Origin of the sequence: Rhodoferax antarcticus ANT.BR (assembly GCF_001938565.1) — a bacterium.
Lineage (GTDB): Bacteria > Pseudomonadota > Gammaproteobacteria > Burkholderiales > Burkholderiaceae_C > Rhodoferax > Rhodoferax antarcticus.
Window position 1 is genome coordinate 225,984 of record NZ_MSYM01000001.1, and the last position, 48,892, is coordinate 274,875.

Annotated in this window: 37 protein-coding genes, 1 pseudogene and 1 riboswitch (1 of these 39 running past the window's edge); of the genes and pseudogenes, 17 read left to right on the top strand and 21 right to left on the bottom strand. The window is 59.8% G+C overall.

Annotated elements, in window-relative coordinates:
* The 8 genes from BLL52_RS01170 to BLL52_RS01210 all read right to left on the bottom strand — a co-directional run.
* On the bottom strand, positions 1-2,480 hold the 5' portion of the coding sequence (locus tag BLL52_RS01170; RefSeq protein ID WP_075584897.1) for a bifunctional diguanylate cyclase/phosphodiesterase. The gene continues 652 nt to the left of window position 1, outside the view; the window shows 2,480 of its 3,132 coding nt (coding positions 1-2,480); its start codon is at positions 2,478-2,480; the stop codon falls past the left edge of the window.
* A 148-nt stretch (positions 2,481-2,628) separates the two neighbouring features.
* On the bottom strand, positions 2,629-5,991 hold the full coding sequence (locus tag BLL52_RS01175; protein ID WP_075584898.1) for a type I restriction endonuclease subunit R: 3,363 nt from the start codon (positions 5,989-5,991) through the stop codon (positions 2,629-2,631).
* 74 nt (positions 5,992-6,065) lie between these two features.
* The gene (locus BLL52_RS01180; protein ID WP_083633713.1) at positions 6,066-6,605 is read right to left on the bottom strand and encodes a DUF3800 domain-containing protein; all 540 of its coding nucleotides are present in this window, start codon (positions 6,603-6,605) and stop codon (positions 6,066-6,068) included.
* Positions 6,581-7,270 carry a nucleotidyltransferase domain-containing protein gene (locus tag BLL52_RS20910; RefSeq protein ID WP_241838938.1) on the bottom strand — a complete coding sequence of 230 codons (690 nt, stop codon included), beginning with the start codon at positions 7,268-7,270 and terminating at the stop codon, positions 6,581-6,583. The genes BLL52_RS01180 and BLL52_RS20910 overlap by 25 nt, the downstream gene beginning before the upstream one ends.
* Entirely contained in the window at positions 7,260-7,598 is a 339-nt protein-coding gene (locus BLL52_RS01195) for an HI0074 family nucleotidyltransferase substrate-binding subunit (RefSeq protein ID WP_075584899.1), read from the bottom strand. Before BLL52_RS01195 ends, BLL52_RS20910 begins: the two co-directional genes overlap by 11 nt.
* Positions 7,595-7,933, bottom strand: coding sequence for a type II toxin-antitoxin system PemK/MazF family toxin (locus BLL52_RS01200; RefSeq protein ID WP_075584900.1), 339 nt, complete (start codon positions 7,931-7,933; stop codon positions 7,595-7,597). The genes BLL52_RS01195 and BLL52_RS01200 overlap by 4 nt, the downstream gene beginning before the upstream one ends.
* Positions 7,906-8,136 (bottom strand): hypothetical protein, encoded by a 231-nt coding sequence (locus BLL52_RS01205; protein WP_075584901.1) that lies wholly within the window; start codon positions 8,134-8,136, stop codon positions 7,906-7,908. Before BLL52_RS01205 ends, BLL52_RS01200 begins: the two co-directional genes overlap by 28 nt.
* Before the next feature lie 16 nt (positions 8,137-8,152).
* Positions 8,153-9,757, bottom strand: a complete 1,605-nt coding sequence (locus tag BLL52_RS01210) for a type I restriction-modification system subunit M (protein ID WP_075584902.1) — start codon at positions 9,755-9,757, stop codon at positions 8,153-8,155.
* Between the two features lie 310 nt (positions 9,758-10,067).
* On the opposite strand from BLL52_RS01210, the gene BLL52_RS01215 reads away from it, so the two are divergent.
* Together BLL52_RS01215 and groL are read left to right on the top strand one after the other, a co-directional pair.
* A complete protein-coding gene (locus BLL52_RS01215; protein WP_075584903.1) occupies positions 10,068-10,361 on the top strand; it encodes a co-chaperone GroES in 294 nt (97 codons plus the stop codon).
* 79 nt (positions 10,362-10,440) lie between these two features.
* Positions 10,441-12,099, top strand: coding sequence for a chaperonin GroEL (gene groL, locus BLL52_RS01220; protein WP_075584904.1), 1,659 nt, complete (start codon positions 10,441-10,443; stop codon positions 12,097-12,099).
* A 128-nt stretch (positions 12,100-12,227) separates the two neighbouring features.
* Here groL and BLL52_RS01225 read toward each other — a convergent pair whose 3' ends face one another.
* The gene (locus BLL52_RS01225) at positions 12,228-12,764 is read right to left on the bottom strand and encodes a hypothetical protein (RefSeq protein ID WP_158025664.1); all 537 of its coding nucleotides are present in this window, start codon (positions 12,762-12,764) and stop codon (positions 12,228-12,230) included.
* 46 nt (positions 12,765-12,810) lie between these two features.
* Between BLL52_RS01225 and BLL52_RS21170 the strand changes: the two are divergent.
* Positions 12,811-13,542, top strand: a pseudogene (locus BLL52_RS21170) (alpha/beta hydrolase); the annotation flags it as partial.
* Between the two features lie 55 nt (positions 13,543-13,597).
* On the opposite strand, the gene BLL52_RS01235 reads toward BLL52_RS21170, so the two are convergent.
* From BLL52_RS01235 to tal, 4 genes are read right to left on the bottom strand one after another with little or no spacing between them, the layout of a single operon-like run.
* A complete protein-coding gene (locus BLL52_RS01235; RefSeq protein WP_075584906.1) occupies positions 13,598-14,260 on the bottom strand; it encodes an HAD family hydrolase in 663 nt (220 codons plus the stop codon).
* A gap of 30 nt (positions 14,261-14,290) precedes the next feature.
* Complete coding sequence (locus BLL52_RS01240) at positions 14,291-15,100, bottom strand: hypothetical protein (protein WP_075584907.1); 810 nt, start codon at positions 15,098-15,100, stop codon at positions 14,291-14,293.
* Positions 15,097-16,665 (bottom strand): glucose-6-phosphate isomerase, encoded by a 1,569-nt coding sequence (gene pgi, locus BLL52_RS01245; RefSeq protein WP_075584908.1) that lies wholly within the window; start codon positions 16,663-16,665, stop codon positions 15,097-15,099. The genes BLL52_RS01240 and pgi overlap by 4 nt, the downstream gene beginning before the upstream one ends.
* A gap of 1 nt (position 16,666) precedes the next feature.
* A complete protein-coding gene (tal, locus tag BLL52_RS01250) occupies positions 16,667-17,614 on the bottom strand; it encodes a transaldolase (RefSeq protein WP_075584909.1) in 948 nt (315 codons plus the stop codon).
* 249 nt (positions 17,615-17,863) lie between these two features.
* Here tal and zwf point away from each other — a divergent pair, with 249 nt between their 5' ends.
* The 6 genes from zwf (at position 17,864) to BLL52_RS01280 (ending at position 25,468) form a co-directional block, all read left to right on the top strand.
* Positions 17,864-19,318, top strand: coding sequence for a glucose-6-phosphate dehydrogenase (zwf, locus tag BLL52_RS01255; protein ID WP_075584910.1), 1,455 nt, complete (start codon positions 17,864-17,866; stop codon positions 19,316-19,318).
* 15 nt (positions 19,319-19,333) lie between these two features.
* Positions 19,334-20,182 carry a MurR/RpiR family transcriptional regulator gene (locus BLL52_RS01260; RefSeq protein WP_075584911.1) on the top strand — a complete coding sequence of 283 codons (849 nt, stop codon included), beginning with the start codon at positions 19,334-19,336 and terminating at the stop codon, positions 20,180-20,182.
* Positions 20,183-20,946: 764 nt separating this feature from the next.
* Positions 20,947-21,168: a hypothetical protein gene (locus BLL52_RS01265; RefSeq protein ID WP_139313252.1), complete on the top strand. Its 222-nt coding sequence runs from the start codon at positions 20,947-20,949 to the stop codon at positions 21,166-21,168.
* A 541-nt stretch (positions 21,169-21,709) separates the two neighbouring features.
* Positions 21,710-22,729: a UDP-glucose 4-epimerase GalE gene (gene galE, locus BLL52_RS01270; protein ID WP_075584913.1), complete on the top strand. Its 1,020-nt coding sequence runs from the start codon at positions 21,710-21,712 to the stop codon at positions 22,727-22,729.
* 63 nt (positions 22,730-22,792) lie between these two features.
* A complete protein-coding gene (locus tag BLL52_RS01275; protein WP_198930579.1) occupies positions 22,793-23,884 on the top strand; it encodes a nucleotidyltransferase family protein in 1,092 nt (363 codons plus the stop codon).
* 84 nt (positions 23,885-23,968) lie between these two features.
* Positions 23,969-25,468 (top strand): mannose-1-phosphate guanylyltransferase/mannose-6-phosphate isomerase, encoded by a 1,500-nt coding sequence (locus tag BLL52_RS01280; RefSeq protein ID WP_173861788.1) that lies wholly within the window; start codon positions 23,969-23,971, stop codon positions 25,466-25,468.
* Positions 25,469-25,531: 63 nt separating this feature from the next.
* On the opposite strand, the gene metF is transcribed toward BLL52_RS01280, so the two are convergent.
* The 3 genes from metF to ahcY all read right to left on the bottom strand — a co-directional run bounded on the left by metF (position 25,532) and on the right by ahcY (position 28,896).
* Positions 25,532-26,377, bottom strand: a complete 846-nt coding sequence (metF, locus tag BLL52_RS01285; protein WP_075584915.1) for a methylenetetrahydrofolate reductase [NAD(P)H] — start codon at positions 26,375-26,377, stop codon at positions 25,532-25,534.
* A gap of 8 nt (positions 26,378-26,385) precedes the next feature.
* Complete coding sequence (locus tag BLL52_RS01290; RefSeq protein WP_075584916.1) at positions 26,386-27,324, bottom strand: TlyA family RNA methyltransferase; 939 nt, start codon at positions 27,322-27,324, stop codon at positions 26,386-26,388.
* 120 nt (positions 27,325-27,444) lie between these two features.
* Positions 27,445-28,896, bottom strand: coding sequence for an adenosylhomocysteinase (gene ahcY, locus BLL52_RS01295; RefSeq protein WP_075584917.1), 1,452 nt, complete (start codon positions 28,894-28,896; stop codon positions 27,445-27,447).
* Between the two features lie 78 nt (positions 28,897-28,974).
* A riboswitch (S-adenosyl-L-homocysteine riboswitch) is annotated at positions 28,975-29,088 on the bottom strand.
* Positions 29,089-29,279: 191 nt separating this feature from the next.
* Here ahcY and BLL52_RS01300 point away from each other — a divergent pair.
* From BLL52_RS01300 to glgX, 3 genes are read left to right on the top strand one after another with little or no spacing between them, the layout of a single operon-like run.
* Positions 29,280-31,712, top strand: a complete 2,433-nt coding sequence (locus BLL52_RS01300; RefSeq protein WP_075584918.1) for a glycogen/starch/alpha-glucan phosphorylase — start codon at positions 29,280-29,282, stop codon at positions 31,710-31,712.
* Between the two features lie 54 nt (positions 31,713-31,766).
* Complete coding sequence (gene glgB, locus BLL52_RS01305; protein ID WP_075584919.1) at positions 31,767-33,947, top strand: 1,4-alpha-glucan branching protein GlgB; 2,181 nt, start codon at positions 31,767-31,769, stop codon at positions 33,945-33,947.
* Entirely contained in the window at positions 33,935-36,046 is a 2,112-nt protein-coding gene (gene glgX / locus BLL52_RS01310) for a glycogen debranching protein GlgX (protein WP_075584920.1), read from the top strand. The genes glgB and glgX overlap by 13 nt, the downstream gene beginning before the upstream one ends.
* A gap of 41 nt (positions 36,047-36,087) precedes the next feature.
* On the opposite strand, the gene malQ is transcribed toward glgX, so the two are convergent.
* The 4 genes from malQ to BLL52_RS01330 form a co-directional block, all read right to left on the bottom strand.
* Positions 36,088-37,611 (bottom strand): 4-alpha-glucanotransferase, encoded by a 1,524-nt coding sequence (malQ, locus tag BLL52_RS01315; RefSeq protein ID WP_241838939.1) that lies wholly within the window; start codon positions 37,609-37,611, stop codon positions 36,088-36,090.
* A 66-nt stretch (positions 37,612-37,677) separates the two neighbouring features.
* Entirely contained in the window at positions 37,678-39,126 is a 1,449-nt protein-coding gene (gene glgA, locus BLL52_RS01320; protein ID WP_075584922.1) for a glycogen synthase GlgA, read from the bottom strand.
* A 15-nt stretch (positions 39,127-39,141) separates the two neighbouring features.
* Positions 39,142-40,413, bottom strand: coding sequence for a glucose-1-phosphate adenylyltransferase (gene glgC / locus BLL52_RS01325; protein ID WP_075584923.1), 1,272 nt, complete (start codon positions 40,411-40,413; stop codon positions 39,142-39,144).
* Between the two features lie 47 nt (positions 40,414-40,460).
* Complete coding sequence (locus BLL52_RS01330) at positions 40,461-42,122, bottom strand: alpha-D-glucose phosphate-specific phosphoglucomutase (RefSeq protein WP_075584957.1); 1,662 nt, start codon at positions 42,120-42,122, stop codon at positions 40,461-40,463.
* 253 nt (positions 42,123-42,375) lie between these two features.
* Here BLL52_RS01330 and BLL52_RS01335 point away from each other — a divergent pair, with 253 nt between their 5' ends.
* From BLL52_RS01335 to BLL52_RS01355, 5 genes are read left to right on the top strand one after another with little or no spacing between them, the layout of a single operon-like run.
* Entirely contained in the window at positions 42,376-44,007 is a 1,632-nt protein-coding gene (locus BLL52_RS01335; protein WP_075584958.1) for a peptide chain release factor 3, read from the top strand.
* A gap of 13 nt (positions 44,008-44,020) precedes the next feature.
* Positions 44,021-44,875 carry an HAD-IIB family hydrolase gene (locus BLL52_RS01340; protein ID WP_075584959.1) on the top strand — a complete coding sequence of 285 codons (855 nt, stop codon included), beginning with the start codon at positions 44,021-44,023 and terminating at the stop codon, positions 44,873-44,875.
* A complete protein-coding gene (locus tag BLL52_RS01345) occupies positions 44,875-46,032 on the top strand; it encodes an MFS transporter (protein WP_075584924.1) in 1,158 nt (385 codons plus the stop codon). Before BLL52_RS01340 ends, BLL52_RS01345 begins: the two co-directional genes overlap by 1 nt.
* A gap of 16 nt (positions 46,033-46,048) precedes the next feature.
* Positions 46,049-46,510 (top strand): DUF2721 domain-containing protein, encoded by a 462-nt coding sequence (locus BLL52_RS01350; protein ID WP_075584925.1) that lies wholly within the window; start codon positions 46,049-46,051, stop codon positions 46,508-46,510.
* A 38-nt stretch (positions 46,511-46,548) separates the two neighbouring features.
* Positions 46,549-48,432, top strand: a complete 1,884-nt coding sequence (locus tag BLL52_RS01355; protein ID WP_075584926.1) for a putative nucleotidyltransferase substrate binding domain-containing protein — start codon at positions 46,549-46,551, stop codon at positions 48,430-48,432.
* Positions 48,433-48,526: 94 nt separating this feature from the next.
* Here the strand turns inward: BLL52_RS01355 and BLL52_RS01360 are convergent.
* On the bottom strand, positions 48,527-48,892 hold a 366-nt coding region (locus BLL52_RS01360; protein ID WP_274534878.1), incomplete at its 5' end, for a group II intron maturase-specific domain-containing protein.

Here is a 48,892-nt window from a genome sequence, read left to right on the forward strand (position 1 = left end):
GGCACCAAGCCGCGCTCGGGGTGTTGCCAGCGGATCAGCGCCTCGGCCCCGATAACCTCACCGGTGCGCATGTTGACCTTGGGCTGGTAATACAGCACGAATTCGCCCTGCGCCAGCGCATCGCTGATGCGTTGCACTGCATCGTGACGGGTTTGAACGGCAGCATCACGGGCAATATCAAAGAGGTGGTAGCGGTTTTTGCCGCCCTGCTTGGCCAGGTACATGGCCTGATCGGCATGGCGCAACATCACCTCCGCGTCCACATTGTCCTGCGGGTAAAAAGTGACGCCAATGCTGGCGGTGACTTGGATGGACTGACCAGACTGAGCAGACTTATCCCCCTCGACGACCGTGCTGGCAGGCAGTTCGACCACCGTGGACGCCGCTGCCAGCAGCCGCTCGATGACCGGGATGCAGTCTAGGTTGGTGTCTAGGTCAACCAGCACCGCCACAAACTCGTCGCCTCCCAAGCGGGCCAGGGTGTCGCCTTCGCGCAGGGCGTTTTGCATGGCTTCAGACAAGGCCATCAGCACTGCATCCCCGGCCTCGTGGCCGTGGGTGTCGTTGACCGCCTTGATGTTGTCCAGATCCAGGTAAACCACGGCGAGCGCCTTGTCACGCCGCTGGCCTTGGGCGATGGCCTGGCGCAAGCGGTCGCTCAACAGTAGCCGGTTGGGCAGACCCGTCAAGGTGTCGTAATGGGCCATGTGCTCCAACTGCTTTTGGTGTGCCTTGATGGCGGTGATGTCGGAGAACAGCGCAACATAGTGCAGCGTGTTGCCCTGGTCATCACGCACTGCGCTGATGGTGAGAATTTCTGCGTACACCTCACCGCTCTTGCGCCGGTTCCAAATCTCTGCGCTCCAGTGCCCCTGGGTGGTCAGGTCATGCCACATGGCGACATAAAACGCTTTGTCCTGCCGACCCGACTGCAAGAAGCGCGGGTTCTGGCCCAGCGCCTCTTTACGGCTGTAACCCGTGATCTGGGTGAACATGTCGTTGACGTCGATGATGGTCCCACTCGGGTCAGTGATGGTGATGCCTTCACGGGCATGGGTGAAGACGCTGGCGGCGAGCTGCTGGCGGACTTCGGCTTTTTTTCGCTCGGTAATGTCTTGAACCGTCCCGATCATTTTGACGGGCTGGTCGAGCTCGTTGAAGCTCAGTTCGCCAAGACCCCAAACCCAACGCGTATCACCGTCAATGGGGCGCACGACGCGGTATTCCCGATCAAAGGGCTTTCGCATTTCAACGACATCATGCAAGAGATAGTGAAGCATCCCGGCCCGATCTTCCGGGTGCACTAGGGCGCTCCAACTTGCCTTTGATCTTTGGTCCTGCAGCTCCAGGCCAAAAATCTGATCCAGCACTTCGGACGATATCCACTGGTTGGTGGCAAGGTCCAGCGCATACGATCCGATACGTCCCACCCGCTGAGATTCTCTCAGCAGGAATTCCCGCTCCACCAGTTTTTGCTCGGCCAACTTGCGTGTGTCAAGCATCTGGTTGAACTCTCGCGCCACCTCTGCGACCTCGGCAGGACCGGCCACAGGCGCGCGCGCACCCTCCTGACCGATCGCAATCTTTCTTGCAGTTTCAGCCAGGTCACGTACCGGGCGTGCAATGGCGTTCGCCATCATCCAGGCAAGCGCCACCAGCATCAGCAGCATCGTCATGCCAACCGTCACGATGTAGCGGAACGTCTTTTGCGCTGGGGCAAGCACATCGACCTCGGTCATACCGGCAAACACTCGCCAGCCAGCGCTCGGAATGCTGGCAACGGCATAGAGGCGCGTCACGCCCTGTAGGTCACTGCTGGTGGCAAATCCTTTGACCTTCCAGCGTAAAGCGTCGGCGATATTTTGCGGCAATGTTTTGCCGATCATGTCCAGGGCATCGGCGGATCGAAGCAGGTATTGGTCGGTTCGATCCAGTACCGGAACAACAACGTTGGAGGGAATGGAGGCGAGCAGGCGTTCGTTGAGAGACAGCAAGTCGAGCGACAAGTTGACAAAGCCGGTGCGCGTGCCTTGCGCGTCCCGCACAGGGTAGGTCAGCATCACCGCCCAGCGACCGCTTAGCGGCTCTTGGACCGCTCCGCTCACGGCAAAGGTTTCGCTTTGCACACCTTGCTGCACCCACGAAAACTTCAACGCTTCTTCGGCAGGCAGCGCATCGGTCAAACTGGCGTCGATGAGGTTGGCCTGAAGATCACGTACGCCAAGTCTGATGACCAGGGGATCGGTGTGCAAGAGCTGGCCGGGGTTGAAGTTTTTGGCTACGACAGGTGGGTTGCCTTGGTACTCTGAAGCAACTGCTTTGAGCAGTCTTTCGTAATCCCGCAGCATGAGGCCCAGATTTTTGGACACGTCGCCGACGATGATCTCGACCTTCTTGTAGGCCTCTTGGCGTGCTATATCCCTGGCGTTGATGGCGTACCAAGCAATGCCGCCCCCAGCTGGCAGCGCAAAGATAAGCACGAGCAGAAATAGCCAAACTCGAATGGGAAGATCTTTGAAGAACCTTTTCGGTCGATCCAACATGGCAACAAGGCCTCGAGTTTTTTTACCAACTAGCAATAATTCGTTATTTTAAGGTGTGCCGCACCTCGTCATCGCTCAGACGACCTCACCCCGCCCAGTTCTCCCCCAACGCCTGCGCCTGCTGCAACACCAGCTCCACCGCTGCGTCCTGCAAATCAGGAGGGTATTTGTATTTGTATTTGCGCAGGATGCGCTTGACCATCAGCCGCAGCTTGGCGCGCACGCTGGTCCGTTCTGACCAGTCCACGCTCAGGTTTTGGCGCAGGTTCTCAGTCAGCTCATGGGCAATTTTTTTCAGGGTGTCGTCGGTCAGTTCGCGCACCGCTGATTCGTTGGCGGCCAGGGCATCGTAGAAACGCACTTCGTCTTCGCTCAAACCCAATGTTTCACCACGTGAGGCCGCTTCGCGGAACTTTTTGGCCATCTCGATCAGCTCTTCCATGACCTGCGCGGTTTCGATGCTGCGGTTTTGGTATCGCGCAATCACACTGGCCAGCATCTCGGAGAACTTGCGGTTTTGCACCACGTTGCTGGCAAAGCGGCTTTTGATTTCGCCCTCCAGCAGGCGCTCCAGCAGCTCCACCGCCAGGTTCTTCTCGGGCAGGTCACGCACCTGGGCCAGAAACTCGTCGTCCAGCAAACCGATGTTGGGTTTATCCAGCCCCACGGCATCAAAAATATCGACCACGCTGTCGGACACCACCGCCTGGCTGATGATCTGCCGAATGGCCAGCTCGCGCTGCTCGTCGGTGCGGCGGGTGGCGGTGGCTTCTTTCTTGGTCAGGATGACTTTCACACCTTGCAGAAACGCGACTTCTTCGCGCACCACCTTGGCCTCGTCCAGCGTGCAGCACAAGGTAAATGCCTTGCTCATGGCCAGCGCCACATCACAGAAGCGCTTTTTGCCGTCCCAACCATTGGCAGATTTCAGACCCAGCACATGATTGGCGGCACCGGCTAATGTTTTGTGGCCGCCAGTCAGAAAGCCCGAGTAGTCAAAGCGGCACAACATGGCGCGCAGAATGTCCAGCTTCTCCTGCATCAAACTGAAAGCCTCAAAGGCATCCACCGTCGGGCGGCCTCGGCCCTTGCTGTTGGTGTACTCCTTCATGGCCGCTTTCAACTCACTGCCAATGCCGATGTAGTCCACCACCAGGCCGCCCTGCTTGTCCTTGAACACGCGGTTGACGCGGGCAATGGCCTGCATCAGGTTGTGGCCCTTCATGGGCTTGTCCACGTACAGGGTGTGCACGCAGGGCGCATCGAAGCCGGTGAGCCACATGTCGCGCACGATGACCAGGCGCAGCGGGTCGGCAGGGTCTTTGAAGCGCTTTTCCAGCCGTTTCTTGGTCTGGGCGCTGTAGATGTGCGGGCGCAACAGCGCCTTGTCGCTGGCACTGCCAGTCATGACGATCTTGATGGCACCCTGCTCGGGGTCGGCGTCATGCCAGTTGGGGCGCAGTTTGATGATCTCGGTGTACAGATGCACGCAAATGTCACGGCTCATGGCCACGACCATGGCTTTGCCGGTCTGGGCTTTGTTGCGTTCCTCAAAGTGGGCTACCAGGTCGGCCGCCACGCTGGCCACGCGGGGCTCGGCACCTACCACTTTCTCCAGTGCGGCCCAGCGGCTTTTGAGCTTGGCTTGAAAGCTGTCTTCTTCGTCCTCACTCAGCTCATCGACCTCGTCGTCGAGCAGCGGCAGGTCGGCGTCTTTCAGGCGCAGTTTGGCCAGACGACTCTCATAATAGATCGCCACCGTGGCACCGTCTTCCTGCGCCTGCTGCATGTCGTACACGTGGATGTAGTCACCAAAAACGGCGCGGGTGTCGCGGTCGGTGCTGCTGACTGGTGTGCCGGTGAAGGCGACAAAGGTGGCGTGCGGTAGGGCATCGCGCAGGTGTTGGGCATAACCCACTTGATAGCTTTCGACCGGGTAACTTTCCACAACCCCGTCCACGGCATAGGTCGGCGGCACGAACTCCACCTGATGTGCTGGGGTGGCACCTGCGCCGGTTGCTATGGTAGTTGTAGCTGCTTGCGCAATGGATACGAGGGCTACGGGCGTAATTAACGTAAAACCGAAGGCGTTGACGTTGGCGACCGATGGGGCTGGATTGCCGCGTCGCTGCGCTCCTCGCAATGACGAGTCTGGTGCGCTTGCGGTGTTGCCGCTCTTACGGGTTTTTAGCTTGGCCTCAAAGCCATATTGCGTGCGGTGCGCCTCATCAGCCATCACCACGATGTTGTGGCGGCTTGAGAGCACCGGGAACATGTCTTCGTCCTCACCAGGCATGAACTTCTGAATGGTGGCAAACACTATGCCGCCCGAAGGCCGGTTCGCCAGCAGCGTGCGCAGCTCTGTGCGGGTGCGGGCCTGCACCGGCTGCTCGCGCAACAGGTCTTGCGCCAGGCTGAACACGCCAAACAGCTGGCCGTCCAGGTCGTTACGGTCGGTGATCACGACAATGGTTGGGTTTTCCATCAGCGGCTCCTGCATCACGCGAGCCGCAAAGCAGGTCATGGTGATGCTTTTGCCGCTGCCCTGGGTGTGCCAGACCACGCCGCCTTTGCCCCGAATGCCGGGCAGGCTGCCGGGACGTGATGCGTCGATGACGCGCCCAATGGCCAGGCGCACCGCATGAAACTGGTGGTAGCCGGCAATCTTTTTGACAATACCGCCATCGTCCTCAAACAGCACAAAGTAGCGCAGGTAGTCCAGCAGATAGGCTGGGGCCAGCACACCGCGCACCAGCGTTTGCAACTCGTTGAATTCGCCCAATGGGTCCAGCGTAACGCCGTCAATCGTGCGCCAGGCCATGAAGCGCTCGGGGTTGGCGCTCAGGCTGCCCAGCAGGGCCTCGGTGCCGTCAGAGATCACCAGCAGCTCGTTGGTCTGGAACACGTCAGGAATCTGCTCTTTGTAGGTCTGAATCTGGTCGTAGGCCTTCCACACATCGGCCTTCTCATCAGCCGGGTTCTTCAGCTCGATCAGCACCAGCGGCAGGCCGTTAACGAACAGGATGATGTCCGGGCGGCGGGTGTGGTGCGGGCCACGGATTGAAAACTGGTTAACCGCCAGCCACTCGTTGCGCTCCGGTGTGGCCCAGTCGATCAGCCGCACAAAGTCACCGCGTGTCTCGCCGTCTTTTTGGTACTGCACCGGCACGCCGGTGACCAGCAGGCGGTGAAAGTGCTGGTTGGCGCTCATGAGGGCCGGCATGCCCAAATCCATCACCTGCTTGAACGCATCTTCACGGGCAGCGGTGGGAATGGTGGGGTTCAGGCGGTTGATGGCCTCGCGCAAACGCTGCAGCAACAGCACCTGGCGGTAGCTGGTTCGCTCAGGGTGGGGGCCGTCGTGGGCGATGTCAGGGCCATAAGCGTGGGTGTAGCCCACATCGGCCAGCCAGGCCAGGGCTTCTTGTTCGAGCTGGTCTTCGGTCATGAAACTCCCTTAATTTTTCTAGATTCCTTTGTCGTCGGCTGGCAGACAGTGGCTCAGTGCGCTAAACTGAACGCCTAAGTGGATTGGGGGTTCCTGGTCGGCGTCACAGCCTCGGTGGGTTCATCGGGGCTTTTCGCTTTCTGAGGCGGGTAAATTATCAAACCCACGTTCTCGTAGCCGCTGCCGACCTGCTTGCGCCCGCCGTCGCAGTAAAACTTCCGCTTCAACAAGTCAAACGCCTGATTTGCCTGTGCCGGACGAATGTAGTTAAGCCCCACAGGCCGGGCGACCAAGTCAGCCAATTGCAAGCCCGTCAAATTGGTTTTCTTGTCGGCAAACACGATGTCGAACGGCAGCTGCCGATTGCTTGGGTTGTTACCGTCACAAATGCGCCGGAATTCCAGCTCCAGCTCACGGTCCTCTTTCTTGCCTCTGCACTCCACCACCACATGGGTTTGCAAATGGTCTTGCTTCTTCTCGGCCAGAAAGCTGCGCAAGGATTCCAGGCAAATGCTCAGAGCAATGTGATACGGGTTGGATGTTGCGCCTTCACTGCGGCTCAATCGGGTCTTGTCCACCATGCAGGCAATCAGAATGAAATTGCTGGCATCCATGATGGACGACAAGCGGCGCCAAGTTGGGCAACTTCGCCCAGTGGCGCTTCAACCGTCAATACGACGTCACCCTCCTGTGGCAACCCTCGACGCATCCAAGAGTCGTAGTCGTCCTTTGCAATGAACTCGGTGGGCGTTTCAATTCGCCCGCCTTTTATGATCTTGGCTGTAATCAATGGGATACCAAAGTCAGTCTTGACAGGCGTTTTCCCTCGGTAATCAATCAACGCGTCGAGGCAGTCTTCGAGCGGCAGTACCGGCCACTCGTAGGTCGGGTTAGCGCAGCGTAACCCGACATCTTCGCCACCCAACGCCGACGCCCCATGCAACACCTGTCGGGTGACTTCCTTTGGGCTAACCCGACGTCCGGGTTGCACCGCCACCTTATCCCTCGCGATGACCGCCTGAAACGCTTTGCTCACACTGCTCCAATCCACCACGTCCACTTTGTAGGGCAGGTCAGAGTCAGAAAATGCTTCTTGCAAATGGCCCATGACCTTAAAGCTCAAGGGCTGGGATGTCACGATGCACAAATCCAAGTCGGAGTTGTCTTTGGCCGTCCACTTGGCACGCGAACCAAAGACCCAGACCTCCAAACCGGGCACCCAGCGCTGAAGAATGGACTTCACCAACTCCAGATGGTCTGGGCGAATATCAAGCAGCATGAGGCTTCAGGCGCGCCAGCAAATCATGGGCATCGGGCACAAACGAGGGTACGTGTGCAAATACTGGCATGGCAATTTCAGAGTCATAAGTGTGCGACGTTCGGTTGCGCGCGTTGACATGACCGATCCAGGCTTCAGCGTCTGCCACCAACCCCAGCTTGGCCGCTTCGCGAAACGTGTCTTTACGCGCTGGTGCCTCATCCCTACCAAACACTTCTTTCAACACACGAACCGTGAGTTGCCGTGCCACGTCCATGGCAATTTCAAAGCATTGAATCACCCCATCACGCACCGGCAATTCGCTTTCGCGCAGGAGATCAGACGTCACACCCCGGCCTCAACCAAATCCACCACAAAACGAACCACTTGCGCATGTCGTGTTGCGCCAAGCTGCCCGACGGTGCGCTGAAACAGGCTTTCGTTGGCGGTGAACAGTTTATTGGCGCGTACATAGCTCACGCGCTGCAGGCCGCCTTGGGCAAAGTCCTGCTCGCTAAGCTCAATGGCACCTGTATCGGCGTAGGGGTTGCTGGTGATCTGGCACAGCACCCAATCCCCCTTGCCGGCAGAGGCCAGCAGCAGCGCCGGACGCAGCTTATTGGCGGACAAGTCGGAAAAAGGAAAGGGCAGCAGGATTACTTGACGGCTTGCAAATGTGACCATGCGGCATCCTCCTCGTCTCGCAGCCAGTCTTGCGCCAAGGCCGACTCACTTAAGGACGCACCGCATAGCGCGGTGTCCATGGGGAGCGGTTCATTGGTGAAGGTCACTAGTACGCGACAGGGTTTGCGCGTGGTGGTGGCGGGCAAGTCCAAAAACTGGAGACTGCCGTTGGGCTGTAAAACAGCTTCATAGGTGCGCAGCATGGTTTTCCTTCATGTTTCAAAACTCATATCCTAATCCGCCCAGCTTCTGCCGAATCAGCGCATCCAGTTCCGCCCCCTTGGCCATTTGCTCACCGAGTTTTTCGGTGAGCTGCTGCATCTTGGTGGCGAAGTCGGCATCGTTGTCTTCAACCTCTTGCGCACCCACGTAGCGGCCGGGGGTGAGTACATGGCCGTGTTGGGCGATCTCGGCAAGCGGGACTGAACGGCAAAACCCCGGAATGTCCACGTAGCCATTGCGTGAGCAGCTACCATTTTCAGAGTCTCCATCATCAGGCTCGCCGCGCCACGCCGCCACGGTGGCGGCAATGCGTTCAATCACCGCGTCGGTGAACTCGCTCTGCACCCGGCTGATCATGGTCGCCAGCTGGCGGGCATCGATGAACAGCACCTCGCCTTTGCGGTGGGTTTTTTGCTTGACCAGAAACCACAGGCAGGCTGGAATCTGGGTGTTGAAGAACAACTGACCAGGCAGCGCCACCATGACCTCGACCACGTCAGCCTCGACCATGGCAGCGCGTATCTCCCCCTCGCTGTTCTGACTTGAACTCATGCTGCCATTGGCCAACACAATGCCCGCGCGTCCGGTGGGTTTAAGGTGGTGCAGCATGTGCTGCAGCCAGGCGTAGTTGGCGTTGCCGGGTGGCGGGTCGCCATGCACCCAGCGCGCATCGCCCGTCAGGCTGCCGTGCCACCAGTCGCTGATGTTGAAGGGCGGGTTGGCCAGGATGAAGTCGGCCCGCAGGTCCGGGTGCTGGTTTTTGGTGAAGGTGTCGCCCGGTTCACGGCCCAGATTGAAGTCAATGCCGCGAATGGCCAGGTTCATGGCCGCCAGCCGCCAGGTGGTGGGGTTGGCTTCCTGGCCAAATATGGCCACATCCCCCGTCTTTCCTCCGTGAGCTGCTATGAAGTTTTCAGATTGCACAAACATGCCGCCCGAGCCGCAGCAGGGGTCGTAGACCTTGCCGGTGTGGGGGCTGAGGATGGCCACCAGGGTTTTGACGATGCTCGCTGGCGTGTAAAACTGCCCACCGCGCTTGCCCTCGGCACTGGCGAACATGCCCAAAAAGTATTCGTACACCTGGCCCAAAATGTCGCGGGCGGTGCTGGGGTTGTCGCCAAAGCCGATGGTGGAGACCAGGTCAACCAGCTCACCCAGCTTGCCATCGGGCAATTGGGCGCGGGCGTAGCGCTTGTCCAGAATGCCTTTGAGCTTGGGATTCTCCAGCTCGATGAGGGTCAGGGCATCGTCGATGCGTTTGCCAATGTCGCTTTGTTTGGCAGCAGCGCGCAAGGCCTCCCAGCGGGCCGGCTCGGGCACCCAGAAGGCGTTGACCTCTGTGTAGTAGTCGCGGTCTTCCAGCTCGGCTTCAATGTCGCCGGGTTGGGCATCGTGAAAGAAGTACTCGTCGGCCGGGTGGGTCAGGCGCGTGGTGAGCTCGGCGCGGCGGGCGGCGAAGGTGTCGCTGATGTATTTGACAAAGATGAGGCCGAGCACCAAGTGCTTGTATTCGGCGGCGTCCATGTTGGCCCGCAGCTTATCAGCGGTGGCCCAGAGGGTTTTCTTGATGCCGTCGATGTGCGCGAAAGTCTGCTCAGCCATTGGTTTTTATCTTATCCCTGTGATGATTCCGAATTGCCCAACCACCTGCTGCTGTGGCCTTGTACGACGGGCAGCGTTCAAGTGGAAAGCGTAACGCATGTATCCGATTGCACTCAAAAAACATACGGCTTTGTGCCGCCGGGCTCTTGAAAGCCTGACAAACGCCCTTATCATTAGCACTCGATAGTGATGAGTGCTAACAAAGTTAGTTAAAACGTTAGTTAGCGCATTGCTTCAAAACAACGACTGCCAACTCACTTTGAGTTGTCGTTCTGGTTTTAAACCCCTGTTTCAACACTTAGGAGAACCTATGAAACTTCGTCCCCTGCACGACCGCGTGATTGTCAAGCGCGTAGAAAACGAAACCCGCACCGCTTCCGGCATCGTTATTCCAGACAGCGCTGCTGAAAAGCCCGATCAAGGCGAAGTGCTGGCTGTCGGCCCTGGCAAGAAGAACGACAAGGGCGAACTTGGGAGCATGAGCGTCAAGGTGGGCGACCGCGTGTTGTTCGGCAAGTACAGCGGCCAGACCGTCAAGGTTGATGGCGACGAACTCCTCGTGATGAAAGAGGACGATTTGTTCGCTGTGGTCGACAAGTCATAAATCGCTCTTAAATCAATAGCTAGCTGCGCATATTTCATGCGGGCTAGCGGCATATTTCACCTATATTCGGAGTCATAACATGGCAGCAAAAGACGTAATTTTCGGCGGCGAAGCCCGCGCACGCATGGTTGAAGGCGTGAACATTTTGGCCAACGCGGTCAAAGTCACCCTGGGCCCCAAAGGCCGTAACGTGGTTCTGGAGCGCTCTTTCGGCGCCCCCACCGTGACCAAGGACGGCGTGTCCGTGGCCAAGGAAATCGAACTCAAAGACAAGCTGCAAAACATGGGTGCGCAGATGGTCAAGGAAGTCGCTTCCAAGACATCTGACGTTGCTGGCGACGGCACCACCACCGCCACCGTGCTGGCTCAGAGCATCATCCGCGAAGGCATGAAGTATGTCGCCGCTGGTATGAACCCAATGGACCTGAAGCGCGGTATTGACAAAGCTGTGACCGCCCTGGTTGCCGAGTTGAAGAAGGCCTCCAAGGCCACCACCACCTCTAAAGAAATCGCGCAAGTTGGCTCGATCTCTGCCAACTCGGATGAGACCATTGGCAAGATCATTGCGGACGCGATGGACAAGGTTGGCAAAGAAGGCGTGATCACCGTGGAAGACGGCAAGTCGCTCGAATCCGAACTCGAAGTGGTTGAAGGCATGCAGTTTGACCGCGGCTACCTGTCGCCCTACTTCATCAACAACCCAGAAAAGCAAGCCGCTTTGCTGGACAACCCGTTTGTGCTGCTGTTTGACAAGAAGATCAGCAACATCCGTGACCTGCTGCCCACGCTGGAACAAGTCGCCAAGAGCGGCCGTCCGCTGTTGATCATTGCTGAAGATGTCGAAGGCGAAGCCCTGGCAACTCTGGTGGTCAACACCATCCGTGGCATCCTGAAGGTGGTGGCTGTCAAGGCCCCAGGCTTTGGTGACCGTCGCAAGGCCATGCTGGAAGACATCGCCATCCTGACCGGTGGTAAGGTCATTGCTGAAGAAGTTGGTTTGACGCTGGAAAAGGTCACTTTGGCTGACCTGGGTTCTGCCAAGCGCATTGAAGTGGGCAAAGAAAACACCATCATCATCGACGGCGCTGGCCCCGCTGCTGACATTGAAGCCCGCGTGAAACAAGTGCGCGTGCAAATCGAAGAAGCCACCAGCGACTACGACCGTGAAAAGCTGCAGGAGCGCGTGGCCAAGCTGGCTGGCGGCGTGGCGTTGATCAAGGTCGGCGCTGCCACCGAAGTCGAGATGAAAGAAAAGAAAGCCCGCGTTGAAGACGCTCTGCACGCGACCCGCGCTGCTGTGGAAGAAGGCATTGTGGCTGGCGGCGGCGTGGCTCTGCTGCGCGCCAAGCAAGCTGCTGGCACCATCACGGGTGACAACCCTGACCAGGACCACGGTATTGCCCTGGTGCTCAAGGCCATCGAAGCGCCTCTGCGCGAGATTGTTTACAACGCCGGTGGCGAAGCCTCTGTGGTAGTGAACGCTGTCATGGCTGGCACCGGCAACTACGGCTTTAACGCTGCCAATGACACCTATGGCGACATGATCGAGATGGGTATTTTGGACCCAACCAAGGTGACCCGCACCGCGCTGCAAAACGCAGCTTCTGTGGCGTCGCTGATGCTCACCACCGAATGCATGATTGCTGAGTCTCCTAAGGACGACTCGGCTGGCGGCATGGGTGGCATGGGCGGCGGTGACATGGGTGGCATGGGCGGTATGGGTGGCATGGGCATGTAAAAAGCTCGTGTAGCGCTCGCAAAGTGCTCAAAGCCCCCGCAGGTGTGAAGCCTGCGGGGGCTTTTTTTATAGCACGCTGCGCTTATGCCATAAGGGCTAGAGGCCTGTTTATTGCTATATGCGCGACCTCACTTGAACGGTGCGCTGAGCTGAAACATCAGCCCGGCGGTGCCCAAAACATTGACCTGCGCTGACCAGCCGTGCTTGAACTCATAGGCCAGCGCCGGAATCACAGCGGGCGAAAACCCCTTGTAATTCAGCGGCACTTTGTCCTCATAGGGCTCGCGGTAACCATACAACAGCCCGGCCGTCCATTTGAAGGACAGGCGCTCCACTCCCAGGATGGACTTGTACACCCCGCCCCAGGGGTAGAGGTAGACCGTGGGCTGGCCAAAAGAGTTGCTGAACAGCGCCAGGCCATCGAGCTTCTGATTGGCATACTCGCGCTCCAGCCCCACCAAGACGACCGTCTTGTGCTCCGGGTTGTCCGAAAAGTGATGCGTATAGGGGCTGAATTGCCAGCTCAGAACCTTGTCGCGTGCCAGTTCGGCCATGAAGCCTGGGGCTGGCTGCTTGGCGGTTGCGGCACAACTCAGCTGCGCCACAATCAGCCCGATGGCTAGGCAGCACACTTTTTTGATAGATAACATTTTGCAGGTTGGCATGCTCAGTCCGATGCGTTTGAGACGTTTCGTTTTCAGGATGGTTTGTATGGGGCTGCTGCTGGCATTGAGCGCCTGCGCTTGGTTGACCGACCAGCAGCGGCTGATTATTTACCGCCCCACCACCAGCCAAGCCCCAGACCTGGCAACTTTACCCGCTAATACGAAACTCTATTTTGTGGACAGGGCGCCGCCAGCGGCACCAGCGCGCCTGGCGCTGTGGTGGCTTGCCCACCCAGACCCCGCTGCACCCACTTTGCTGTACCTGCATGGCACGTTTCGGGCTCTGCCGGGCAACCAGGCCAAGATTGAGGCCTTGCGCGCTGCCGGGTTTTCGGTGCTGGCAGTGGACTACCGAGGCTGGGGGCAAAGCACCTCTATCGTTCCAAGTGAAGACAGCATCCAGCAAGACGCCAGGCGCGCCTGGGCCGAACTGGTCAGGCGCGAGCCGCGCCCGGCGATGCGGGTGATTTACGGGCACTCCATGGGCAGTGGTGTGGCGGCGACGCTGGCCAGCCACTTGAGCAGCCCGCTGGATTACGGTGCGCTGATTCTGGAGTCGGCCTTCACCAGCTTTGCCGACATTGCGGCTGAAGCCGGTTTCTGGGCCAGCTTGGCGGCACGCTTCAGCCCGGAACGCTTTGCGTCCATCGAGAAAATCGAACGCGTTAATGCCCCTGTGCTGATGCTGCATGGCGTAGAGGATCGCAACGTTCCGATGGTGCTGGGGCAACGCCTGTTTGCAGCCGCCAATCCACCCAAGCAATGGGTGCAGTTTGCGGGAGCGCACCACAGCGACTTGCAAAGCATCGCGCCAGCCAGTTACCAGGCCACTCTTACCAGCTTTCGCCAGCGTTATCTGGATAAGTGCGCTGTAACAGCCCCCGTAACGCCAGCACCGCCTCAAGCTGCTGCGCCGACTCAAAATGCACGCCGTGCCAGCCTTGCGCCTGGGCGGCGTGCACGTTGCTTTTGAGGTCGTCGATGAACAGCGTGCGTGCTGGGTCCAGTGCGTAGCGGCTTTGCAGCAACTGGTAGATGGCCGGTTCGGGCTTGATGAGTTGCACATCAGCGGAAAAAATTCCACCGTCAAACCACTTCAAAAACGGGTAGCGCTCCTCCAGCAAGCGGGCGTAGGGCAGCGGCATGTTGGACAAAAAGTACAAGCCAGTCACCTGATCGGCGCGTTGGCGCTGCTCATGCAGGCGTTGCAGCAGGAGCCGCGTGTCTTCAATGACGGTGAGCCGCTCGCCAATGCCGTGCACTAGGTCGTGCATGGCCGGCAGTGGCAGGCCCAGGCGTTGTGCGGTTTGCTCAATCACCGCCTGCTCGTCCAGCGTGCCGCGGTCAAACGCATGCCAGTCGGGGTGCGAGAACATCTGATGCGCGAAATGGCGCGCTTGCTCATCCGAGTTCGCCTGCACAGGAAAGGTCTGGCGCAGCAACTGTGCGGGTTTCCAGGTGAACAGCACCGCGCCAAAGTCAAAAACAAGATTCATGGCGTTGATCGACCTGGGCGGGGCGGTCGCTTATTCAGGGTCATAAAAAGGCGGCCAGGGCGCGTCGGGGGACGCATCGGCCAAGGTGGCGGGTAGCGTCACCGGCACTCGGTTGCGCTCGGTCACCAGGCCGATGGCCTGCGCGGTCATGTCGGGCCAGGTTTCACAGGCGTGCCCGGCGCTGGGGCAAAACTGCGCCGGGCGGTCCAGGTACAGGCGCAGGCCACCGCTGGCATCCTGGGTGCGGCGCATGGCGTCGCTCCAGCGCGCGGCATAGGCCAGCAACTCGGGCCTGGCACGGGTGAGCGCCTGCACCTGCTGCTCAGGCTCGCGGTTGACCCACTGCTGGGTTTGCAAATCGATGGGCGGGCGGATGTCGATCCAGCTGCCTTGCCCGGGCAGATCCTGGCCAAAGGCGCGCTGCGTTCCCAGCATGAATATTCGGGCACAAAACAGGTCGCAACGGCCCATGACGGTCATGCGCACCGAGCGCCCTTGCAGGCGCGGGCTGAGCATGTCCACCCCCAGCGTGCGCTCGGGCCGACCCAATGCATTGACAAAGACGATGTGGCGAACGCGGCGCTCGGGATGGTTGGCATCGGCACGCACGGCCCCGGCATCGTCGGGGTGCGCAAACTGCGCCAGCAAGGTGCCAAACCAATGCGCCAGTCGGCCGCTGACAAAAATGGTGTCTCCTGCACGCACATAGTGGCTCTGCGGGTCGGCAGATACGGGTGCGGTCTGGGCGGCACTCGCCCCAAGCGCCAGACAACCGGTGACGCCAACCGCCACGGCCAGCCAGTGGGTCCGCCAGGCAAAGGGCCGAAACACCTTGCTCAAGCGCGCAGGCGCGCTAGCAGACCAGCAGTGGAACCGTCCAGCGCATCAGTGTTGCCACTGATCAAACGTTGTTCCACGTCTTTGGCTAGCACCTTGCCCAGCTCCACGCCCCACTGGTCAAAGCTGTTGATGCCCCACAGGCTGCCAGAGACAAACACGCGGTGCTCCTGCAAGGCGATCAGCGCACCCAGCGTGGCGGGGCTGAGTTCGTCCAGCAGCAAAAACGTGCTGGGACGGTTGCCTGAGAAGTCCTTGTGCCCGCCAGCATCTGCCTTGCCCAGCATCAAGGCCTGCGCCTGCGCCAGCACATTGGCCAGCAGCAGCGTGTGGTGGCCGGGCAGAGTGTGCCGAGGCGTTTTGAGCGCCACAAACTCCACCGGCACCACATCGGTGCCTTGGTGCAACATCTGGAAATAAGCGTGCTGGCCGTTGGTGCCCGGCTCGCCCCAGACCACCGGCGAGGTGGCATAGGGCAGTGCCGCACCGGATGCATCCACGCGCTTGCCGTTGCTTTCCATCTCCAGTTGCTGCAAATACGCCGGGTAGCGCTTGAGGGCGCTGTGGTACGGCGCCACGTTGCGGCTGGTGAAGCCATGGAAATTGCGGTACCAAACGTCCAGCAAGCCCAGACGCACCGGCAGGTTCTGCGCCAGCGGGGCAGTGCGGAAATGCTCGTCCATGTCATGCGCGCCGGCCAGAAACTGCCTAAAGCCCTGCGAACCAATGGCAATGGCCAGCGGCAGCCCAATGGCCGACCACACCGAATAGCGCCCGCCCACCCAGTCCCAAAAGCCAAAGGTGGTGCTGATGCCAAAGGCGTTGGCGGCAGCCACGTTGGTGGTGAGGGCCGCAAAATGCCGCGCAATATCGGTGCCGCCCTGCGCTTCAAACCAGGCCTTGGCGCTGTGCGCGTTGGTCATGGTCTCAATCGTGGTGAAGGTTTTACTGGCAATCAGAAACAGGGTGCTTTCCACCTTGATTTTTTTGAGCACTGCTGCCAGTTCATGCCCGTCTATGTTGGAGACAAAGTGGAACCGTTTGCCCGGCAGCACATATTCGTCCAGCGCCAGCACCGCCATTTGCGGGCCCAGGTCTGAGCCGCCAATGCCGATGTTCACCACGTCGGTGATGGCGGCATCCGTGCGCACATGCTCGGCAAAGGCCAGCATGGCAGCTAACGTAGCGTGCACTTCGGTCAAGCTTGACGCTACATTATTGATATCTGCTCGCGCTTTATCCATAAGGGCTAGAGGTGGATTTCTTAATAACCAGTGCATCACCTGACGGTCTTCGGTGGTGTTGATTTTTTCACCAGCAAACATCGCGTCGCGGTGCGATTCCAGACCGCTTTGGCGCGCCAGATCGAGCAACAGGGTTTGCGTGGCTGCGTCGATGCGGTTTTTGGACAGGTCGGCAAAAATGTGCGGCGCGCTCTGGCTAAACGCAGCAAACCGCTTTGGGTCAGCGGCAAAGGCTTCCCGCACATCAAACGTTCGGCCCGCAGCGTCAAACTGGGCTTGCAAGGCGCCCCAGGCGGGCGTGCGGTCACAGCGAGTGGTGTTCATGTCAGTTCCCTAGCAAAAGTTGATCCAATTTGGCGGCATCGGTGCAAAACGCCCGAATGCCCTCGGCGAGCTTCTCAGTCGCCATCGCGTCTTGGTTAAGGGCAAAGCGGAAGCTGGCTTCGTCATAGTTCACCGGCGCTAAATCAATCGCCTGCGCGGCCTGCGCGTCCAACGTGCGCAGCAAGGGTGCCTTGCTTTGGGCCAGCGTGGCCAGCAGCTCCGGGCTGATGGTGAGCAAATCACACCCTGCCAGCGCGGTGATCTGGCCCACGTTGCGAAAGCTCGCACCCATCACCTCGGTGGCGATGCCAAACTTTTTGTAGTAGTTATAAATCTCTGTCACCGACTTCACGCCGGGGTCGTTGGCGCCGCTGTTGTCGGCTTCCACCCAGGTGGCACCGGCTGATTTTTTGTACCAGTCGTAAATGCGGCCAACAAACGGTGAAATCAGTTGCACCCTGGCCTGGCCGCAGGCCACCGCCTGGCAAAACGAGAACAGCAGCGTGAGGTTGGTGTGAATGCCACGGCGCTCCAGCGCGGCGGCGGCCTGAATGCCTTCCCAGGTGGATGCCACCTTGATCAGCACCCGATCAATATGAATGCCTTGCGCCTGATACAGCTCAATGATGCGCTCGGCACGGGTGATGGTGGCACTGCTATTAAAACTCAAGCGCGCATCGACTTCGGTGGACACCCGCCCCGGCACGATGGCCAAGATTTCGCAGCCAAAACGCACCAGCAAACGGTCGGTGATTTCATCGGGCGCACGGCCCTGAAACTGCGCCACAGTGTCGGTCAGTAGCGCGCGGTACTCAGGCTTTTGCACCGCCTTGAGAATCAGCGACGGATTGGTGGTGGCATCCTGCGGCTGGAAACTGGCCATTTGCAGAAAGTCACCGGTGTCAGCGACCACGGTGGTAAATTTTTTGAGGGCGTCGAGTTGGTTCATGCGGCCATTATCCGACCACCGCTTGACAACCGACGCACCCGGTTGACGTGCCTGCCACCACCGACACGCCTGCATCCCCCTGCATCCGCCAGCTTTAGCCAGCGTCAGCCCAAGCTGTCCACCCAGGCGTGCGTTCTTCAACAGCCTGACAGCTGGTGCGCAGCGTTGCGGTGAAGTTACCGAGTTACAGGAAAGCATGAAACCAAGTTACAGTGACAAACCATTTCACTCCCTTACCTGTTCAGTACCATGAGTTTTGACCTTGTCCTTTTTGGCGGCACCGGCGATTTGTCTTGGCGCAAGCTGATGCCCTCTTTGTTTCAGGCCTTCAAACACGGTAGTTTGCCTGCGGGTGCGCGCATCATCGGTATTGGCCGGGATGATTTGAGCGATGAACGCTACCGGGCGCTGATTGCCTCGCGCTTCGAGCATGTGGAGCTGGAAAAGCGCCCCAGCACGCAGGAATTTGACCGCTTTGCGGCATTGCTGGAATTCGTCAGCATGGACCTGTCCAAGCCCGAGCATTACGCCCACTTGAAGACCAAGCTGGCGCAACGCCAGGCAGACACGGTGGTGATGTATCTGGCCACCGCGCCGAATCTGTTTGCCACCATCGCCGAGCAACTCGGCGCTGCGGGCCTGAACACGCCACACACCCGCATCGTGCTGGAAAAGCCGCTGGGCCATGACTTGGCCAGTAACCGCGCTATCAACCAGACGGTGGGCGAGTCGTTTACCGAACAGCAGATCTACCGCATTGACCACTACCTGGGCAAACCCGCCGTGCAAAACCTGTTTGCGCTGCGTTTTGGCAATGCATTGTTTGAGCCATTGTGGCGGCGCGAACACATTGCCAACATCCAGATCACCCTGCCCGAGCAACTCGGCGTGGAAAAACGCGGTGCCTTTTACGAGACCACCGGGGCACTGCGTGACATGGTGCAAAACCACGCACTGCAGCTCTTGTGCGCCATTGGTATGGAGCCACCGATCAACGCGCACGCCAGCGCGATTCGTGATGAGAAGCTCAAAGTCTTGCGCTCACTCAAACCCTGGACGCCTGAAACGCTGGCACGCGACGTGATTCGTGGCCAATACAGCGCCGGGGCCATCAACGGCCAGGCGGTGCCGGGCTACCGGGCAGAGCCGGGCGTGAGCCCGACCAGCACGACCGAGACGTTTGTCGCCATTCGCACCGAGATCGCCAACTGGCGCTGGGCCGGGGTGCCGTTTTACATTCGCACCGGCAAACGCCTGGCCGGGTGCGACTCGCGCATTGTGGTGAACTTCCGGCCGACGCCACACGCCATTTTCAACACCCAAATTGGCATGGCCAACCAGTTGGTGATCAACCTGCAACCCAAGGACGGACTGGAGCTGCACTTGTTGGCACAAGCGCAGGACAAGCGGCAAAACTCGAACAATCTGGCGCCCGTGCAACTGGACCTGGACTTTGACAAACGTTTTGGCACCGAGCGCGTGGGTGCGTATGAGCGACTGCTGCTTGATGTGATCGACGGGCGGCTGAACCTGTTTGTGCGCAGTGATGAGCAAGAGGAAGCCTGGCGCTGGGTCGAGCCCATCTTGAACCACTGGCGCAGCGATACCCAAGGGCCGCGCCTTTACGCCAGCGGCACCTGGGGGCCGAGCGCTACCAGCACCATGATCGCCCGGGATCACTTTTGCTGGAATGAAGAATGCTGAGGCTGGAGCACCTTCGTGCTTGACCGTATCCGCGCCTGCCTGCCATCGCTGGCCCCAGCCGAGCAGCGTGTGGCCGAGTTGGTGCTGGCAGACCCACGCAGCTTTGCGCTGCTGCCGGTGAGCGCGCTGGCCGACCGCGCCCATGTGAGCAAACCCACGGTGGTGCGCTTTTGCCGCAGCGTGGGTTATGACGGGCTGGCTGACTTCAAACTCAAGCTGGCTGGCAATGTGAGCGAGGGCGTGCCCTTCATCCACCGCAGCGTGAATGTGGATGACAAGACCAGCGACATCATGGTCAAGGTCATCGACAACACCGTGGCGGCGTTTCTGAAATACCGCAACGAGGCCTCGGCCAGTGCCATTGACAAAGCCGTGACAGCGTTGACAGCGGCCTACCATGCCGGGCGACGCATCGAGTTTTTTGGCGTGGGCAACTCCGGCATCGTGGCGCGGGACGCGCAACACAAGTTCTTCAGGCTGGGCATCAACGGTGTGGCCTACAGCGACGGCCATATGCAGGTGATGAGTGCCTCCCTCATGCAACCCGGCGACTGCGTCATCGTCATCAGCAACTCGGGCCGCACCCGCGACTTGATGGACTCGTGCGACATTGCCCGCAAAAACGGCGCCACCACCATCGTCATCACCGCCAGCGGCTCACCGCTGGCTGCGGCTGGCGACATTCACCTCGCCGCTGACCACCCGCAAGGCTACGAGCACTACAGCCCGATGGTGTCGCGCCTGCTGCACCTGATGATCATCGACATACTGGCCACCGCGCTGGCACTGCGCATCGGCAGCGACAAGCTCCAGCCGCTGCTGCGCGAGATGAAGGCCAACCTGCGCAACAAGCGCTATGCCTGATCTTATAAGCCAAATTGGCCTCTAGCCCTTGCTGGTAAAGCGCGGGTAGCTCTATTAACTATAGCGTTTGAGGTTTAGCTAGCGGCATTTCTTGTGCCGCCAAGCTGGCGTACTGGGCAGCGCCCACCAAGCACGCAGCCACATTTCCCGCCAATTCAAGTCTGACACCTTTTGTCCCCTAGGTTATTCAAAGTGCAACTCTTTTACTTTGCGCACGGCCGCAAACGCTTACGCAATAAGAACTTGCCTATTTTCCCGACACTGGCAAAGTTTTATTGACACTTTGTCGACGCGTTTGTGACCCATCTATTTTCTTCTGCGAGAAGAGGAGTCGGTAATGTGGGTCAACACACCGACGCATCGCCTATCCGAATGCAGACTGCAGCTGTCGCTTTCGAAATTGTTCAGCCGTTCAACCCTCGATTTGGGGAGCGCGACTTCTCTGCCGCAGGAACTTTCCAGCTTTTGGACTCTTGTGCTCATCAAAACATCCAAGGAGATGCCCATGAATCGATTTCCACCCCATCCGCATCGCCGTGGCAAACCCGAGCAGCGCGGCGGGTTGCCCGATTTCTAGCAGCGACGCCGTCAGACCCCGCTTGACGACCGACCTGCTCCGTAAAGGCAGCGTTTGGCATGTAGGCGCCGGCCAACATCGCTACGACCAAATGACCGATAGGCCCCAGCGCAGGTCCGGTCGACGACGACTGCGAACCCGCCCGAATTGGAATCATCCACAACCCACTGATTGAAGGAGCTTCACCATGCAAACAGATTCTTACCTTATCCCCGCCCTTTTCATGTTCACTTTCATAGCGGCCATTGCGGCGGCCATCTACCAGTACTTCAAGGCCAAAAAGGCTAAAACTAAGCACATCCAGTCCGCGCAAGCCAAGGCACTTGGCGAGCGGCCAGGTGAGCGGCACGGCGGCATTTTCACGGCGCATGCGGCCAAGGTCGAAGAAGAGAAAACAAAGCATCCGTAGCGCAAGGCGGCTGGGCGGCAGGCCCCTTGCCGAGATCTGGGGTCCGCTGGTCTGATCTTGACGCCAGCTACATCAAATGCATGAGGCGTACGCAATACCACTTGAACCACCGCCCTTGGTTGCGTTGCAAGAATATCAGGTGATAAAAGACCCGCTGGACACGCCTTTATGCAACATGCGGCGCACCCGATCTCATAAAGAAAATCAGCTTCCAGCCCTTATTTTTAGAGCGCGAGAAGCTCTCTTAACTATAGCAAAAGCAGCGTTGCTCGCGGCAACCTTGATCGGCGCACAGGCCGATCAACCTGCTCGAGTTGTTAGGGTGTTCAGCTTTTCCAACCAGAGTTCAGGATGGGCGTGAAAGCTTGCGTCGAAACGCGGTAATTTCAGTAAGACAAGCTGCAATGTACGCAAACGCACGCCCACCCACCGAAAAACAGAGCATCATTTCAAAGTTGTCTGATCTGCTTAAGCAAGCGTTTTTCGGCTCCAGACAATCCGTCTAAACTCAAGCTGTCCCTTCATTTTTGCGATACCTACCATGATTTTTATCACCGGCGGAGCAGGCTACATCGGATCACACACCTGCGTTGAACTGCTCAGCGCAGGCGAACAAGTGACGGTGTTTGACAATTTCAGCAACAGCCAGCCCGAGGCATTAAAACGCGTCGAGCGCATCACGGGCAAGACCGTTCACTTTGTTGAAGGCGACATTCGCGACCAGGCGGCGCTGCAGGCGGCCTTGCAAGCCAGTGGCGCCAAAGCGGTAATCCATTTCGCCGGGCTCAAGGCGGTGGGTGAGTCGGTGGCACAACCGCTGCGTTATTACGACAACAATGTGTTGGGCACTTTGAAGCTGCTGCAAGCGATGCAGGCCTGTGAGGTGAAAACGCTGGTGTTCAGTTCCTCGGCCACTGTTTACGGCGACCCGCAGCGCCTGCCGCTGACCGAAGACCACCCCTTGTCCGCCACCAACCCGTATGGCCAGACCAAGCTGGTCATTGAGAACATGCTGCGCGACTTGTTAGCTAGCGACCCCAGCTGGCGCATTGGCATCCTGCGCTACTTCAACCCGGTCGGTGCCCACACCAGCGGCCTGATCGGTGAAGACCCGCAGGGCATTCCGAACAACCTGATGCCGTTTGTGGCGCAGGTGGCAGTGGGCCAGCGCGAGTCGCTCAACGTCTGGGGCAATGACTACGCCACGCCGGACGGCACTGGCGTGCGTGACTACATCCACGTCGTCGACTTGGCCCTAGGCCACTTGGCCGCACTCAAAAAAATGCAGGCTGACGATGCACAGAGCTTTGCCGTCAACTTGGGCACCGGCGTCGGTTACAGCGTGCTGGACATGGTGCGTGCGTTTGAGGCGGCCAGCGGCCAGCCGGTGCCCTACCAGATCTCACAGCGCCGCGCGGGCGATGTTGCCGCCTGCTACGCCGACCCGGCCTATGCCAGCAGCCTGCTGGGCTGGCAGGCCCAGCGCGATTTGCAGACCATGTGTGTCGACGCCTGGCGCTGGCAACGCGGCAACCCGCAGGGCTATGGCAGCGCCAGCTAAATCAATTTTTATCGGGAGTTTTCAACATGACAAGATGCAGAGGTATTCACCATGGCTAAAGGCATGATTCTGGCCGCCGGGCAAGGTACCCGCGTGCGGCCACTGACCAAAGACTTGCCCAAGCCGATGATTCCGATCCTGGGCAAACCGGTGATGGAGTACCTGATCGAGCACCTGGCCCGCTACGGCATCACGGAAATCATGGTCAACGTGGCATTTAACCACCACAAGATCGAACAGTATTTTGGCGACGGTCACCGCTGGGGCGTGCAGATCGGGTACGCCTATGAAGGAGTGCGCGAGCAAGGCGAAGTCGTGCCCAAGCCGTTTGGCTCAGCCGGTGGCATGCGGCGTATCCAGGACTTCAGCGGTTTTTTTGACGAAACCACCCTGGTGCTGTGCGGTGACGCCATCATCGACCTGGACATTGGCGCGGCCCTTCACGAGCACAAGGCCAAGGGCGCGATTGCCAGCGTGGTCACGCTGGACGTGCCCCTGAACGAAGTGGAAAACTACGGCGTGGTGGTGGCCGATGACAATGGCCAGATCCTGTCTTTTCAGGAGAAGCCCAAGCCTGCCTGCGCCAAGTCAACCGCCGCCAGCACCGGCATCTACCTCTTCGAGCCCGCGGTGCTGGACCTGGTTCCCCCAGGCGAGGTTTACGACATCGGCTCACAACTGTTCCCGCAGTTGGTTGAGAGTAAGGCACCGTTCTTTGCACAAAAGCGCTTTTTCAACTGGATCGACATTGGCCGCGTCAGCGACTATTGGGCGGTGACGCAGCGGGTGCTGCGTGGCGAGGTGGCGCAGATGAACATGCCCGGGCGCGAAATCAAACCAGGCATCTGGGTGGGGTTGAACGTGCAGATTCCGTGGGATGAGGTGACCATTGAGGGGCCGGTCTACATCGGCTCCAGCGTGCGCGTGGAGCCGGGCGCCCGCATCATCGGCCCAAGCTGGATTGGGCACGGCTGCCACATCCGCTCTGGCGCCAAGGTGGTGCGCAGCATTTTGTTTGAGTACACCCGCATTGCCGCTGACATGCAGTTCAAGGAAATGATTGTCTCGCCCACCTACTGTGTGGACCAGTCCGGCGAAACGCTGTACCGCGGCGACGAAACTGCGCAGCTGCGCTGGGGCGATTCACGCGCCTGATGTACCTATGCGCGTGTGGCCGTCGCACTGCGCCCGCAGGCCACGCCAATGTCTCCTATTGATCTTCGCTTTGAACCCACCACCATGAACGCAACCATTCTTGTCCAGCCTGTTGTTTTGTCCGGTGGCTCCGGCACCCGGCTGTGGCCGCTGTCGCGTGAGAAATACCCCAAGCAGTTGCTCAGCCTCGTCGGCGAAGACTCGCTCTTGCAGGCCACCCTACGCCGCGTCGTCGGCACCCCCGGCGTGACGCTGGCGCAGCCCATGGTGGTGTGCAACGAAGAGTACCGCTTCGTGATTGCCGAACAGCTGCGCCTGCTCGGTGAAAGCGCAACGGTTGTGCTTGAGCCTTGTGGACGAAATACGGCTCCAGCCCTTACGCTGGCTGCGCTGGCAGCTATTAAAGGGGCAGCAGACCCGGTGCTGCTGGTGATGCCTGCAGACCATGTCATTACCGACGTGGCCGCGTTCCAGCAGGTTGTGAGTCAAGGCGCAACGCTGGCTGCTGCGGGTGCGGTGGTGACCTTTGGCATCACGCCGGACGCACCAGAGACCGGCTATGGCTACATCCAGACCGGCGCGCTTTTTGGCGGCGCGGATGACAACGCTGACGCCTGCGGTGCAAACGCGCGCACGATTGCCCGCTTTGTGGAAAAGCCCGATCTCGCAACCGCCCAAAGCTACCTGATTGCCGGCAACTACCTGTGGAACAGCGGGCTGTTCATGATGCGCGCATCAAGCTGGCTGGCAGCCCTGGGCCACTGCCGTGCCGACATTCTGGTTGCCTGTCAAAACGCCTGGAAGATCGGCCAGACCGACGGCGAGTTTGTGCGCGTGGGCAAAGAGCTGTTTGCCGCCTGCCCGAGCGACTCGATCGACTACGCGGTGATGGAGCGCTTGGCCGCCCAGACACCCGCTAAGGCCAATGCCGACACCGCTGCCCTGCCGCCCGGTGTGGTGATTGCGCTGCAAGCGGGTTGGTCCGACGTGGGCGCTTGGGACGCGTTGTGGCAAGTGCTGCCCAAAGACATGCACGGCAACGTCCTTCAGGGCGACGTGCTGCTGCAGGACTGCAGCAACACGCTGGCCATTTCCGAAGGCCGCCTGGTGGCCTGTGTCGGCGTGAGCGACTTGGTGGTAGTGGAGACTGCCGATGCGATTCTGGTGTCACACAAAGACAAAACGCAGGACGTGAAAAAGATTGTGGACCGGCTCAAAAGCCAGCAGCGCGTCGAGAGCAGCGTCCATCGCAAGGTGTATCGGCCCTGGGGCTCTTACGACGGCGTGGACGCGGGCGAGCGTTTTCAGGTCAAACGCATTGTGGTCAAGCCCGGTGGCGTTTTGAGCCTGCAAATGCACCACCACCGCGCCGAGCACTGGATTGTGGTCAGCGGCACAGCCCGCGTCACCCGGGGTGATGAGGTTTTTTTGCTGTCAGAGAACCAGTCCACCTTCATCCCGTTGGGCACCACGCACCGGCTGGAAAACCCGGGGCGGGTGCCACTGGAGATGATCGAGGTGCAGTCGGGTTCGTACCTGGGTGAGGACGACATCGTGCGACTTGAGGATGTCTACGGGCGCTGAACCCTTTTTATATAGGTTTTATGGCTCCAGCCCTTATACACAAAGCGCTGGTAGCTATCAATATCATTTCTGCAAACCGAGTCGACTGCAAATCTCCAGCGTAGCCGTATTCTGGTTCATGCTGTAAAAGTGCAGCCCAGGCGCACCACCGGCGCGGAGTTGTTCGCACAAGTCCGTCACCACATCCAGCCCGAACGCTTTGATGGACGCGGTGTCGTCGCCAAACGCTTGCAGCCGCAAGCGGATCCAGCGCGGGATTTCTGCGCCGCAGGCATCACTGAAGCGCATCAGCTGGGTGGAGCTGGTGATGGGCATGATGCCGGGCACCACCGGAATCTGCACCCCCAGCGCATCGGCATCTTCGACAAACCTGAAATAGGCATCCGAGTTATAGAAATACTGCGTAATAGCAGAGTCTGCGCCAGCACGCGCCTTGGTGGCAAAAGCCTTCAGGTCGCTCTCGGCGGATTTGGCTTGCGGATGGATTTCTGGGTAGGCGGCCACCTCGATGTGGAAATCATTACCAGTCTCGGTGCGAATGAAAGTCACCAGATCACTGGCGTACTGAAATTCGCCGCCCGCACCGTAACCGCTGGGCAAATCACCGCGCAACGCCACCAAGCGTTTGACGCCTATGGCTTGGAGCAGGGCGAGCTGCCCACGCACCCCCTCGCGTGTCGCGCCAACGCACGACAAGTGCGACGCAGCCGCCACGCCCTCGGCCAGAATCTCGCGCACGGTGTTGAACGTGCCCTCTTGGGTGGAGCCACCGGCGCCAAAGGTCACCGAACAGAATTCGGGCTTGAGCGCGTATAAGGCCTGGCGCACCACGCGCAGCTTCTCCACCCCCTCAGGGGTTTTGGGAGGAAAAAACTCAATGCTGACGGGAATAACAGAAGAAGCGGTCATGGCACGCCTTAACAATCAACAGCACCCGGCTGGCGGGCGCAGATAAAAAACTCACGGTTGCCATCGCCACCGGAAATCGGTGAATCAAACCAATGCGTCACCGTCAAACCCAGCTCAGCACAGGTGTTGCGCAGGCGCTGCTCCACCAGAAGGTACATGGAAGCGTCTTTGACAATGCCACCCTTGCCCACCTGGCCTGGCTGCAGTTCAAACTGCGGTTTGACCAAGGTGAGCAGCGTGCCACCGGCTTTAAGCAGCGGCACCACGGCGGGCAACACCAGCGTTTGCGAGATGAAAGACAGATCGGCCACGATCAGGTCAAATTCGGGAACAAACGCACCGTCTAAGGACACTCGGCTAGCTGAAGCGGCCTCGACATCGTCAACCTCAAATGCTTCATGCCGGGCGTCTTCCAACGGCTCAGCCTGATCCTGCTCAGCCGCATTGAACTCGCCGGATTCGTCATCTTCAAGGTCAAATTGGCCCTCATCCCCTATGCTGTCTGCGTAGGCAGCTATCAAATCAGAAGCATCCAGCGCGCGCGCATTGAGCCCTTCCACGCACAGCACGCGTGGGTCGGCGCGCAGTTGGGGGTGCAGTTGGGCGCTGCCTACATCCACCCCCACCACCATGGTCGCGCCTAGCTGCAGCAGGCAATCGGTGAAACCACCGGTGCTTTGTCCGATATCCAGACACTGCAGACCGTCTACCGACAGGCCAACGTGTTTGAGCGCGGCTTCCAGCTTCAAGCCGCCACGTGACACGTAACGCGTCTCGGAGTCGTCGAGCAGTTTGATCTCGGCATCGGGCGGCACGTCGTCACCGTTTTTTGCGACCTGGCGCCACACGTCACCCTGCAGCCATTGGACGCCGCCCGCTCTCAGGCGCTGCGCCTGAGAGCGGGTGCTGGCCAGGCCACGCTGTACCAGCAATTGGTCAATTCGCATAAATATCCAAGTTTTGCACCGCAGGCCCAACCCGCGTCAGGAACACCGCTGCGCTGGCGTTGCCGGGCGGCTGGTGTCGTCTGATTGAGGGAGGGGCGCCGCAGGCGCTTCGGGGGTGGTTCAATACCTGTAGGCTTCAGCCTTGTACGGGCCGGCCTTGCTGACGCCAATGTAGGCAGCTTGTTCGTCGGTTAGTTCACTCAGCATTGCGCCGACCTTCATCAGGTGCAGGCGCGCCACTTTTTCGTCCAAGTGCTTAGGCAGCACATACACCTGGCCTGACTGGTAGGCGTCGGGCTTGGTGAACAGTTCGATCTGCGCCAACGTCTGGTTGGCAAAGCTCGAGCTCATCACAAAACTCGGGTGGCCAGTGCCACAACCCAGGTTCACTAAGCGGCCCTTCGCCAGCAGAATGATGCGCTTGGACGGCTTCTCGCCCTTGGCCGGGAAGATCACATGGTCCACCTGCGGCTTGATCTCGTCCCACTCGCATTTTTCCAGCGATGCCACGTCGATCTCGTTGTCAAAGTGACCGATGTTGCAGACGATGGCCTGGTCTTTCATCGCGTCCATGTGCTCGTAGGTGATGACATTTTTGTTACCGGTCGCGCTGACAAAAATGTCGCATTTGTCGGCGGCGTATTCCATCGTCACCACTTTGTAGCCTTCCATGGCGGCTTGTAGGGCGTTGATCGGGTCAATCTCTGTCACCCACACCTGAGCCGACAAGGCGCGCAAAGCTTGGGCGGAACCCTTGCCCACATCACCGTAACCAGCCACACAAGCGACCTTGCCGGCAATCATCACATCGGTGGCGCGCTTGATGGCGTCGACCAAAGATTCGCGGCAACCATACAGGTTGTCAAACTTGCTCTTGGTCACTGAATCGTTGACGTTGATGGCACGAATGGCCAGCGTGCCCTTGGCTGACATCTCGATCAGGCGGTGCACACCGGTGGTGGTTTCCTCGGTCACGCCAATGATGTTTTGCAGGCGGCGGCTGTACCAGGTGGCGTCTTCTACAAGCTTGGCTTTGATCGCAGCGTACAGGCAAACTTCTTCTTCGCTGGTGGGGTTGTCCAACAAGTTGGCGTCTTTTTCGGCGCGGGTGCCCAAGTGCATCAGCAAAGTGGCATCACCACCGTCGTCCAGAATCATGTTCGGGCCTTCATCAGCCGCGCCTTTTTCGCCACCGAACTCAAAAATGCGGTGGGTGTAGTCCCAGTAGTCGGTGAGCGACTCGCCTTTGTAGGCAAACACCGGCGTGCCTTGCGCCACCAGAGCCGCTGCGGCATGGTCTTGGGTGGAATAAATGTTGCACGAGGCCCAGCGCACTTGGGCGCCCAGGGCTTGCAGGGTTTCAACCAGCACCGCGGTCTGGATCGTCATGTGCAAAGAGCCAGTAATGCGGGCACCTTTGAGCGGCTGGTCTTTGGCGAACTCTTCGCGAATGGCCATCAGGCCGGGCATTTCGGTCTCGGCAATATTGAGTTCCTTGCGGCCCCAAGCGGCCAGGCCGATGTCGGCAATGATGTAATCTTGTTTAACTGCTGCGGGTTCGATAGCGCTCATGGTTCACTCCAAAAAGTAAAGAGGACAACCACGGCCACCTAGCGGGAATCGGGGGGGGAAGACTCACCGCACAGCGACCGTGGGTGAGCGCCGTTGTGAAACGCTGCGTCAAAAGGAACAACAGCGGGGTCCGAGCCTCACTCAGCACGATGCATGGGGCCATCAGTGTGAGCTGCAACGCTCCTCGGAAGTGGCAGATTATAGAGAAGCAGTATGACGGCTGCGCCAACCTGCCGACTTGACCCGGATCACTCAGCACTCAAATACGGGTCAATAACGTGCTTTGTTGCTGAGGGGTCACTTTTGCGCACGTTTTGGCAAACCAAGCGTGCAAAATACATCCCCCAAAGATTCACCATGTGAGCCCACTCAAAGGAACCCTCTTGAGCAACAACATCAAAGCCCAGCCATCAGACATTGGCAAAGACATTAATGCCCACTTGCTGCACACGGTTGGCGCTGATCCAGCGCACGCCTCGCGCAGCGACATGATGCTCGCCGTGGCCCAAGTGGCGCGCGCGCAGTTGTCCGAGCGCTGGGTGCATACCCAGCGGGAGGAAGCCCGCCACAAGGCGCGACGCGTGGTTTACTTGTCCATGGAGTTCCTGATGGGGCGCACTATGTCCAATGCCCTGGCTGCTCTGAACCTCACCGAGGGCGCCGCCGCCGGTGCCCTGCAACACGCTCAGAACCTTGAAGACCTCACCAACTGCGAACCTGACGCAGCGCTGGGCAACGGCGGTCTGGGTCGGCTGGCAGCGTGTTTTCTTGACTCCATGGCCACGCTGGGTCTGCCCTCGTTTGGTTACGGCATCCGCTACGAATACGGCATGTTCGCGCAGGACATCCAGAACGGCTGCCAGGTGGAATACCCTGACTCGTGGCTGAAAGACGGCACGCCCTGGGAGTTCCCCCGCGCCGAGCTCACCTACCCGGTACGCTTTGGTGGCTGGGTGGCCCACGAAGATGGCAAAGTCATCTGGAAGCATGCTGGTGAAGTAGCCGCCAAGGCATACGACATGGTGGTGCCCGGCCACGGCACGCACAAAGTCAGCACTTTGCGCCTGTGGAAAGCCGTGGCCCCGGATCACATCGATCTGGGTGCTTTCAACACGGGCGACTATGCACGCGCGGCCAGCGCCAAGAATGAATACGAAAATATTTCGTGGGTGCTCTACCCCAACGACAGCACACTCGCGGGACGCGAGTTGCGCCTGAAGCAGGAATATTTCTTCGTTGCGGCCTCCATGCAGGACCTGATCAAGCGGCACCTGCATGAGCATCACACGCTGGACAATCTGGCCGAGCATGTCGCCATTCACCTCAACGACACGCATCCTGCCATCGGGGTGGCGGAGTTGATGCGTATCCTGTGTGACGAGCACTCTATGCATTGGGATCGCGCCTGGGCGCTATGCGGCTCGACGTTCTCCTACACCAATCACACGTTGATGCCTGAAGCGCTGGAATCCTGGCCGGTGTCATTGGTTCAGCATGTGTTGCCGCGTCATCTGGAAATCATCTTCCGGATCAACAAGGAATTTCTTGACCAGGCGGCACGCCTTTGCCCGGGTGACCATGACTTCCTCAAACGCCTGTCACTGATTGACGAAACCGGTGAGCGGCGCGTGCGCATGGCCCACCTGTGCGTGGTCGGCAGCCACCGGATCAACGGTGTGTCGGCGTTGCATTCCGATCTGCTGGTGCACACCATTTTTGCGGACTTTGCAAAACTGTGGCCACACCGTTTTACCAACATGACCAACGGCGTCACGCCCCGGCGCTGGCTGGCGCAGTCCAACCCAGGTCTGTCCCGACTGCTGGATGTCAGTCTGGGCCCAGACTGGCGGCTTGATCTGGACCAGTTAAAACGCTTGAAAGAGCACCAGGGCGATGCCGCTTTCAGGGCGCAGTTCAGGGCCATCAAACGTGAGAACAAGGTGCGCCTGGCTAAACTCATTCAACAAACCACCGGCGTGGTGGTCAGCCCTGACAGCCTGTTTGACGTGCAGGTCAAACGCATTCACGAGTACAAACGTCAACTGCTCAATCTGCTGCATGTGGTCACCCGTTACAAGGCGATCCTGGCCGACCCGCAAGCAGCCTGGGTGCCGCGCACCGTGATCTTTGCAGGCAAGGCGGCGTCGAGCTACGTTTCAGCCAAATCCATCATTCGTCTGATCCACGATGTGGGCCTGACCATCAACAACGACCCGCGCATCGGCGACAAGCTAAAACTGGTATTTATCCCCAATTACGGCGTGTCGCTGGCTGAAATCATCATGCCGGGTGCTGATCTGTCAGAGCAGATTTCAACCGCCGGCACCGAGGCATCTGGCACCGGCAACATGAAGCTGGCGCTCAACGGAGCTCTCACCATTGGCACCGACGACGGCGCCAACATCGAAATCAGGCAGCAAGTTGGTGATGAGAATATTTTCATTTTCGGTCTGAACACTGCCGAAGTGCGCCACCTGCGGATTACCGGCTACCAGCCACTGAACCACTACGAAAACAATCCAACGCTAAAGGCAGTGCTGGATGCCATTGGTGAAGGCGAGTTTTCACCCGATGAGCCGGGCAGGTACAGCGCCCTGGTCAACTCGCTGGTCTGGGGTGGCGACCATTACCTGCTGCTGGCTGACTATGCCTCCTATGTCGCCACGCAGGCGCAGGTTGACGATTTGTACCGCCAGCCCGACCAGTGGTCCCAGCGGGCTATCGCCAACGTTGCGGGCATGGGTGTTTTCTCGTCAGACCGCACGATTGGGGAGTATGCTCGCCAGATCTGGCACGTTGGACCAGCGGCTTATTGATAAAAACTGACAACACAGCTTGCCGAGCGCTGTCCTGCCTCACGAAAGACTTTTATGTTGCCACCGCAAGATATCGACCGGATCTGTCGAGCCAATCACAACGACCCTTTCGGTGTCTTGGGGCCACACACAATCAAGGGCAACCAGACCTCCGTGCGCTGCTTTTTGCCCACCGCACAAACCGTCACCGTGGTCAGCCCCGATGGTCAGGTGCTCGGCGAGCTTGTTCAGCAGCACCCCGACGGCTTTTTTGAAGGCGTCGTCAGCGCCAAGCGTGACGCCCCTTACCAGCTTCGGGTGGTGTGGGCCAGCGGCTTCACCCATCTGCTAGAGGACCCTTATCGCTTCCCGTTGGTGCTGGGCGAGATGGATGTCTGGCTCTTGGGCGAAGGCACGCATCTGCGGCCGTTTGAGGTGCTAGGTGCTAGGCCTTGCACCATGCAAGGTGTCTCTGGCACCAGTTTTGCGGTCTGGGCACCCAACGCCTCCCGCGTCAGCGTGGTGGGTGACTTCAACGCCTGGGACAGTCGGCGTCATCCCATGCGCCTGCGGCGTGAGTGTGGGGTGTGGGAACTGTTCCTGCCAGGTGTGCAAGCCGGTGCGCTTTACAAGTATGAAATCCGCACGCACTGCGGCGAGGTGCTGGCCGCGCGGGCCGACCCGTATGCCCTGCAGTCCGAGCTGCGTCCGGCCACGGCCAGTGTGGTGGGCAAGCTGCCTGCCAAGATCGCGCCCGACCTGACACGCAAGCTGGCGAACGCGCTGGATGCGCCGGTTAGCATCTACGAAGTTCATCTGGGCTCCTGGCGGCGCGTGGCAGAAGAGGGCGGCCGCTGGCTGACTTGGGACGAACTGGCCGACACCCTGATCCCTTACGTCCAAGACATGGGCTTCACGCACCTGGAACTATTGCCAGTCAGCGAGCACCCGTTCGACGGCTCCTGGGGCTATCAGCCCATTGGCTTGTATGCGCCTACCTCGCGTTTTGGGGACGCTGCAGGCTTTGGCCGCCTTGTCAAGCGCTGCCACGAAGCTGGCATTGGTCTGATTCTGGATTGGGTTCCTGCGCACTTTCCCAGCGATGCCCATGGTCTTGCCAACTTTGATGGCACGCATTTGTACGAGTACGCCGATCCACGCGAAGGTTTCCACAACGACTGGAACACCCTGATCTACAACCTGGGGCGCACCGAAGTCAAAAACTTCCTTGTGGGCAATGCGCTGTATTGGCTGGAGCGCTTTGGCGTGGACGGTTTGCGGGTGGATGCGGTCGCATCTATGCTTTACCGTGACTACAGCCGCGAAGATGGCCAATGGATCCCGAACATCTACGGCGGGCGTGAAAACCTGGAGGCCATTGCCTTCTTGAAGCGGATGAATGAGGTGGTGGGCGTGCAGCGCGAGCAAGCTATCACCCTGGCCGAAGAGTCCACCGCTTACCCTGCCGTGTCACGCCCAACCTTTGCTGGCGGGCTGGGTTTTCACTACAAGTGGAACATGGGCTGGATGCATGACACCCTGGCCTACATGGCCCGCGACCCGATTTACCGCCAGCACCACCAGGGCGAGATGACCTTCAGCATGGTTTATGCGTTCAACGAGAATTTTGTCCTGCCGATTTCTCATGACGAAGTGGTGCACGGCAAAGGTTCGTTGCTCACCAGAATGCCAGGCGACGCTTGGCAAAAATTTGCCAACCTGCGCACGTTCTTAGGCTATATGTTTGGCCATCCGGGCAAAAAGTTGTTGTTCATGGGCTGTGAGTTTGCGCAAGAGCGCGAATGGAACCACGACCAGAGCCTGGACTGGCACTTGCTGGACGAACCACAGCACGCTGGCGTGCAAACGCTGGTCCGCGACCTCAACCACCTGTACCGGGCCACCCCGGCGCTGTACCAGCAGGATTTTGTGCCTGCGGGCTTTGAGTGGATTGACCATGGTGACAACCAACGCTCGCTTTTGAGCTTCATTCGCTGGTCAACCGATCAGGCCAGTTTTGTTGTGGTGTTGTGCAACTTCACCCCAAATGTCTGGACCGACTACCGACTGGGTGTGCCGCGCTCCGGGCATTATCAGGAAGCCCTCAACACCGACTGGGCGGCGTACGGCGGTAGCCGTGTCTGCGCGCTGGCGGCCGGGCAGTTGGCCGACGATACGCCCTGGCACGGCAAATTACATTCCCTGTTACTCACCGTACCGCCTTTGGCGACTGTATTCCTGAAATGGACCGCCTGAACATCGCCTCCACACAGTTGGGGCAGCCTTGGCCATTGGGTGCCCATTTCGATGGCCAAGGCATCAACTTTGCCGTTTTTTCAGCGCACGCACAGGCCATGGATCTGTGCCTTTTCGACAGTCAAGGTACTCAGGAACTGGCCCGCCTGCGCCTGCGCGGGCGCACTGGCGATGTCTGGCATGGTTACCTGCCCAACGCGCAGCCTGGGCTGGTTTACGGTCTGCGCGCCTCTGGTCCCTGGCGGCCAGACCGGGGGCATCGGTTCGACGCGTCGAAGTTGCTGCTGGACCCCTATGCCCGTGACATCGTGGGCGATTTCATATGGTGTGACGAGCATTTTGCGCCGGACCGCATGCACCCGCGTCACCTTGACACCCGGGATAACGCGCCCACGGCGCTCAAGGCGCGTGTCGTTCATGACACTTTTGATTGGAATGGTGACCGTCCTCCGTCCATTGCCCTGAGCAAAACTGTCATCTATGAGTGCCATGTCAAAGGCTTCACCAAAACTCACCCCGACATTCCGCCGGGGATCCGTGGCACCTTCGCCGGTTTGGGGCACCCCGCTGCCATCAGTCATCTAAAGACCTTGGGCATCACGGCTGTCAGTCTGCTGCCCGTGCACTACCACCTCAGTGAGCAGCGGCTGGTGGATATGGGGCTGAGCAACTACTGGGGCTACAACACCTTGGGTTTCTTCGCTCTGAACCCGCATCTGGCCAGCCAACACAGCGGCATCTCACCCCGGGAAGAATTCCGCACGATGGTGCGCGCCTTGCACGCAGCCGGATTGGAGGTCATTCTCGATGTGGTTTACAACCACACCGCTGAAGCTGACCACACCGGGCCGACGCTGAGCTTTCGCGGTCTGGACAACGCCAGTTATTACCGCCTGGTCCCCAATGATCTGAGCCATTACGAGAATTACAGTGGCTGTGGCAACACCATGGATATCCGCCAGCCCCGGGTGTTGCAATTGGTGATGGACAGTCTGCGTTACTGGGTCAATGAGATGCATGTGGACGGGTTCCGGTTTGATCTGGCTACCGTTCTCGGACGCACTGACAGCGGTTTTTCACCCCAGGCACCGTTCTTTGCTGCAGTGGCCCAAGACCCCGTTTTGTGCCGCGTCAAGATGATTGCCGAACCTTGGGACATTGGCCCCGGGGGTTACCAGGTGGGCCAGTTCCCGCGCGGCTGGCTGTGTTGGAACGACCATTTCCGCGATTGCCTGCGACGTTTCTGGGTGCAAAGTGTCGCCTCGCCGCTCGCTGTGGGCAGTGGTGGCACGCTGGGTGAGTTCGCCATGCGCTTGTGTGGCTCGTCCGACCTGTACCAGGCGCGCAGGCGTGAGCCAGCAGAGTCGGTCAACTACATCATTTCCCATGATGGATTCACCCTACTGGATCTGCTCAGTTACAACCATCGGCACAACCTGGCCAATGGTGAAAATAACCGTGACGGTCAGGGTAACAACCTCAATTTCAACTGTGGTTTTGAGGGGCCTAGCAGCGATCCCACAGTCAACCAGTTGCGCCAACTCCTGCAGCGTGCGCTGCTGGCCTGCAACTTGTTGGCCCAGGGCACGCCCATGATCTGCGCTGGCGACGAACTGGGTCATACCCAGGCGGGCAACAACAACCCCTACTGCCAGGACAATGCCAGCACTTGGATCGACTGGTCCGAAGTCGATACCGACTTGCTGGCCTTCACCGGGCATGTGATCGGTCTGCGCCACCGCTTGCAACCGTTTGCCAATCTCTGGTACAGCGGCATTGCCGACGCTGACGGCATTTACGATCTGTCATGGTGGAATGCCGACGGCAGTGTGTTGCAGGGCTCAGCCTGGCAACTGCCCCAGCGCCGTGCCCTGGGTTGTCTGATCGGCAAACCCGGTCATTCAAGTTCACCGCTGCTGTTGCTGGTCAACAATGCGCCGCACACGGAACATTTCATGGTGCCACACGGTCATTGGCAGGGTCTGCTGGACACCAGTCACCCATTGGGGCTGGCCGACTGGCAGGGCGCAAAGGGCTTTGAACTGCCGATAGCCGCACACAGTCTGCTGCTGCTGCAGCAGACTGTGACGCGCACCTGACCTGGCGTAGTGAGCGCCGGGCTGCGGCGCGAGCAGATCGCTCAGGCGTTCAGGCCCAGCCGCTCAAACCCGACGCGGGCACTGGCGGCACTAAGGTGGGCCAGGCGCTCTGACATCTGCGGCGTCACCCAGTCCCACGAAAAGCGCCAAGACCAGCAGCCCTCTGTGGTGCCCGGCACGTTCATGCGGTGTGCCGTGCCCAGTTCCAGCACGTCCTGAAACTGGCAAAGGGATAACCGGGCTACAGACATCGAAGCGGCACCCAACAGCGCCCAGGTGAAGTCTTCTTCGGTCGCATCGAGGTAACGCAACGCAAAGGCATGCTCATGCGCACTGCAGCTGGCCCACCAGCCCAGCAGCGTGTCATTGTCATGGGTGCCGGTATAGACCACGGTGTTGGGGTCGAAGTTATGTGGCAAAAAGGGATGGTGCGCATCGCCCGAAAACGCAAACTGCATCACCCGCATCCCTGGAAAACCGGTGCGCTCACGCATACGCACCACCTCGTCGGTGATGATGCCCAGATCCTCAGCAATGATGGGCAAAGGCCCAAGCGCCTCGGTCAATGCGTTAAACAGGGCATCACCCGGCCCGTTTCGCCAACGGCCTTTGACGGCAGTGGGTTCATCGGCGGGAATTTCCCAGTAGTCCACAAAACCACGGAAGTGATCAATCCGAATCACGTCAGCCAGGGCCAGTTGCCGCCTGACACGCTCTATCCACCAACGGTAACCGTCGGCATGCATCGCTTCCCATTTGTAAAGGGGGTTACCCCAGCGCTGGCCTGTTACCGAGAAGAAATCAGGCGGCACACCCGCCACCACCTGCGGCTGACCGCTAGCATCCAGCAGGTACAAATCCGGGCGCGCCCAGCAATCGGCACCGTGATGCGCCACAAAAATGGGCAAATCGCCCACCATCAAAACACCTTTGCTGTGGGCATAGGACTTTAGCGCTTGCCACTGCTGGTCAAACTGCCATTGCACAAAGCGCCAGAACGCCAACTCATCGGCGTATTGCAGGCGCGCCTGCGCCAACGCAGCTGGTTCCCGCAGTGCCAAGTCCGCGGGCCACTGCGGCCACAGACTCGGGCTAAAAACCTGATCCATTGCCATGAACAACACATAGTCTTCCAGCCAGATCTTCTGTGATGCCGCCCACTGCGCCAAATCTTGTTGGCCGGACACGCCAGCACTTGCCGCAAACCCGGCATAAGCGTCACGCAGGCGCGCCATGCGCCAAGGCATGACCTGCGGGTAATCGACCTTCAAGTCGTCAAACTGTTCCTGCAGGCTCTCAGCTGGGATCCAGCCACGTGCCACCAAAGGCTCCAGCGCCACCAACATCGGGTTTCCCGCAAACACCGAACTGCCCATGTAGGGAGAAAAGCCAGGTCCGACCGGGCTTAGGGGCAGGGTTTGCCACAGGGTTTGCCCGGCCTTGTTCAGCCAGTCCACAAAGTAATAGGCGTTGGGGCCCAGATCACCTGAACCGTGGGGGCCAGGTAGAGAGGTCGGGTGCAGCACCACGCCAGCGCGGCGCAGTTCCATCAAAGAACTAGGCATTGGGTTGTCCAAAAAAAGGGGGCCAGCCGACTTTCGGCCAGTCAGGGCCCGATAACAGACGAAAACCTAAGCGCACAAATGCTGGTACCGGGCCGCGTACTGTTGTGCGGCACTGTACCAACCAAGATCCTGTTGCATACCGCGGCCTCGCACTGCCTCCCATTCGGGTTGGCGTGCGTAAAGCGCAAAGGCACGCGCCATGGCGCGCTCCAGCGCCTGCGGATTGAAGTCGTCAAAAACAAAGCCATTGGCGCGCTCTTCAGCCATGTTTTCCAGAGAACAGTCGACCACCGTGTCCGCCAGACCACCCACGCGATGCACCAGAGGCAGGCTGCCGTACTTCAAACCGTACATTTGCGTGAGGCCACAAGGCTCAAACCGCGAGGGCACCAGGATCACATCTGCCGCGCCAAAAATGCGATGAGCATAGGCTTCGTCGTAGCCAATGCGAACCGACACCGCGTTTGGATGCTGCGCCGCCTGCGCTTTAAAGAGCGCTTCCAAATGGGCATCGCCGGTGCCCAGCAGCACCAATTGACCACCACGAGCCAATAAGGCATCCAAGGCATCCAGCACCAAGTGCAGGCCTTTCTGATCCGTCAATCGGCTGACCACACCAAACAGCGGTGCGTCTGACTTGACCGTCAAACCCAGCTCTTGCTGCAAGACCGCCTTGCAGTACGCCTTGCCAGCCATATCCTGCACTTGGTATGGACTGGGCAGATGAGGATCGGTCGCGGGATTCCAGACCGTATCGTCCACCGCATTCAAAATACCCGACAAACTGCTCGAGCGCGTGCGCAGCAAGCCGTCAAAACCGCAGCCCTGCTGTGGGGTCTGAATCTCTTTGGCGTAGGTTGGGCTCACCGTGGTGATGTGGTCGGCGTAGTACAGCCCAGCCTTCATGAAAGAAACCTGACCGTAAAACTCGACGCCGTTGACGGCAAAGGCTTCGTATGGCAAGCCCAACTCGTAAAAACAGGCGGGCGAAAACACGCCCTGATAGGCCAGGTTATGCACGGTAAAGACCGTCGCCACGCGCAGCGAAGTCAGCGGCATGAAGGTCATGTAGGCCGAAGTCAAGCCCGCATGCCAGTCGTGGCTATGCACCACCTGGGGCTGCCAATGGGCATCCAGCCCATGCGCCAGCTGTGCCGCCACCCAGCTCAACAAAGCAAAGCGACGGTGGTTGTCAGCATACGGCTGGCGCCAAGCGTCTTCGTAGGGGCTGCCCGGGCGGGCGTACAAATGCGCCAAGTCAATCACATAGGCATCTACCGCCAGCGTGCGCAGTCGGCCCTGGCGCACTTGCAAACGTTCGCCCCAGGGTGCCGTCAACTCAGCCAGCACCCACGAGTCGCTCAAGTCAGCCAGGATGGCCGGAAAACCCGGCAACACCACGCGCACATCGCAGCCCACGCTGCGCAATGCGGCGGGCAAGGCCCCAGTGATGTCTGCCAGACCGCCGGTCTTGAGCAGGGGAAATATCTCGGCACTGACTTGCAACACATTCATCTGAAAACCTTTGACTTAAAGCTTATCCAACATCTCACGGGTGACCAACACCACACCGCCTTCGGTGCGCTCAAAGCGCTCGGCGTCCAGCACCGGGTCTTCACCCACCACCAACCCCTCGGGCAAAACACACCCCCGATCAACCACCACCTTGCGCAAGCGGCAATTGCGCTGGATGGTGACATCCGGCAAGAGCACCGCCTCGTCGATATGGCAAAAAGAGTGAATCCGCACCTCGGAAAACAGCACCGAATGTCCCACATACGAGCCCGACACAATGCAGCCACCGGATATCAAGGTATTCACCGCGACACCGTTGTTTCCCAGCGTGTCGGGCACAAATTTGGCGGGCGGTAACTGGCGTTGGTAGGTCCAGATCGGCCAGTCGGTGTCATAAATGTCGAGTTCAGGCACGGTGGAAGCCAGATCCAGATTGGCAGACCAAAAGGCATCGATCGTGCCCACATCGCGCCAGTAAGGCGCCACATCTGCCACACGCGACACACAGGACAAACCAAACGGGTGCGCCAACGCCCGCCCTGCAGCCACCGCTGCCGGAATCACATTCTTGCCAAAGTCATGCTCCGAATCGGGGTTGGCCAGATCGGCTTCAAGCAGTTGGTACAGGTAGTCCGCATCGAAAACATAAATACCCATACTTGCCAGCGAGACCGCATCATTGCCCGGCATCGGCGGCGGGTCGGCGGGTTTTTCCACAAAAGCGGTGATCTGCCAATCAGCGTCGACAGCCATCACACCAAAGGCACTGGCTTCAGCACGTGGCACTTCGATGCAGCCCACGGTGCAGCCTGCGCCCTGCGCAGCGTGGTCTTTGACCATGATCGAATAGTCCATCTTGTAGACATGGTCCCCCGCCAGGATCACGATGTACTTCGGGTTGCTGGAACGAATGATGTCAATATTCTGAAAAATGGCATCGGCGGTGCCGCGGTACCAATGCTCCTCGCCGGCACGCTGCTGGGCGGGCAGCAGATCGACCATTTCATTGAGTTCAGCGCGCAGGAAGCTCCAGCCGCGCTGCATATGGCGCATCAGCGAATGCGACTTGTACTGCGTCACCACCGCCATGCGCCGGATACCAGAGTTCAGACAGTTCGACAGGGCAAAGTCGATGATGCGAAATTTGCCACCGAAGTACACCGCCGGTTTGGCGCGTGAGTCTGTCAGTTGCTTCAGCCGGGAGCCACGGCCACCCGCCAGCACCAGGGCCACCGTATGACGCACCAACTGATGCGTCTCAAGGGTTTTTTCACTTTCTTGCAACATACGATCTCCTCGCTTTCAAGGTCATGGACTACTGAGAAATCTATGGGTCAGGTCGCCACAGTGGGGGCGGCCATACCAGTACGCGCACGTACCCCGGCCACTTGTTCGGCAATGGCGATCAAGTCCGCCAGTGCCTCTTGCACCGGGCTGTCCTGGTGGGCAGTGTCGGCTTCGTAATTTTCAAAATAGATGCGCAGCGTGGCACCCTCTGTGCCGGTGCCTGACAGCCGGAAGATGACGCGTGCACCGTCGTCAAACACCAGCCGAATCCCCTGCTTGGCCGATACCAAGCCATCCACCGGGTCGGTGTACGAAAAGTCATCCGCCAGCACCACAGTGCGCGCGTCAAAAGAGCGGCCCTGCAACTGCGGCAACTGCGCGCGCAAGTCAAGCATCAGCGCATCCGCCACCGCCGTGGGAATGGCTTCATAGTCGTGCCGTGAGTAATAGTTGCGCCCATAGGTGCGCCAGTGATCGGTCACCAGAGATTGCACCGAGCGTCCGCTAACACCTTGCAGGCTCAGCCAAAACAACACCGCCCACAAGCCATCTTTTTCCCGCACATGGCTGGAGCCGGTGCCATAACTCTCCTCACCGCACAGCGTGACGCGCCCGGCATCCAACAGGTTGCCAAAAAATTTCCAACCGGTGGGTGTTTCGTAACAATCAATCCCGAGCGCCTTAGCCACCCTGTCCACCGCGGCCGAGGTAGGCATGGAACGCGCCACCCCCAGCAGCCCCTGGCTGTAACCCGGTACCAGCTTGGCGTGAGCCGTCATCAGCGCCAGACTGTCCGACGGTGAAACCACGAAGTTGCGCCCCACCACCATGTTGCGATCGGCATCACCGTCCAATGCCGCGCCGAAATTTGGCGCATCCTCACGCGCCATGTGCGCAATCAGGTCTTCTGCATTGACCGGATTTGGATCAGGATGCAGACCACCAAAGTCTTCCAGCGGCACGGCGTTGACCACCGTGCCAGCCGGCGCACCCAATTCGCCCTCCAGAATCGCCTTGGCATAGGGGCCGCCGACCGCATTCATGGCATCCACACGGACCCTGAAACCGGCTTTGAACATGCCGCGCAGCATGTCGAAGTCAAACAGGCTGTGCATCACGGCGGCATAGTCCGCCACCGGGTCGATCACTTCCACCTGCATGCCGTCCAACCCACAGGTACCCTGCACATTGATATCCACATCCGGGGCGTCGCTGATGCGCACTTGGGCCAGTACCTGGGTGCGGGCATAAACCGCTTCGGTCAGTGCCTCGTTGGCCGGGCCACCGTTGCTGGCGTTGTATTTGATGCCAAAGTCGCCATCGGGCCCACCCGGGTTGTGGCTGGCAGACAGCACGATGCCACCAAACGCCTGACGACCTCTGATCACCGCGCTGACGGCAGGTGTCGACAAAATGCCGCCTTGGCCCAGCAGCACGCGTTGCACGCCGTTGGCTGCTGCCAGCTTCAAAATCGTTTGCACCGCGGCCCGGTTGTGATAGCGCCCATCGCCGCCCACAACCAGGGTTTGCCCGTGCAGGGCGGTGCCGACCTGAGCGTCGGCGGACACGCCGTTAAGCACATCAAACAGCGCCTGGACAAAATTTTCCAGGTACATCGGCTGCATGAAAACGGTCACCTTTTTGCGTAAACCGGAGGTGCCCGGGCGTTGCCCGGCAAAGACTTGGGTGGACAGGGTGTTAATGGCCATGGTGGGGTGTCCTGCGCTGTGGGTGAAGGTGGTTTGAGCCGAAATATGCGAGGTTTTGACACTGACCTGAACCGACACTTGCCGGGCTCTGGCCGCGCTTCGAATTTAGCACCAATCCCGACACAACAACAACGCCGGGCTCCCTTTAAAATAGCCCGCCTGCATGCCGTTGACCTGGCGCAATGAAACCCGATTTAAGCGCCCGCAGGCGATTGCCCCGCGCATCACGCCACCCAGACCCGAGAACTTTTTTGTGACCTACGCTTTCGAAACCCGGCGCCGCCGCACCTTTGCCATCATCTCCCACCCCGACGCGGGTAAAACCACACTGACCGAAAAGCTGCTGCTGTTTTCCGGCGCGATTCAGATTGCCGGGTCGGTGAAGGCGCGTAAAGCCACCCGCCACGCCACCAGTGACTGGATGGAAATCGAAAAGCAGCGCGGCATCTCGGTGGCCAGCTCGGTGATGCAGATGGTCTACCGCGACCATGTGATCAACCTGCTCGACACCCCCGGCCACAAAGACTTTTCCGAAGACACCTACCGGGTGCTGACCGCGGTGGACTCAGCGCTGATGGTGATCGACGCGGCCAACGGGGTTGAAGCGCAAACCCGCCGCCTGATCGAGGTCTGCCGCCAGCGCGACACCCCCATCATCACCTTCGTCAACAAGATGGACCGCGAAGTGCGCGACCCGCTGGACATTCTGGACGAGGTCGAGCGTGAGCTCGGCATGCCCTGCGTGCCGATGACCTGGCCGGTGGGCCAAGGCAAAACCTTTGGCGGCATCATCAACCTGCGCACGCAGGTGATGACGGTGTTTGAATCCGGCTCCGAGCGACTGCCGCACGACTTTGATGCCATGGCGCTGTCTGAGCCGGCTGCACTGCAAAAACGCTTCGGCCAAGACTGGGACACCGCGCTGGAAAGCATGGAGCTGGCCACCGGCGCCTCCCCCACGTTTGACCGCGAAGCTTTTCTGGCGGGCAAACAAACCCCGGTGTTTTTTGGCTCAGGCGTGAACAACTTTGGCGTCATGGAAGTGCTCGACGCGCTGGTGGACCTGGCACCCTCCCCTGGCCCGCGCACCAGCAGCTTTGTGGTCAACAAGCAGCCGGTTATCAAACAGGTGCAGCCCGATGACGACGCCTTCAGCGGCGTGGTGTTCAAGGTACAGGCGAATATGGACGCCAACCACCGCGACCGCATCGCTTTTGTGCGCATGGCCAGCGGCAAATACACACCGGGCATGAAACTCAAGGTCATGCGCACTGCCAAAGAATTGCGCCCAACCAGTGTCGTCACCTTCATGAGCCAGCGCCGCGAAGCGGTGCTAGAAGCCTACGCTGGCGACATCGTCGGCTTCACCACCCACGGCGGGGTGCAATTGGGCGACACCATCACCGACGGCTCGGTCAACCTGCTGTTCACCGGCCTGCCGTTTTTTGCGCCTGAAATGTTCACCACCGTGATTCTGAAAAATCCGCTGCGAACCAAACAGCTCCAGCAGGGTCTGGCGCAGCTCGGTGAAGAAGGCGCCATCCAGGTGTTTCGGCCCGAAATGGGCGGCAACATGCTCCTAGGTGCGATTGGTCAGTTGCAGTTTGAAGTGGTGCAGTACCGCCTGAAGGGCGAATACGACGCCGACATTCGCTTGGAGAGCAGCCAGTACACCGGTGCGCGCTGGATCACCGCCGACACGCCGCAGCAGCTCAAAGACTTTGTTAACGCCTACCCGCAGCGCATGGCGCGTGATGCGGCCAACACCCTGGCCTACCTGTGCACCAGCCCGTATGACGTGCGCCTGGCACAAGAGCGTTTCCCCAAAATTCATTTCCACCCACTGCGTGAACACGCCGGGCTGGCCCTGCAAAGCGCTGGCTGACATGCCGCACGCGATGTTGCCGCTGGCGCAATGGCCGCTGGCTGAGCGCCAGAAAATCATCGGCGTGTTCACCGACATTGACGACACGCTGACCACCCATCAGGCCATCACTGCGGAGGCTTTGCAGGCCCTGGCTGATCTGAAAGCGGCGGGGCTGGCGGTGATTCCGATCACCGGGCGACCGGTGGGCTGGTGCGCCCCGCATGCGCTGGGCGATGCAGCGCACGGCTTGCCCGCTTGGGCGGTGGATGCCATGGTGGCGGAGAACGGCGGCGTTGCCTTCGCACCTAAAGTTAATGATGAAAATGGCTTCCAGCCCTTATGCAATAAGCGCGAGCAGCTATCAAAAATATACTATGCTAATGCAAGCTATTTGGCAGCCAACCAGCTGAAGATGCGCCAGGTGGCCGAGCTGATCCTGCAGCAAGTGCCGGGCAGCGCCTTGTCTGGGGACCACGCCGGGCGCGAAACCGACACCGCCATCGACTACAACGAGGTGCACCGGCTGAACCCCGATCAGGTGGCGCAAGTGGTGGCGTTGTTCGAGGCGCACGGCATGCAGGCCACGGTGAGCAGCATCCACATCAACGGTTGGATCGGCAGCCACAACAAGCTTGAAGCCGCGCGCTGGATGGTGCGCAGGCTATTTGGCCGGGATCTGGATGCTGAGCTGAGCCAGTGGGTGTATGTCGGCGACTCGACCAACGACCAAGTCATGTTTGAGCACTTTGTGCACAGCGTCGGCGTGGCCAACATCCACCGCTTTGCTGGCCAAATGGTCCACTGGCCGCGCTACGAGACGGCCGCTGAGCGCGGTGCCGGCTTTGCAGAAGTGGCGCGCGCCCTGCTGGAGGCGCGCGCGGCGTGATGGCAGGCTCGCGCGTCGGTTTGGTGGCGGTGTTTGGCTCGACTTTTTTCGAGCTCTGCGGCATCTTCATGCTGTCGCCCCTGCTGCTGTTGATGCTCAAAGACGCACAAGTCTCCACCACCGTGGCCGGGCTGTTTGCGGCCACCACCTGGGCTGGTATTTTCCTGATCACGCCGTTTGCCTCGCAGTTGATTCGTCACGTCGGTCGCCGCCCGTCGATGTGGCTGGCTTGCGGCGCGCCGCTGGTGTCTGCGCTGGGGTTCATGCTAACCGACGTGTTGTGGGTCTGGTTTGCATTGCAGTTGCTGGCCGGGGTGGCCGGTGGTCTGCGCTGGGTGCTGGCCGAGGCCTTTATTGCTGAATTTGCTCCGCCCAGGCATCTGGGGCGCACCATTGGCATCTACGCCACCATGGTCGGGCTCACCTTTGTGATCGGCCCCGTCCTGTTGGCGGCAGTGGGCACCAGCAATACCCAAGCAGCTCTTTGGTGCGTGTTGGCGCTGGTGAGCGTGGGCTTGGCCTGGACCGCGCTGATCCCCAAACTGCCGCCCGATCACGACAGCCACAGCGCCAGCGTTGGCCTGCGGGGGCTGAGGCGGGCGGTGCTGGCGCGCCCGGTGATCATGCTGGCCGGGTTCATTGGCGGGTTTTTCGAGTTGGGTCTGGGCGCGACCCTGCCGCTATATGGCCTGGCGCTGGGTCTGGGCGCAGGTGCTGCCACGCTGCTGGTGTCGGTTAGTGGCGCGGGTGGCACCTTGATGGCGCTGCCTTCGGGCATGTTGGCTGACCGGTTTACCAACCCGGCAAGCGGGCGGCGCACCTTGATGACGGTGTTTGCCGGCGTGATTCTGCTCAGCACCCTGCCAGGGCCGTGGGTGGCAGGCACACCGTGGCTGATCTGGCCGGTGGTGGCGCTATGGGGTGCCGCCGGTGGCGCGCTTTACACCCTGGCCATGGTCGACATCGGCGCGCGCGAAAAAGGCCTGACTCTGGTCAACAGCACTGCGGTGCTGGTGCTGACCTACACTTTCGGCGGGCTGGTGGCCTCTGCTGGCTCGGGTGCGCTGATTGAATGGTCGGTCGGGCTGGTTTTCCCGCTGCTGCTCATCTTTTTGGCCGCCGTCGGTTTTGCTGCCCTGCTGATGCGCAGCCGCTAACCCCACAGGAACACCCATGTTTTTTGCAACCGACCTTCAATCCGTCTCGCACGGCATTCAGCTCGCGGTGGCGCCGGTTTTCTTGCTGACCGCTGTGGCCGGCATGATTGGTACCGCCGCCGGGCGGCTGGCGCGCATCATTGACCGCGCCCGGGTGCTGGAAGCGCAGGTCGACAAATCCCCGAAGAGCGACCCGATGACCTTGACCTTCAAAGAGCTCAAGCTGCTGCGCCAGCGCGGCGCGCTGGTGAACAGCTGCATTGCCTTGCTGACCTTTTGCGGCATCATGATCGGGCTGACCATCATGGCGCTGTTTCTCGGCGAAACCGCTGAAATCAATGTTTTTCGCTTGGCCAGCATTCTGTTTTTGCTGGGTGTGACGCTGTTTCTGCTGGCCTTGCTGTGCTTTTTTGTGGAAACCGTGATGGCCACCCGCGTCCTCAAGTTTGGCCACACCAGCCCAAAGACCCCAGCCTGACGCTGCGCCTTGATTCACCCTGCAACACGGTCTTCCTCATGCCCCACAGCGCTACCAAAACCCATCCCCACCCGCTGCTTGCCGCCCAACTGGCGCAGCACCCGGTGTGGCAACAGCTGTCCGCCAAACATCTGCACAGCCTGGAAACCCAGTTTTCAATACAGGCAGCGCCCAGCGGCACGGTCCTGGCTGCGCAGGGCCAACTGGGCAGCCAGTTGGCCCTGGTGCTGCACGGCGAAGTGCAGTTGGACGACCCCGATCTGGGCCTGTCGGTGCGCTTGGGTGCCGGGCAGATGCTGGGTTACGGTGCCACGCCTGCGCGCCAGCTGTCAACCTGGCAGGCCACAGCGCACACCGACTGCGAGCTGGCCTGGCTCGCCCCGCAGTTGCTACAGGCGTTGTGCGCCAAGCAGCCCGCGCTGCTGTACTTCTTTGCGTCGGTCACACCCATCTCAACCCAACCCGGCACGCCAGACACCAGTGGCGACGCGGCCACCGCCCTGCACCTGCTCAGCACGCCAATTCGCACGCTGGTCAAGCGCGCGCCCATCACCCTGCCACCCAGCACCCCTATTCAGGCCACCGCGCAACTCATGCGCGAGCTGCGCGTGTCTTCTGTCTTGCTGATGCAAGACAATGCGATTTTTGGCCTGGTCACCGACCGCGACCTGCGCAACAAAGTGGTGGCCGACGCCCTGGATGTGACCCAACCAGTGGCCAGCATCGCCAGCTGCACACTGTTGACGGTGCAGGCCAACAGCCCGGCCTTTGAAGCCTTGCTGCTGATGGCGCGCCACCACATCCACCACCTGCCGGTGCTCGACGGCGAGCACCTGGTAGGCATGATCACCACCACCAACCTGACCGAGCAGCACAGCGCCTCGCCGGTGTACCTGGCCTCTGACATCTACAAACAAACCACGCTGGACGGGCTTCAAGCGCTCAGCGGGCGCGTCAAACAGCTGCAGCAGCAACTCGCCGCAGCCGACGCCAGCGCTTACAGCAGTGGCCACATCATTACCGCCATCACCGACGCACTGACCGTGCGGCTGATCCAGCTGGCCGAACAGCAACTGGGTCCGGCACCTGTAGGCTATCTGTGGGTGGCAGCAGGCAGCCAGGCGCGCAACGAACAAACCGCCAAGTCGGACCAAGACAACTGCCTGATCCTGGACGACAGCTATGACGAGGCCGCGCATGGCACGTATTTCAAGGCGTTTTCCAAGCTGGTGTGCGATGGCCTGGACGCCTGTGGCTACATCCACTGCCCCGGCGAGATGATGGCCATGACCGACACCTGGCGCCAGCCGCGCAAGGTCTGGGCCGAATACTTCCGCAAATGGATCGAACAGCCCAAACCCAAGGCGCTGATGCTGACCTGCGTGTTTTTTGACCTGCGCGGCATTTACGGCAAAACCGAGCTGCTAGAAAGCCTGCGCCGGGACGTGCTGGTACACACCAAGGGCAACAGCTTGTTTCTGGCGCACATGGTTGGCAACGCCCTCAAACACCGCCCACCGCTGGGCCTGTTTGGTGCCATTACCCTGCTCAAAGGCGGCGACCACCCCAACACCATCGACCTGAAACACAGCGCAATCGTGCCCATCGTGGATTTGGCGCGCACCTACGCGCTGGCCGCTGGCGTGTCGCAAGCCAATACCCATGACCGGCTGGAGGTGTCAGCCAACGCCGGCCAGGTCAGCGAGCAAAGCGCCCGTGACCTGCGCGACGCGCTGGAGTTTTTGTCCAAGCTGCGCATTGCGCACCAGGCGCGCCAGACTGCGCAAGGCCAGGAGCCTGATAACTTTTTGGCGCTGGACGAGTTGTCCAACTTCGAGCGCAGCCAGCTCAAAGACGCTTTTGGCGTGGTGCAAACCCTGCAAGGGGTGCTGAACAGCCGCTACTCTGGCGGCCGCTTTTAAGTATCAATCGGCATAGGGGGCAGCCATCGCTGACTGCGCCCCTGCCACACCACCCGGCATGCGGGTCCGCACCGGGCGGTTCGAGAAGTTGAGGTCATGAGAATCGGGGTACTCCGAGACGGTCAAAGTAGGCGCTTGTGAGAATGCTTTTCAGCGCTCGCCCACTGTTGCGCCACCATCTACTGGCATTTGCCGCCACTTGTCTTGCAACCTTTACCGTTGCCCCCAGCGCCTGCAGTTCTCGATAAATTGTGGTTCCTCTTTTCCAGTGTTTGAGTTGTATCGCCCTCAAGCGTCGGCGCACCCACTCGTCAAGCTCTCGCCAGACTTTTGGTTCCTGCGCCAACTTAAAGTACGCTTTCCATCCCAGCAGGTAAGGCCGCAGTTTTTCAACCACTTGCCCCATACTGCGTCCACTGCTGCGTTGCGTCAGTTGCCTGACACGTTGCTTGAATTTGAC

Bases quoted from the DNA above. Each gene is read 5' to 3' on its own strand.
- BLL52_RS01175 (WP_075584898.1), bottom strand. From the start codon at position 5,991: ATGACCGAAGACCAGCTCGAACAAGAAGCCCTGGCCTGGCTGGCCGAT.
- BLL52_RS01180 (WP_083633713.1), bottom strand. From the start codon at position 6,605: ATGGATGCCAGCAATTTCATTCTGATTGCCTGCATGGTGGACAAGACC.
- BLL52_RS20910 (WP_241838938.1), bottom strand. From the start codon at position 7,270: ATGCTGCTTGATATTCGCCCAGACCATCTGGAGTTGGTGAAGTCCATT.
- BLL52_RS01200 (WP_075584900.1), bottom strand. From the start codon at position 7,933: ATGGTCACATTTGCAAGCCGTCAAGTAATCCTGCTGCCCTTTCCTTTT.
- BLL52_RS01205 (WP_075584901.1), bottom strand. From the start codon at position 8,136: ATGCTGCGCACCTATGAAGCTGTTTTACAGCCCAACGGCAGTCTCCAG.
- BLL52_RS01210 (WP_075584902.1), bottom strand. From the start codon at position 9,757: ATGGCTGAGCAGACTTTCGCGCACATCGACGGCATCAAGAAAACCCTC.
- BLL52_RS01215 (WP_075584903.1), top strand. From the start codon at position 10,068: ATGAAACTTCGTCCCCTGCACGACCGCGTGATTGTCAAGCGCGTAGAA.
- groL (WP_075584904.1), top strand. From the start codon at position 10,441: ATGGCAGCAAAAGACGTAATTTTCGGCGGCGAAGCCCGCGCACGCATG.
- BLL52_RS01225 (WP_158025664.1), bottom strand. From the start codon at position 12,764: ATGCCAACCTGCAAAATGTTATCTATCAAAAAAGTGTGCTGCCTAGCC.
- BLL52_RS01235 (WP_075584906.1), bottom strand. From the start codon at position 14,260: ATGAATCTTGTTTTTGACTTTGGCGCGGTGCTGTTCACCTGGAAACCC.
- pgi (WP_075584908.1), bottom strand. From the start codon at position 16,665: ATGAACACCACTCGCTGTGACCGCACGCCCGCCTGGGGCGCCTTGCAA.
- tal (WP_075584909.1), bottom strand. From the start codon at position 17,614: ATGAACCAACTCGACGCCCTCAAAAAATTTACCACCGTGGTCGCTGAC.
- zwf (WP_075584910.1), top strand. From the start codon at position 17,864: ATGAGTTTTGACCTTGTCCTTTTTGGCGGCACCGGCGATTTGTCTTGG.
- BLL52_RS01265 (WP_139313252.1), top strand. From the start codon at position 20,947: ATGCAAACAGATTCTTACCTTATCCCCGCCCTTTTCATGTTCACTTTC.
- galE (WP_075584913.1), top strand. From the start codon at position 21,710: ATGATTTTTATCACCGGCGGAGCAGGCTACATCGGATCACACACCTGC.
- BLL52_RS01275 (WP_198930579.1), top strand. From the start codon at position 22,793: ATGATTCTGGCCGCCGGGCAAGGTACCCGCGTGCGGCCACTGACCAAA.
- BLL52_RS01280 (WP_173861788.1), top strand. From the start codon at position 23,969: ATGAACGCAACCATTCTTGTCCAGCCTGTTGTTTTGTCCGGTGGCTCC.
- metF (WP_075584915.1), bottom strand. From the start codon at position 26,377: ATGACCGCTTCTTCTGTTATTCCCGTCAGCATTGAGTTTTTTCCTCCC.
- BLL52_RS01290 (WP_075584916.1), bottom strand. From the start codon at position 27,324: ATGCGAATTGACCAATTGCTGGTACAGCGTGGCCTGGCCAGCACCCGC.
- ahcY (WP_075584917.1), bottom strand. From the start codon at position 28,896: ATGAGCGCTATCGAACCCGCAGCAGTTAAACAAGATTACATCATTGCC.
- glgB (WP_075584919.1), top strand. From the start codon at position 31,767: ATGTTGCCACCGCAAGATATCGACCGGATCTGTCGAGCCAATCACAAC.
- glgX (WP_075584920.1), top strand. From the start codon at position 33,935: ATGGACCGCCTGAACATCGCCTCCACACAGTTGGGGCAGCCTTGGCCA.
- malQ (WP_241838939.1), bottom strand. From the start codon at position 37,611: ATGCCTAGTTCTTTGATGGAACTGCGCCGCGCTGGCGTGGTGCTGCAC.
- glgA (WP_075584922.1), bottom strand. From the start codon at position 39,126: ATGAATGTGTTGCAAGTCAGTGCCGAGATATTTCCCCTGCTCAAGACC.
- glgC (WP_075584923.1), bottom strand. From the start codon at position 40,413: ATGTTGCAAGAAAGTGAAAAAACCCTTGAGACGCATCAGTTGGTGCGT.
- BLL52_RS01330 (WP_075584957.1), bottom strand. From the start codon at position 42,122: ATGGCCATTAACACCCTGTCCACCCAAGTCTTTGCCGGGCAACGCCCG.
- BLL52_RS01340 (WP_075584959.1), top strand. From the start codon at position 44,021: ATGTTGCCGCTGGCGCAATGGCCGCTGGCTGAGCGCCAGAAAATCATC.
- BLL52_RS01345 (WP_075584924.1), top strand. From the start codon at position 44,875: ATGGCAGGCTCGCGCGTCGGTTTGGTGGCGGTGTTTGGCTCGACTTTT.
- BLL52_RS01350 (WP_075584925.1), top strand. From the start codon at position 46,049: ATGTTTTTTGCAACCGACCTTCAATCCGTCTCGCACGGCATTCAGCTC.
- BLL52_RS01355 (WP_075584926.1), top strand. From the start codon at position 46,549: ATGCCCCACAGCGCTACCAAAACCCATCCCCACCCGCTGCTTGCCGCC.